The sequence below is a fragment of the Pseudomonas sp. NPDC089996 genome, from assembly GCF_044748405.1.
Classification (GTDB): domain Bacteria; phylum Pseudomonadota; class Gammaproteobacteria; order Pseudomonadales; family Pseudomonadaceae; genus Aquipseudomonas.
In genome coordinates this window covers 1-57,671 of record NZ_JBIVGA010000019.1, presented here as the reverse complement: position 1 = coordinate 57,671, position 57,671 = coordinate 1, and the positions used below count along the sequence as shown (strand labels likewise).

The 57,671-nt window shown below is 64.7% G+C and carries 26 protein-coding genes, 6 tRNA genes and 1 pseudogene (1 of these 33 running past the window's edge); 24 read left to right on the top strand and 9 right to left on the bottom strand.

Annotated elements, in window-relative coordinates:
* From aruF to mgtE, 15 genes are all read left to right on the top strand, one after another.
* Window positions 1–707, top strand: the 3' portion of a protein-coding gene (gene aruF, locus ACIPW4_RS24555; protein ID WP_400662518.1) for an arginine/ornithine succinyltransferase subunit alpha. 313 nt of this gene lie to the left of the window's left edge; only the last 707 of its 1,020 coding nucleotides appear in the window; the start codon falls outside the window, past its left edge; it ends in the stop codon at window positions 705–707.
* 66 nt (window positions 708–773) lie between these two features.
* Window positions 774–1,802: an arginine N-succinyltransferase gene (astA, locus tag ACIPW4_RS24550; RefSeq protein WP_400662516.1), complete on the top strand. Its 1,029-nt coding sequence runs from the start codon at window positions 774–776 to the stop codon at window positions 1,800–1,802.
* Complete coding sequence (astD, locus tag ACIPW4_RS24545) at window positions 1,803–3,266, top strand: succinylglutamate-semialdehyde dehydrogenase (RefSeq protein ID WP_400662513.1); 1,464 nt, start codon at window positions 1,803–1,805, stop codon at window positions 3,264–3,266.
* Between the two features lie 23 nt (window positions 3,267–3,289).
* A complete protein-coding gene (astB, locus tag ACIPW4_RS24540) occupies window positions 3,290–4,639 on the top strand; it encodes an N-succinylarginine dihydrolase (RefSeq protein ID WP_400662510.1) in 1,350 nt (449 codons plus the stop codon).
* Window positions 4,640–4,653: 14 nt separating this feature from the next.
* On the top strand, window positions 4,654–4,944 hold the full coding sequence (locus ACIPW4_RS24535) for a topoisomerase II (RefSeq protein WP_400662507.1): 291 nt from the start codon (window positions 4,654–4,656) through the stop codon (window positions 4,942–4,944).
* A 10-nt stretch (window positions 4,945–4,954) separates the two neighbouring features.
* The gene (gene astE / locus ACIPW4_RS24530; protein WP_400662504.1) at window positions 4,955–5,962 is read left to right on the top strand and encodes a succinylglutamate desuccinylase; all 1,008 of its coding nucleotides are present in this window, start codon (window positions 4,955–4,957) and stop codon (window positions 5,960–5,962) included.
* Between the two features lie 306 nt (window positions 5,963–6,268).
* Window positions 6,269–8,893, top strand: coding sequence for an alanine--tRNA ligase (gene alaS, locus ACIPW4_RS24525; protein ID WP_400662502.1), 2,625 nt, complete (start codon window positions 6,269–6,271; stop codon window positions 8,891–8,893).
* An 85-nt stretch (window positions 8,894–8,978) separates the two neighbouring features.
* Window positions 8,979–10,214 (top strand): aspartate kinase, encoded by a 1,236-nt coding sequence (locus tag ACIPW4_RS24520; protein WP_400662500.1) that lies wholly within the window; start codon window positions 8,979–8,981, stop codon window positions 10,212–10,214.
* Between the two features lie 167 nt (window positions 10,215–10,381).
* Complete coding sequence (csrA, locus tag ACIPW4_RS24515) at window positions 10,382–10,570, top strand: carbon storage regulator CsrA (protein WP_003254503.1); 189 nt, start codon at window positions 10,382–10,384, stop codon at window positions 10,568–10,570.
* A gap of 72 nt (window positions 10,571–10,642) precedes the next feature.
* Window positions 10,643–10,733: transfer RNA gene (locus ACIPW4_RS24510), tRNA-Ser, on the top strand.
* Window positions 10,734–10,839: 106 nt separating this feature from the next.
* Window positions 10,840–10,916: transfer RNA gene (locus tag ACIPW4_RS24505), tRNA-Arg, on the top strand.
* Between the two features lie 73 nt (window positions 10,917–10,989).
* Window positions 10,990–11,066: transfer RNA gene (locus ACIPW4_RS24500), tRNA-Arg, on the top strand.
* 71 nt (window positions 11,067–11,137) lie between these two features.
* A tRNA-Arg gene (locus ACIPW4_RS24495) sits at window positions 11,138–11,214 on the top strand.
* Between the two features lie 70 nt (window positions 11,215–11,284).
* A tRNA-Arg gene (locus tag ACIPW4_RS24490) sits at window positions 11,285–11,361 on the top strand.
* A 379-nt stretch (window positions 11,362–11,740) separates the two neighbouring features.
* Window positions 11,741–13,183: a magnesium transporter gene (mgtE, locus tag ACIPW4_RS24485; protein ID WP_400662498.1), complete on the top strand. Its 1,443-nt coding sequence runs from the start codon at window positions 11,741–11,743 to the stop codon at window positions 13,181–13,183.
* A 368-nt stretch (window positions 13,184–13,551) separates the two neighbouring features.
* On the opposite strand, the gene ACIPW4_RS24480 is transcribed toward mgtE, so the two are convergent.
* Entirely contained in the window at window positions 13,552–13,878 is a 327-nt protein-coding gene (locus ACIPW4_RS24480; protein ID WP_400662495.1) for an Arc family DNA-binding protein, read from the bottom strand.
* Between the two features lie 348 nt (window positions 13,879–14,226).
* On the opposite strand from ACIPW4_RS24480, the gene phnN reads away from it, so the two are divergent.
* Window positions 14,227–14,814: a phosphonate metabolism protein/1,5-bisphosphokinase (PRPP-forming) PhnN gene (gene phnN / locus ACIPW4_RS24475; RefSeq protein ID WP_400662493.1), complete on the top strand. Its 588-nt coding sequence runs from the start codon at window positions 14,227–14,229 to the stop codon at window positions 14,812–14,814.
* A gap of 179 nt (window positions 14,815–14,993) precedes the next feature.
* Window positions 14,994–15,065: transfer RNA gene (locus ACIPW4_RS24470), tRNA-Arg, on the top strand.
* A 145-nt stretch (window positions 15,066–15,210) separates the two neighbouring features.
* On the opposite strand, the gene ACIPW4_RS24465 is transcribed toward ACIPW4_RS24470, so the two are convergent.
* Complete coding sequence (locus tag ACIPW4_RS24465; protein WP_400662490.1) at window positions 15,211–17,622, bottom strand: TonB-dependent siderophore receptor; 2,412 nt, start codon at window positions 17,620–17,622, stop codon at window positions 15,211–15,213.
* A gap of 370 nt (window positions 17,623–17,992) precedes the next feature.
* Between ACIPW4_RS24465 and ACIPW4_RS24460 the strand changes: the two genes are divergently transcribed.
* From ACIPW4_RS24460 to ACIPW4_RS24440, 5 genes are all read left to right on the top strand, one after another.
* Window positions 17,993–18,970 (top strand): TauD/TfdA family dioxygenase, encoded by a 978-nt coding sequence (locus ACIPW4_RS24460; RefSeq protein WP_400662487.1) that lies wholly within the window; start codon window positions 17,993–17,995, stop codon window positions 18,968–18,970.
* A 166-nt stretch (window positions 18,971–19,136) separates the two neighbouring features.
* On the top strand, window positions 19,137–22,532 hold the full coding sequence (locus tag ACIPW4_RS24455) for an amino acid adenylation domain-containing protein (protein WP_400662484.1): 3,396 nt from the start codon (window positions 19,137–19,139) through the stop codon (window positions 22,530–22,532).
* Between the two features lie 2 nt (window positions 22,533–22,534).
* Entirely contained in the window at window positions 22,535–30,301 is a 7,767-nt protein-coding gene (locus ACIPW4_RS24450) for an amino acid adenylation domain-containing protein (RefSeq protein ID WP_400662481.1), read from the top strand.
* Window positions 30,294–43,913: a non-ribosomal peptide synthase/polyketide synthase gene (locus ACIPW4_RS24445; RefSeq protein ID WP_400662479.1), complete on the top strand. Its 13,620-nt coding sequence runs from the start codon at window positions 30,294–30,296 to the stop codon at window positions 43,911–43,913. Before ACIPW4_RS24450 ends, ACIPW4_RS24445 begins: the two co-directional genes overlap by 8 nt.
* A gap of 59 nt (window positions 43,914–43,972) precedes the next feature.
* Entirely contained in the window at window positions 43,973–44,920 is a 948-nt protein-coding gene (locus tag ACIPW4_RS24440) for an alpha/beta hydrolase (protein WP_400662476.1), read from the top strand.
* Window positions 44,921–44,960: 40 nt separating this feature from the next.
* Here the strand turns inward: ACIPW4_RS24440 and ACIPW4_RS24435 are convergent, their stop codons facing one another.
* From ACIPW4_RS24435 to pvdM, 7 genes are all read right to left on the bottom strand, one after another.
* Window positions 44,961–45,224 (bottom strand): DUF3077 domain-containing protein, encoded by a 264-nt coding sequence (locus tag ACIPW4_RS24435; protein WP_400662474.1) that lies wholly within the window; start codon window positions 45,222–45,224, stop codon window positions 44,961–44,963.
* Window positions 45,225–45,264: 40 nt separating this feature from the next.
* A complete protein-coding gene (locus ACIPW4_RS24430) occupies window positions 45,265–45,546 on the bottom strand; it encodes a hypothetical protein (protein WP_400662472.1) in 282 nt (93 codons plus the stop codon).
* A gap of 397 nt (window positions 45,547–45,943) precedes the next feature.
* Entirely contained in the window at window positions 45,944–48,424 is a 2,481-nt protein-coding gene (locus ACIPW4_RS24425) for a TonB-dependent siderophore receptor (protein WP_400662469.1), read from the bottom strand.
* 84 nt (window positions 48,425–48,508) lie between these two features.
* The gene (locus ACIPW4_RS24420) at window positions 48,509–50,167 is read right to left on the bottom strand and encodes a cyclic peptide export ABC transporter (protein ID WP_400662466.1); all 1,659 of its coding nucleotides are present in this window, start codon (window positions 50,165–50,167) and stop codon (window positions 48,509–48,511) included.
* Window positions 50,168–50,320: 153 nt separating this feature from the next.
* A complete protein-coding gene (locus ACIPW4_RS24415; RefSeq protein ID WP_400662464.1) occupies window positions 50,321–51,175 on the bottom strand; it encodes a formylglycine-generating enzyme family protein in 855 nt (284 codons plus the stop codon).
* 25 nt (window positions 51,176–51,200) lie between these two features.
* Window positions 51,201–52,490 (bottom strand): pyoverdine-tailoring periplasmic protein PvdN, encoded by a 1,290-nt coding sequence (gene pvdN, locus ACIPW4_RS24410; RefSeq protein ID WP_400662462.1) that lies wholly within the window; start codon window positions 52,488–52,490, stop codon window positions 51,201–51,203.
* Window positions 52,490–53,848, bottom strand: coding sequence for a pyoverdine-tailoring dipeptidase-like protein PvdM (gene pvdM, locus ACIPW4_RS24405; protein ID WP_400662460.1), 1,359 nt, complete (start codon window positions 53,846–53,848; stop codon window positions 52,490–52,492). The genes pvdN and pvdM overlap by 1 nt, the downstream gene beginning before the upstream one ends.
* A 178-nt stretch (window positions 53,849–54,026) precedes the next feature.
* Between pvdM and ACIPW4_RS24400 the strand changes: the two genes are divergently transcribed.
* Entirely contained in the window at window positions 54,027–55,661 is a 1,635-nt protein-coding gene (locus ACIPW4_RS24400; RefSeq protein ID WP_400662458.1) for a twin-arginine translocation signal domain-containing protein, read from the top strand.
* Between the two features lie 678 nt (window positions 55,662–56,339).
* Window positions 56,340–57,671: pseudogene (locus tag ACIPW4_RS24395) on the top strand (DUF6531 domain-containing protein); the annotation flags it as partial.

Here is a 57,671-nt window from a genome sequence, read left to right as displayed (position 1 = left end):
ACAACAAGATCCATGTCCTGTCGCTGTGCCACGACCTCACCGGCAACAGCCTGCTGACCAGCTTCTATGTGCTGCCGGAACTGGTGAACAGCGGCTGGGCCGAACTCAATTCCCGTGGCCGCCTGCTTTTCATGGCCTCGCACCCGGAGCGCTTCGCCGATTCGGTGGTGACCGAAATCGTCGGCTACAGCGACGAGCAGGGCGAATCGCCGTTCTGGGATGCCATCGGCCGTAACTTCTTCGACCTCAACTACGCCCACGCCGAGCGCCTTTGCGGCCTGAAGAGCCGTACCTTCCTCGCCGAGCTGATGCCGCATTACCCGATCTACGTGCCGCTGCTGCCCGATGCGGCCCAGGAGGCCATGGGCCAGGTGCACCCGCGCGCGCAGATCACCTTCGACATCCTCATGCGCGAAGGCTTCGAGACCGAGCACTACATCGACATCTTCGACGGTGGGCCGACCCTGCATGCGCGCGCCTCGGGCATCCGCTCGATCGCTCAGAGCCGGGTGGTGCCGGTGAAGGTGGACGACGCCCCGGTCAAAGGCGGGCGCCCGTACCTGGTGTGCAACGGCCAATTGCAAGACTACCGCGCGGTGCTGCTGGAACTGGACTGGGTGCCGGGCAAACCGGTCAGCCTGAGCAGCCAGGCGGCCGAAGCCCTCGGTGTCGGTGAAGGTGCCAGCGTGCGCCTGGTCGCCGCCTGAGCCGCGGCGCGCAAGCCGGAAGATTGAGTTTCGTGGCAGGCACTGGCCGCCGCACAAGGAGATAGCATGATCGTTCGTCCTGTACGCAGCAGCGATTTACCCGCGCTGATCGAATTGGCCCGCAGCACCGGTACCACCGGGCTGACCACCTTGCCGGCCAATGAAGAGCGCCTTGGCCATCGGGTCGGCTGGGCCGAGAAGAGCTTCCGTGGCGAAGCCGAGCGCGGTGACACCGATTACCTGTTCGTGCTGGAGAACGATGAGGGCCTGGTGGTGGGCATCAGCGCCATCGCCGGGGCCGTGGGGCTGCGTGAGCCCTGGTACAACTACCGGGTCGGCCTGACGGTCAGCGCCTCCCAGGAGCTGAAGATCTACCGCGAAATCCCCACACTGTTCCTGGCCAACGACCTGACGGGCAATTCCGAGCTGTGCTCGCTGTTCCTGCGCAGTGATTACCGCTCCGGGCTCAATGGCCGCCTGCTGTCGCGTGCGCGCATGCTGTTTATCGCCGAGTTCCCAGAACTGTTCGGCAACAAGATCATCGCTGAAATGCGCGGCATGTCCGATGACCTGGGCCGCTCGCCATTCTGGGAAAGCCTGGGCCGGCACTTCTTCAAGATGGAGTTCAGCCAGGCCGACTACCTCACCGGCGTGGGCAACAAGTCGTTCATCGCCGAGCTGATGCCCAAGTTCCCGCTGTATACCTGCTTCCTGTCCGAAGCCGCGCGCAATGTCATCGGCCGCGTGCACACCGACACGGAGCCGGCGCTGGCCATGCTCAAACAGGAAGGCTTCAGCTACCAGGGCTACGTCGACATCTTCGACGCTGGCCCGGCCATCGAATGCGAGACCTCGAAGATCCGTGCCGTGCGCGACAGCGAAACCCTGGTGCTGGCTGTGGGCACGCCGGGCGATGACGCTACCCCTTACATCATCCACAACCGCAAGCGCGACGATTGCCGCATCACGGCTGCGCCTGCGCGGTTGGCCGCCGGGACCCTGGTGGTCGACCCGCAGACCGCCAAGCGCCTGCGCATGGGCGCCGGCGACAACGTGCGCGCGGTGCCGCTGTCGGCAAGCCGGGAGGCCCAGTAAATGACCACGCATTACATCGCAGGCAACTGGCTGGCTGGCCAGGGCGAAGCCGTGCAGTCGCTCAATCCGGTGACTCAGGCCATTGTCTGGCAAGGGCAGGGCGCCGATGCCGGGCAGGTCGACGCGGCCGTCAAGGCGGCTCGCCAGGCATTCCCGGCCTGGGCGCAGTTGAGCCTGGAAGCGCGTATCGACGTGCTGGAGAAATTCGCCGAACAGTTGAAGCAGCATGCCGAGGCGCTGGCCCACTGCATCGGTGAGGAAACCGGCAAGCCGCTGTGGGAGTCGGCCACGGAAGTGACCAGCATGGTCAACAAGGTGGCGATCTCGGTGCAGAGCTATCGCGAACGTACCGGCGAGAAGAGCGGCCCGCTGGCCGACGCCACAGCCGTGCTGCGGCACAAGCCCCATGGTGTGGTGGCGGTGTTCGGCCCTTACAACTTCCCCGGCCACCTGCCCAACGGCCACATCGTGCCGGCGCTGCTGGCAGGCAACTGTGTGGTGTTCAAGCCCAGCGAACTGACCCCCAAGGTCGCCGAGCTGACGGTCAACTGCTGGATCGCCGCTGGCCTGCCTGCCGGTGTGCTCAATCTGGTGCAGGGCGCACGTGAAACCGGGGTGGCGCTGGCTGCCAATCCAGGTATCGACGGCCTGTTCTTTACCGGCTCCAGCCGCACCGGCAACCTGCTGCACCAACAGTTCGCCGGCCGCCCGGACAAGATTCTTGCCCTGGAAATGGGCGGTAACAACCCGCTGGTGGTAGATGAGGTCAAGGACCTCGACGCCGCGGTGTACACCATCATCCAGTCGGCGTTCATCTCTGCCGGCCAGCGCTGCACCTGCGCGCGCCGCCTGCTGGTGCCGCAGGGCGCCTGGGGCGATGGGCTGATCGCACGGCTGGTCGAGGTGTGCCGAGGCATTACCGTCGGCGCTTTCGACCAGCAGCCGGCGCCGTTCATGGGCTCGGTGATATCGCTGCAGGCAGCAAGGGCACTGCTCGCGGCCCAGGCCGAACTGCTGGCCAACGGCGGCGTGAAGTTGCTGGCCATGACCCAGCCCGAAGGCGACGCTGCGCTACTGACGCCTGGCATTGTCGATGTTTCCGCGGTGGCCGAGCGCCCGGACGAAGAGTTCTTCGGCCCGCTGCTGCAGGTGATCCGCTACGCCGATTTCGATGCTGCCATCGACGAGGCCAACAACACCCAGTACGGCCTGGCCGCCGGCCTGTTGTCCGATTCCCGTGCCCGCTACCAGTACTTCTGGCTGCGCAGCCGCGCCGGCATCGTCAACTGGAACAAGCAGCTGACCGGCGCCGCCAGCAGTGCGCCGTTCGGTGGGGTGGGTGCCAGTGGCAACCACCGTGCCAGTGCCTATTACGCAGCCGACTATTGCGCTTACCCCGTGGCTTCGCTGGAGACCGCCAGCCTTGCCCTGCCGGCGACCCTGACGCCGGGCGTCACCCTATAACAACAGGTCACGGAGCCTAGCCGATGAAATCCTATGAAGTGAATTTTGATGGCCTGGTGGGGCCTACCCACAACTACGGCGGCCTGTCCTACGGTAACGTGGCTTCGCAGCGCAACAGCCAGCAAGGGTCCAACCCGCGAGAAGCGGCGCGCCAGGGCCTGGCCAAGATGAAGGCGCTGGCCGACATGGGTTTCAAGCAGGGCGTACTGGCGCCGCAGGAGCGCCCTGACGTGGCCGCCTTGCGCCGGCTGGGCTTCAGCGGCAGCGATGCCGAGGTGATCCAGCGTGCCGCAAAAGAGGCCATGCCGCTGCTGGTCGCCAGTTGCTCGGCCTCGAGCATGTGGGTGGCCAACGCCGCCACGGTCAGCCCGAGTGCCGACACCGCCGATGGTCGCGTGCACTTCACGGCTGCCAACCTCAACTGCAAGTACCACCGCAGCATCGAGCACCCGACCACCAGCCGTGTACTGGCGGCAATGTTCAACAACCAGAAGCACTTTGCCCATCACGAAGCCCTGCCTGCCGTGGCACAGTTCGGCGACGAGGGCGCGGCCAACCACACGCGCTTCTGTCGTGACTATGGCGAGGCCGGGGTGGAGTTCTTCGTCTATGGCCGCAGCGCCTTCGACAGCCGCTACCCCGCACCGCAGAAGTACCCGGCGCGGCAAACCCTGGAGGCCTCACAGGCCGTGGCCAGGCTGCACGGCCTGAGCGATGACGGTGTGGTCTACGCTCAACAGAACCCGGCGGTGATCGACCAGGGGGTGTTCCACAACGATGTGATTTCGGTGGGTAACGGCGAAGTGCTGTTCTACCACGAGGACGCTTTCCTCGAGACCGACGCGGTGCTTGGCCAACTGCAGGCTAAACTGGCCAGCAAGGGTGGCAACTTCCAGGCCATCCGAGTGCCGCGTGCGGCAGTGGCGGTAGAGGATGCAGTGCGTTCCTACCTGTTCAACAGCCAGCTGCTCAGCCGTGACGATGGCTCGATGCTGCTGGTGGTGCCTGAAGAGTGCCGCAACAACGAGCGGGTCTGGGCCTACCTTGGCCAGCTGACCGCCCAGGGTGGTGCGGTGAAGGAGGTCAAGGTGTTCGACCTCAAGCAGAGCATGCAGAACGGCGGCGGCCCGGCGTGCCTGCGTTTGCGCGTGGCATTGAAGGAATCGGAACTGGCGGCGGTCAATCCAGGCGTTATCATGACCGCCCCGCTGTACGACACCCTGGTGCAGTGGGTCGACAAGCACTACCGCGATCGCCTTGGCGAAGCCGACCTTGCCGACCCGCAACTGCTGCTGGAATGCCGTACCGCACTGGATGAATTGACCCAGATCCTGAAGTTGGGCTCGGTGTACCCGTTCCAACGCCAACCTTGAAGAGAGAAATTGCAATGACCGACGCCCTGCGCCTGATCCTCGAAGATGTAGACGGCACCCAGCTGGAAACCTCCTGCACCCGTTTTGCCATCGTTTGGCAAGGCAAGGAAGTGTGGGTTCAGCAGGACGGCCGTGGCCAGTTGCTGATCGGCGTGGATGTCGAGGAAGGCGATGCTGAATACGCCAACCTGCTGCTGCGCCCGATGGCTACCAACCTGGTCAGCCTGCAGCTGGAAATGGAGCCGGCAGACGTCGGCGAAGATGACGATCACGTCCATGGCCCCGACTGCGGCCACCACCACTAAGGAAGCGCCTATGCTCGCCCTTGGCAAATTGCTCGAGCTGACCCTGACCGATCACGAGCCGGCCGAGAAGACTCAAGTGACACCCAAGGGCGCGCGTTTGCGCTGGCTGGGAGAGGGCGCACTGGAAGTGCGTCCACCAGAAGGTGAGGATTGTGGGCTGGATCTGCTGCTGTCGGCCGGTATCCATGGCAACGAGACGGCGCCGATCGAACTGCTCGAAAGGCTGCTGCATGGCGTGGCCAACGGCAAGATCAAGCCACGTGCGCGGGTTCTGTTCCTGTTCGGCAATCCGGTTGCGATCCGCAAGGGCGAGCGTTTCATCGAGCAGGACATCAACCGCCTTTTCAATGGTCGTCACGAGCTCTCCAGTGGTCTCGAGGCATTGCGCGCCGCTGAGCTGGAGCAGTTCGCCCGGGTGTTCTTCAGCAAGCCCGAGCGCACCCGCCTGCATTACGACCTGCATACCGCGATTCGCAGTTCCAAGATCGAGCAGTTTGCCTTGTACCCTTATAAAGAGGGGCGCAAGCATTCCCGCCGCGAGCTGGCGCGCCTTGCTGCTGCCGGCATGGAGGCGGTGCTGCTGCAGAGCAAGTCGTCGATCACTTTCAGTGCCTTTACCTACGAACAGCTGGATGCCGAGGCATTTACCCTGGAGCTGGGCAAGGCGCGGCCGTTTGGGCAGAACGAACAGGTCAACCTCGACAAGCTCGAAGAGCGGTTGATTCAGATCATCGAGCACACCGAGCCCGAGATTGGCAGCTCGCTGGATGGCCTCAAGCTGTTCAGCGTCGCCCGCGAGATCATCAAGCACAGCGACAGCTTCCACCTGCACCTGCCGGCGGACATCGAGAACTTCTCCGAGCTGAGCAAGGGGTACCTGTTGGCCGAGGATCTGGCCGAGATGCGCTGGGTGGTCGAGGAGGAGGGGGCACGGATCATTTTCCCCAACCCAAAGGTCAGGAATGGCCTGCGCGCCGGGATTCTGATCGTGCCAGATTCAGGGCAGTGCCTGGACTGAGAAGGTGGCCGCCGCAGCAAACGGCGGCTGCTTTTCGGATCCGATCTTCGATGAAAACCTTTTAATTCACCGCCTGTTCCATTTTCCCTTCCCTTGGGCGGTAATTGGCTTGCCAGTGGCGAAAGGCTGCATTTAGCATCCGCTCATGTCATTTTCGCTTGCAAGCGCCTTGAAAGCCGTCCAATCGACGCTTTCTATCGCATAAACACACTGCACCGAGATTGCAGGACCGATATAATGCGGCCCTTTGCCGTCGTTTCGTCGACGTGTTTGCCCCCTAGGGCCGCCGTTTCCGTGGAAGAACCTATGAAAAGCGCAGAAATCCGTGAAGCCTTCCTTCGCTTCTTCGAAGAGCAGGGCCATACCCGAGTCGCCTCCAGTTCGCTGATCCCGAACAACGACCCGACCCTGCTGTTCACCAACGCTGGCATGAACCAGTTCAAGGACTGCTTCCTCGGTGCCGAGAAGCGTGCCTACACCCGCGCCGTCAGCAGCCAGAAATGCGTGCGTGCCGGTGGCAAGCACAACGACCTGGAAAACGTCGGCTATACCGCGCGCCACCATACCTTCTTCGAAATGCTGGGCAACTTCAGCTTCGGCGACTATTTCAAGCGCGACGCGATCACCTTCGCCTGGACCTTCCTGACCTCCGACCAGTGGCTGAACCTGCCCAAGGAAAAGCTCTGGGTCACCGTCTACGCCTCTGACGACGAAGCCTACGACATCTGGACCAAGGAAGTCGGCGTGCCGGCCGAGCGCATGGTGCGCATCGGCGACAACAAGGGCGCCCCGTACGCCTCCGACAACTTCTGGACCATGGGTGACACCGGCCCGTGCGGCCCGTGCACCGAGATCTTCTACGACCACGGCGCCGACATCTGGGGCGGCCCGCCCGGCTCGCCTGAAGAAGACGGCGACCGCTACATCGAGATCTGGAACAACGTCTTCATGCAGTTCAACCGCACTGCCGACGGCGTGCTGCACCCGCTGCCTGCGCCGTCGGTGGACACCGGCATGGGCCTGGAGCGGATCAGCGCGGTCATGCAGCACGTGCACTCGAACTACGAGATCGACCTGTTCCAGAACCTGCTGTCTGCCGCGGCCAAGGCCATCGGCTGCAGCAACGACGGCCAGGCTTCCTTGAAAGTGGTTGCCGACCACATCCGTTCCTGCGGCTTCCTGATTGCCGACGGCGTGCTGCCGTCCAACGAAGGCCGTGGCTATGTGCTGCGCCGCATCATTCGCCGCGCTTGCCGTCACGGCAACAAGCTGGGCGCCACGGGCAGCTTCTTCTACCAGATCGTCTCCGCCCTGGCGGCCGAGATGGGCGAGGCCTTCCCGGAGCTGAAGAGCCAGCAGGCGCACATCGAGCGCGTGCTCAAGGCTGAAGAAGAGCAGTTCGCCAAGACCCTGGAGCAGGGCCTGCGCATCCTCGAGCAGGACCTGTCCCAGCTCAAGGGCGACGTGGTGCCGGGCGACGTGGTGTTCAAGCTGTACGACACCTACGGTTTCCCGATGGACCTGACCGCCGACATCGCCCGCGAACGCGAGCTGACCATCGACGAAGCGGGCTTCGAGCGCGAAATGGAGGCCCAGCGCGAGCGGGCCCGTTCCGCCAGCAGCTTCGGCATGGACTACAACAGCCTGGTCAAGGTCGACAGCGCCACCGAGTTCCTCGGTTATGACGCCACCGAAGGCCAGGGCAAGATCATCGCCCTGTACAAGGACGGCCAGTCCGTCGACCAGCTGGGTGAAGGCGAGCAGGGCGTCGTGGTCCTCGACCGCACCCCGTTCTACGCCGAATCCGGTGGCCAGGTCGGTGACAGCGGCTTCCTGCAGGCCGGCGCCGCACGCTTCGATGTGCGCGACACCACCAAGACCGGCGGTGCCTTCCTGCACCACGGCGTGGTCGCCAGCGGTGCGCTGGTGATCGGCTCGCCCGTCGAGGCCAAGGTCGATGCCGACGTGCAGCACGCCACCTCGCTGAACCACTCGGCCACTCACCTGCTGCACGAAGCGCTGCGCCAGGTGCTGGGCGAGCACGTGCAGCAGAAGGGCTCGCTGGTCGACAGCCAGCGCCTGCGTTTCGACTTCAGCCACTTCGAAGCGGTGAAACCGGAGCAGATCAAGCAGCTGGAAGACATCGTCAACCGCGAAGTGCGCAAGAACACCCCGGTTGAAACAGAGCTTACCGATATCGAAACCGCCAAGGCGAAGGGTGCCATGGCCCTGTTCGGCGAGAAGTACGGCGATACCGTGCGCGTGCTGAGCATGGGCGGCGACTTCTCCGTCGAGCTGTGCGGCGGTATCCACGCCAAGCGCACCGGCGATATCAGCCTGTTCAAGATCATCAGCGAAGGCGGCGTGGCCTCGGGCGTGCGCCGTATCGAAGCGGTGACCGGCGCTGCTGCACTGGCCTACCTGAACGCTGCCGAAGAGCAGGTCAAGGAAGCCGCGCAGCTGGTCAAGGGCAACCGTGACAACCTGATCGACAAGCTGTCGGCTGTGCTTGAGCGCAACCGTCAGCTGGAAAAGCAGCTGGAACAGCTGCAGGCCAAGGCCGCCAGCGCCGCCGGGGACGATCTCTCCAATGCGGCCGTTGAGGTCAAGGGTGCCAAGGTGCTTGCCGCCCGCCTGGATGGGCAGGATGGCAAGGCCTTGCTGGCCCTGGTCGATCAACTGAAGAACAAGCTCGGCCACGCAGTGATCCTGCTGGGCAGCGAGCATGAGGGCAAGGTCGTGCTGGTGGCCGGCGTGACCAAGGACCTCTCCAGCCAACTCAAGGCTGGTGACCTGATGAAACAAGCCGCTGCGGCAGTGGGCGGCAAGGGCGGTGGCCGTCCGGACATGGCCCAGGGTGGCGGCGTCGACGTCGCTGCGCTGGACCAGGCTCTGGCGCTGGCCGTGCCGTTCGCAGAGCAGGGACTTTGAGATGAAGGGGCGGGTGGTCTAGTCACTTGCCCCTTCATGTTGGATGGTTTTTTTGAGGCCCGGTATGGGCTGAGGCACCATTGAAATGGCGTTGATCGTACAGAAATTTGGCGGCACCTCTGTCGGTTCCATCGAGCGGATCGAGCAGGTAGCCGAAAAGGTCAAGAAACACCGTGAAGCGGGCGACGACCTGGTGGTTGTGCTGTCGGCCATGAGCGGTGAAACCAATCGCCTGATCGACCTGGCCAAGCAGATCACCGATCAGCCGGTTCCGCGTGAACTGGATGTGATCGTGTCGACCGGTGAGCAGGTCACCATTGCCTTGCTGACCATGGCCTTGATCAAGCGTGGTGTGCCAGCGGTGTCGTACACCGGCAACCAGGTGCGCATCCTCACCGACAGCGCGCACAACAAGGCGCGCATCCTGCAGATCGATGACCAGAAGATCCGTGCCGACCTCAAGGAAGGGCGCGTGGTCGTGGTGGCCGGTTTCCAGGGTGTCGACGAGCATGGCAGCATCACCACCCTCGGCCGTGGTGGCTCCGACACCACCGGCGTGGCCCTGGCGGCCGCGCTGAAGGCTGACGAGTGCCAGATCTACACCGACGTCGATGGCGTCTACACCACCGACCCGCGCGTCGTGCCGCAGGCTCGCCGCCTGGAGAAGATCACCTTCGAAGAGATGCTGGAAATGGCCAGCCTCGGCTCCAAGGTGCTGCAGATCCGCTCGGTGGAGTTCGCCGGCAAGTACAACGTTCCGCTGCGCGTGCTGCACAGCTTCAAGGAGGGTCCAGGTACCCTCATTACCATTGATGAAGAGGAATCCATGGAACAGCCGATCATTTCCGGTATCGCCTTCAACCGTGATGAGGCCAAGCTGACCATTCGTGGCGTGCCGGACACCCCGGGCGTCGCTTTCAAGATCCTCGGCCCGATCAGCGTTTCGAACATCGAAGTGGACATGATCGTGCAGAACGTTTCGCACGATAACACCACCGACTTCACCTTCACCGTGCACCGCAACGAGTATGAGAAGGCCTACAGCGTGTTGGAAAACACCGCGCGTGAAATCGGTGCCCGTGAAGTGATCGGCGACACCAAGATCGCCAAGGTGTCGATCGTCGGCGTTGGCATGCGCTCCCACGCGGGCGTGGCCAGCCGCATGTTCGAAGCGCTGGCCAAGGAGAGCATCAACATCCAGATGATCTCCACCTCCGAAATCAAGGTCTCGGTGGTCATCGAAGAGAAGTACCTGGAACTGGCCGTACGCGCGCTGCACACCGCGTTCGAGCTCGATGCTCCGGCCCGACAGGGCGAGTAAGGCGTTGCCCGGAGGGCGCGGCTTGGCCGCGCCCTTCGCGTTTCTGGTCGCCACGCAGGCCCTGTCCTGCCGGCGGGGCGATCATCCAGGCCCTGTGTCGTCGTCCACGCCCAGGCCCTGACATCCCAAGACTGTAATCCCTGAATGTTTTGCGTAAGGAGAAAGCTATGTTGATTCTGACTCGTCGGTGCGCCGAGAGCCTGATCATTGGAGATGGCGAGATCACCGTGACGGTGCTCGGCGTCAAAGGCAACCAGGTGCGTATTGGTGTCAGCGCCCCGAAAGAAGTGGCTGTTCACCGCGAGGAAATCTACCTGCGGATCAAGAAGGAGAAGGATGAAGAGCCAAGCCTTTAATTTTTTTGAAGTTTTTTTCAAAAAAAGGGTTGCAAAGGTGAAAGAGGTTCTTTAATATTCGCCTCGTGTTGCGGTGAGGTGGCCGAGTGGCCGAAGGCGCTCCCCTGCTAAGGGAGTATACCTCATAAGGGTATCGGGGGTTCGAATCCCCCCTTCACCGCCATTATTTGCGTAGTGCGCTGTAAACGGTAAGAACGCTAAGTCGTTGAAGTTAAACGAAAAAGTTCTTGCAAAAATGTTTCAGCGAACTAATATGCGCGGCAAGACACGGACTCATAGCTCAGCTGGATAGAGTACTCGGCTACGAACCGAGCGGTCGCAGGTTCGAATCCTGCTGAGTCCGCCACTTTTGAAGTGGCTTTGCTTGCAAGGCTGCTTCAAACCACCAGTGGTAATCTGGTCTAAAAAATACCAATCGCGGACTCATAGCTCAGCTGGATAGAGTACTCGGCTACGAACCGAGCGGTCGCAGGTTCGAATCCTGCTGAGTCCGCCACTTTTTGAAGTGGCTTTGCTTACAAGGTCGCTTCACCCGCCAGCGGTATCTGGTTTGAAACTGCCAACCACGGACTCATAGCTCAGCTGGATAGAGTACTCGGCTACGAACCGAGCGGTCGCAGGTTCGAATCCTGCTGAGTCCGCCACTTTCGAAGTGGCTCTGCTTGCAAGGTCGCTTCACCCACCAGTGGTAATCTGGTCTAAAACTACCACCACGGACTCATAGCTCAGCTGGATAGAGTACTCGGCTACGAACCGAGCGGTCGCAGGTTCGAATCCTGCTGAGTCCGCCATACAATCAAGAAGCCCGCTCGAATGAGCGGGCTTTTTGCTTTCTGTTTCACTGCTTTGTCAGTGATGCCTGACTAGACTGCACAGTAACCGGCCCGACAGTTTTTTTGCGCGGTGGATGTGTTTTCTATTGCGCGCCTGCCGTCGCACTGATGGCTTCGAGCGTTGTCCCAGCTTTATCACGCAAACGATTGTTCTGGCCAAAAATTTTAAGCGATCTGACAGCACAGGCAGTGTATGATTGCGCCCGTCAGCCCCGCCGGGGCTTGTGGAAAACCACCATGGACTTACCCAGTAGTTACTCCTTAACAAGATTCTTACAGCTAGATCTGACTGATTGATTCTCCTGGCGTGCTCCGCTGCTGGGGGTGGAGTTCGCCTATGACTGAAGTAGAAGTAAAGAAAGCGCAAGAAAGCCTGCAGGATCGCCTGGCTCAGGTGGTCGAGCTGCTGCAGCGTCAACGCGTGGTGGAAGACCTGACTCATCGCCAGGAAGGTCAGCACAACGACCTGGTGGAAAATCTCGTCCACCGCCAGAACCTGGTCGAATTGCAGCGCAAGCTCGATGACCTGCACCCTGCCGACATCGCCTACATCCTCGAAGCCTTGCCCCTGCAGGACCGCCTGACGGTCTGGCAGCTGGTGCGCTCGGATCGCGATGGCGACATCCTCCTCGAAGTTTCCGACTCTGTTCGTCAATCGCTGATCGCCGACATGGACGATCACGAGATCCTCGCTGCGGCCAAGGAAATGGACGCCGACGAACTGGCCGACCTGGCGCCAGAGCTGCCGCGTGACGTGGTTCACGAGCTGATGGAAACCCTCGATGCCCAGCAGCGCGAGCGTGTGCGCTCGGCCTTGAGCTACGACGAGGAGCAGGTCGGTGCGCTGATGGACTTCGAGATGGTCACCATCCGCGAAGACGTCAGTCTGGAAGTGGTACTGCGTTACCTGCGCCGCCTCAAAGAGTTGCCCAACCATACCGACAAGTTGTTCGTGGTCGACTATGACGGCATCCTCAAGGGCGTGCTGCCGATCAAGCGCTTGCTGGTCAACGACCCGGAGAAGAAAGTAGCGGAGGTCATGGCAACCGACCCGGTATCGTTCCAGCCCGAGGAAGATGCCTACGATGCGGCGCAAGCCTTCGAGCGTTATGACTTGGTATCGGCGCCGGTAGTCGACAAGGCCGAGCGCCTGATTGGCCGTCTGACCATTGACGAGATGGTCGACCTGATCCGTGAGGAGAGCGAAAGCGAAGTGCTCAACATGGCGGGTCTGCGCGAGGAGGAGGACATCTTCGCCTCGGTCTGGCGTTCGCTGCGCAACCGTTGGGCGTGGTTGGCGATCAACCTGATTACCGCCTTTGTTGCTTCGCGCGTGATCGGCCTGTTCGAGGGTTCGATTGAAAAGCTGGTGGCGTTGGCTGCGCTGATGCCGATCGTTGCCGGTATTGGTGGCAACTCAGGTAACCAGACCATCACCATGATCGTCCGTGCCATGGCGCTGGACCAGGTATCGCCGGGCAATACCAGCCGCCTGATGCGCAAGGAGTTGGCGGTGTCGCTGATCAACGGCCTGGTGTGGGGTGGCGTGATCGGTGCAGTGGCGTTCTGGCTGTATGGCAGTTGGTCGTTGGGCGTGGTAATGACCGCAGCGATGACCTTGAACCTGCTGCTGGCGGCGTTGATGGGTGTACTGATCCCGATGACCCTGGCCCGCCTGGGGCGTGACCCGGCGATGGGGGCGAGCGTGATGATCACCGCAGTGACCGACAGCGGTGGCTTCTTCATCTTCCTGGGCCTGGCCACAGTGTTCCTGCTCTGAGAAAGCGTACGCGGTCCCTGTGGCACCGGCTTTGCCGGTTCGCGGGCTCGCCCGCTCATGAAACAGATCACACCTATCTGATTTAACAAGGACTCTGTGGGAGCGGCTTTAGCCGCGAACACCGGCAAAGCCGGTGCCATCCACCGTGTCGCCTGCTTCGCGGCTAAAGCCGCTCCCACAGGGTATGGCGGCGCCCTTTCGGACATTGTTCCGTCTGCGACAGCGTAACCCGCAGGGCTGGGTAATTTCCCACAAAGCCTGCGCAAGCTTTAGTTGCTCCAATAAAAACAGTTCCGGCGAAGACGCTGCAAGGCACAACGAAAAAAGCCAGCTTACGCTGGCTTTTTCGTGTCTGCTTGCTGCCGGCCTCAGGAAGCGTCGGCGGCCATTTCCACATCGTGAGCGATGAGGGACACCAGCGCATTCTGCTGGCGGTGCGACAGCTGGCGGAAACGTTGCAGAAGCTCGCGCTCATGCAGCGACAGCTCCGGGCTGTCCAGGCGCATGCTCAGCTCGTCGCCCAGCGCACCTTCCTGGATAAGGCTCTGCTCCAGGCGCGCGATGATTTCGGAGTTCATGCTGCGGTGATGGTTGCGCGCTACCTCGGCAATGCGCTCACGCATCCCGTCTGGCAGGCGGACGACGAACTTGTCAGCGGTGCGGCTCGAATAAATAGCCTGTTTCATTGGGCGCATATAAATTGACCGGGTTTACTGGTTCAGGGGAAGCGGTTCTCAAATTGGCCGCACGGAGGTGGAAATACGACCGTGGCGACGACAAAATGTTCAACCGTCATGAAAATTTGGGAGCTCATCTTGCCTCATGGTCGCCGTTTCCTTGGCGTCAATTCTGTGACAAATAGTGAGCTGGATAAAGGCTTTTTGCCAGTACCAATTATCAGAAATGAGCACTGGTTAGAAAAGTTTTGCATTATCCAGCCCGCCGCACTGTCAGCCTTTTGCCGTCAAAAACCTGTAAAACGCAGCAAAGGCCCCAGAAAACACCTAGAATGCGCGGGTTTCCTTCCATAGAGCATAGTGGCTATGCAACATGACGCAAGCGCCCGAGATGGAGCCTCAGGCCGCCTGATATTTCTGATAGGACCATCAGGTTCGGGAAAAGATTCCTTGATCGATGCTTCTCGCGCGCAATTGTCTGCGGCAGGGGTGCAAATTGCCCGTCGGGTCATCACGCGCTCTGCTGAGGCCAAGGGTGAGGCAGCGCAAGGCGTGAGCGCAGAACGCTTCGCGCAAATGCGCGAGGAGGGGGCATTTGCCATGCATTGGCAGGCCAATGGCCTGGAGTATGGGATACCGGTACAGGTGGATCGATGGTTGGCGAGCGGGCACCCGGTACTCGTCAATGGATCGCGGGCCTATTTACCCACCGCACGTGAGCGGTACCCGGATCTTCTGGCCGTGTGCCTCGAGGTACGGCCCGAGGTGCTGCGCGAGCGCTTGCTCGCCCGTGGGCGCGAAACTGCGCAGCAGATAGACCAGCGCCTGGCGCGCAATGCCCGGCTTCAACAGGAAGCGGGTGCGGCGGTCCACCTCCTCGACAACTCAGGTGAATTGGCAGCGGCGGTGGCTGGCTTGCTCGATCTGCTACGTGGGGAAAAACTGATCGCCTGAAGGTTCTCGGAAAAACCGCACATGCAAAAGCCCGATTCAGGCATGACAAACGGTGGCGCGCTGGTTAACATGCTCGCCGTCTCGTCATCGCTGCATTCAGATCGACAACGCCGCCGGCGGGGCGCGGCCAAGGGTAACTTTCCTAAGCCTTTGGTTTTGCGTAAGATACAGCGCTTGATGTCTCCTTAGTTTAACGGATAGAACAAGCCCCTCCTAAGGGCTAGATGCTGGTTCGATTCCAGCAGGGGACGCATTCTTCATCACGCTCCACGCCCTCCGCTTGAGCCACGGTACAAGGTGCCCCCCCCATTTCGGCAATCGATTGCAGCTCAGTTCGAGAAACTCGAGCGGCGATGGTGCCCATCCGTGGGAACCACCACGTCGAAGAAAACTGACTCAGAACGCGTACACCAAAGTAGCCGTTGCACTACGTGGAGCGCCATACCAGCCGCGTGAGCCGATGGCGGTGTAGTAGGTCTTGTCAAAGACGTTATTGAGGTTGAGCGATACGCTGGTTTGTGGCGTGAAGGCGTATTGCGCCATCAGGTCGACAACGCTGTAGGGGTCCTGGGTGAAGGTCTCGTCGTTCGGCCCGGCGTCTTTGTAGTATTCGCTACCCTGCCAGCGCACACCGCCACCGACTTTCAATTGCGGCAGGGACTGTAGACGGTAGGTGGTGAACAGCTTCAGTGTGTCTCGCGGCACTTCAGTGTTCAGGCGGTCACCATCGGAATCTTTGCTGACGGCATAGGTGTAGCTGGCCGATACTTGCCAGTCGGGCAAGATCTCGCCGGCCACCTCCATCTCGAAACCGCGCGTCTTGGTACCCGATTCGGCACGGTAGGCCTGGTTGCCGTCCGGCGCCAGGTTGCTGCCATCGGCCACTGCCAGGTTGTCCTGGTGCACTTCAAATACGCTGAAGGCCGTGGTCAGGCGCTTGTCCCAGAACTCGCTCTTCAGACCCAGCTCGTAGTTCACGCCCTCTAATGGATCGAGGTAGGTGCCTGCGACATCCTTGTTGCTCTGCGGCTTGAAGATGGTGGTGTAGCTGGCGTAGGCCGACCAGTTTTCGTTGAGGTCGTACACCAGGCCAAGGTAAGGCGTGACAACGCCCGTTTCGCTTCGCGAGGTGCGGCTGGTGTCGCCGGTGGCCAAGGTGGTGGAGGTTTCATCACGTTGCCAGTCGATTACCCGCGCTCCGGTGATGAGCGACAGATCGTCGGCCAGGCTCCAGCGCACCGAGGCGACCAGGCCATCCTGGGTTTCATCCAGGGCATCTTCCGACGACTTGGTGTGGATGGCGTCCGGGATCGGCAGCGAACCGTCCCAGGTGTTGATATTGTCGATGTCCTGGAACGACCACAGCGGGTAGCCGGCGTTGCGGTAGTAGGCCTTGTAGTGACTGGCCCCGAAATAAGCCTGGTGCTCGCGGGAGAACAGTTCGAATGGCCCTGCGGCAGACAGGTCGAACGAGGTCTGCCGGGGTTCGCCCGCCCAGCGGCCGGTCCAGGTACTGATGCCGCTGCCATCGGGGTTGACGGTACCGCTCGCCGCGGTGGCAAAGGCGTCGTCATAGCTGCGACGGTTGTGCTCGGCATTGAGTTTCAACTGCCAGCCATTGTCCAGCTGATGCTCCAGGGTGGTGAACACCGTCTTGGTGCGACGCTTGTGGTAACTCCAGTCCGAGGCGGAGTTGAACGAGCGGGAAGGGCTGAAGTGGCTGCCGTCGGAGTTGTACATCGGGAAACCGTGGTTACCGGCACCGTCGTTGTCCATCTCCTGGTACTCCGCACCGACTGTCAGCATCGTACTGTCAGTGATGTCCCATTCCAGTACCCCGTAGAACGCTTGCTTTTCCAGGGACTGGCGGTCGACGTAGCTCTGGCTGTTGGTGTTCGACGCGACGAAGCGCCCTCGCACATTGCCGCTATCGGACAACTTGCCGGACACGTCCAGTTCCTCGCGGTAATCGTCCCAGGAGCCCGCCTTGAGGGTCAGCTTCCGTTGCGTTTCCAGCGTCGGCTTCTTGCGAATCAGGTTGACCGTCGCACCCGGGTCGCCCGTGCCGGACATCAGCCCCGTGGCGCCACGTACTACTTCCACACGGTCATAGCTCACCATGTCGGCGAGGTCGTCCCGGAACCCGTAAGTATCGGGTCTGTTGATGCCGTCCACCTGAATGCTGCCTACCTCGAAACCGCGCACGTAGATATGGTTGGCATCGCTGCCGGCAGGGCCCATGCTGTCGACGACTACACCTGGGGTCTGTTCGAGTACCTGAGCAACGCTGTTCAGGTTCTGGTCTTCGATCTGCTGGCGGGTGACCACGCTGACCGATTGTGGCGTTTCACGGGCCGAGAGTCGTAGCCCAGTCGCCGTATTGGCCGAGCCAGTGGTGTAACTGCCCGTGCCTTCAGTGATGGCACCCAGACCGACGCTGGATACCGTCGTGGCGGCAAGCTCCATCGAGCCATCCTGGCTTGGGTGAACCAGCATGTAGCGTTTGTCGCCCGCCTGAAGTGCCTGAAGGCCGCTGCCTCGCAGCAGTTGAGCGAAACCCTGTTCCAGGTCGTAATTGCCTCGCAACCCTTCGCTGCGCAAGTTGGCCACTTCCTCGTTGCTGAAGTTGACGGCCACGCCACTGGCATTCGCAAACTGGCTCACGGCGTTGGCCAGAGATCCGGCGGCAATGCTGTAGTTGACAGCCTCGGCGTGGACATTGGTCGCGGCCAACAGAGAACTCGAGAGGCTGATCGCCACTGCAGCTCGGCGAATGTTGTTAGCAGTAGACGGCAAGCAAGGGGACATCCATTGACTCCTGTACGTTGGAAAAGCAGGCATACAAATAATAAGCGTATTGCTAATGCGAACTATTCGCATAAAAGCGCGGCGATGTTCTGTTCTTCTTGTCAATGTGTCAACAGCGGGGAAGGGAACCCCCCGATAACGATTCGAATCTTGCCGTGGACGCCATCCACGCTAAATCCCTCTCTGTGCCCCTCGTTTCCTCTGCACAAGGCCGACGTGCGCTGCGCGCGCCCGGGCCGAAGCTTGCTGTCATTTTCAACGAGGGTCGAAGGATGCATGCCGCCACCTGCTTCAAGGCCAGCCAGGCGCTGCCTGTTGCCATTCAATTGCTGCTCAACCTGCTACGGCCAGCCGTCACCAGGGGGCAGCCATGAGCGCCATACTGGAACTGCTGGCCCGGCCGTTGCTGCCCGGCCAGCGCAGCCTGCCCCTGTTGGTCGAGGCGCCCCATGCGGGCCTTGACCTCAACGAGGCGCTGGAGCCGATCCGCGAGCTGGTAGACCGCCACTTGCTCGACGCCGGTGGCATTCTGTTTCGCGGTTTCGACGTGGGCGGTGCCGAGGCCTTCCGCAGCTTTGCCGGTGGCTTTGGCCACCCGCTGCTCAATTACGAGTTCGGCTCGACCCCGCGCAGCAATGTCACCCAGGGTGTGTACACCTCCACCGAGTACCCGCCGCACCAGAAGATCCCGCTGCACAACGAGCAGGCCTACACCCGTGAATGGCCGATGAAGATCTGGTTCTACAGCATGATTGCCGCCGAGACCGGCGGGGAAACGCCGATTGCCGACAGCCGCGAGGTATTCCGCCGCATCGACCCGCGCATTCACGAGCGTTTCAACCGCCATGGGCTGATGTACGTGCGCAACTTCGGCAACGGCCTTGATGTGCCCTGGGAGCAGGTGTTCAACAGTGACGACCCCACGGTGGTGGAAGCCTACTGCCAACGCCACGCGATCACTTGTGACTGGAAGGATGACGGCGAGCTGCGTACCCGCCAGGTCTGCCAGGCAGTGGCCCGCCACCCGCGTACCGGCGAAGATGTCTGGTTCAACCAGGCGCACCTGTTCCATGTGTCCAACCTGCCGGCTGAAGTGCGCGAGAGCCTGCTGGAAGTCGTCGACGAGGAAGACCTGCCGCGAAACGTCTATTACGGCGACGGCTCGCCCATCGAGGACTCGATCCTCGACGAGGTGCGCGCAGTGCTGGATGAATGCACCATCGCCTTCCCGTGGCAGGAAGGCGATGTGCTGATGCTCGACAACATGCTTGCCGCCCACGCCCGCAGTACCTTCACCGGCAAGCGCAAGGTCATCGTGGCCATGGCCGAGGGGCACGGCGCCGGCTGAACCGTAAAGCCGCGCAGTGACCGCCGGTACGTCTTCAGGCGCACCGGCGCTTGCGTGAAACAGGCGCGACGGGTTTTGCAAACAGCGCCTAAATGCAAGCCGGAATCATTCGTTCAACAGGTATCGCGGAGCCCAGGGCGGCTCCCATCACCGGTTCGGACGACCTATGAGCACCCTCGATCAATCCCTGAAGCTGGCGCGCCGCTTCATTGAACTGCCGCTGGAAAAACGCCGTGTCTTCTTCGCCGCCCTGCGCGACGAGCAGGTCGATTTCACCCGTTACCCCATCCCCGACTGCAGCGGTGTGGCTGGCCGCGACCAGCTCTCCTATGCGCAGCAGCGCATGTGGTTCCTCTGGCAACTGGAGCCGGGCAGCGCGGCCTACAACCTGCCCGGGGCCGTACGCCTGCTCGGCAACCTGAACCACCCGGCGCTGGACCTGGCCTTTGCCGATCTGGTGCAGCGTCACGAGTGCCTGCGTACCACGTTCGACGAAGTCGACGGCCAGGCCTTGCAGCGTGTCGGTGACGGTGCGCAGGTGCAGGTTCGCCATGTCGACCTGTCCGGCCTGGGTGTCGATCAGCGCCTGCAGCGCACCCGTGAAGAAGTGGCCCGTGAAGCAGGCCAGCCGTTCGACCTGCAGCAGGGCCCGCTGCTGCGGGTGGCGCTGCTGCAACTGGCGGCGGATGAGCATGTGCTGTTGCTGACCATGCATCACATCATTGCCGACGGCTGGTCGATGAACATCCTCATCGAAGAGTTCATGCGCTGCCTGGACGCCCGCAGTGCTGGAAGCCAGGCCCAGTTGCCGGCACTGGCCGTGCACTACCGCGACTACGCCATGTGGCAGCGCAGCTGGATGGAAGCCGGCGAGCAGGCGCGACAGCTCGATTACTGGCGCGCCCAGCTGGGCGAGGAACACGAACCACTGGAACTGCCCACCGACCGCCCGCGCCCGGCACAGCCGAGCCACGCTGGCGCGCGCGTGGAGTTCGCCATCGACGCCGAGTTGCGCAGCGGCCTGAAGGCGCTGGCCCAGCGCCAGGGCGTGACCTTGTTCGTGGTGTTGCTGGCGGCCTTCAAGACCCTGCTGTACCGCTACAGCGGGCAGGGCGACATCCGCGTAGGTGGCCTGATCGCCAACCGCAACCGCGGCGAGGTCGAGGGGCTGATCGGCTTCTTCGTCAATACCCAGGTGCTGCGCAGCCAGCTGGACGGCCGCCAGACCTTCGCCCAGCTGTTGCAAGCGCTGCGTCAGACCGCCCTGGGTGCGCAAGCCCATCAGGAGCTGCCGTTCGATGCGCTGCTGGAGGCACTGCAGCCCAGCCGTAGCCAGAGCCACAACGCGTTGTTCCAGGTGATGTACAACCATCAGCCGCTGGTCACCGACATCCAGGGCATGCGCCTGGGTTGCGGCCTGCAGCTGGCGCACCTGGACGCCGAGCAGAGCGTGGCCGGCGCCCGCACCCATGCCGCCGCCAGCGACCTGATGCTGGAAACTCGCGAAGAGGGCGAGCGCTTGTTGGCCGCCTTCACCTATGCCACCGATCTGTTCGATGCCGCCACCATCGAGCGCATGGCCGGGCATTGGCGCAATCTGCTGCGCAGCGCACTCGACGACCCGCAGCGTCGTGTCGGCGAGCTGCAATTGCTCGACGCTGCGCAATCCCGGCAGTTGCAGGACTGGGCGCTGCGGGCACCCGCACCGCAGGCGTCGGCACTGGCCCATCAGCGCTTCCAGGCGCAGGCAGCGCGCACGCCCGAGGCGGTCGCACTGGTGCTGGCCGGTGAAGGGCAGGGCGCCAGCCTGACGTACGCCGAGCTGGAAGCGTGCAGCAACCGCCTGGCCCAGCGACTGGTGCAGTCGGGCGTCGGTCCCGAGGTGCTGGTGGGTGTGGCGCTGGAGCGCTCGCTGGACATGGGGGTTGCCCTGCTGGCAGTGCTCAAGGCTGGCGGCGCCTATGTGCCACTGGATCCGCAAGCGCCCAGCGAACGCATTGCCCAGGTGTTCGCCGACAGTGGCCTGCGCCTGCTGCTGACCCAATCGGGCTTGCTGAGCCAGTTGCCCGTGGCTGAGGGCATCGAGGTCCTGTGCCTGGACCAGGCCCAGGGCGAGCAACCGGAACATGCCCCACAGGTAGCCCTGCAGCCCGGCAACCTCGCGTACGTGATCTACACCTCCGGCTCCACCGGCCGCCCCAAGGGCGTAGCCATCAGCCATGGCGCCCTGGCCGAATTCTGCGAACTGGCAAGCGACTATTCGCGCCTGAGCGCGGATGATCGTGTGCTGCAGTTCGCCACCTGCAGCTTCGACGGGTTCGTCGAGCAGTTCTACCCACCGCTGTGCGTCGGCGCCCGCGTGGTGCTGCGCGACAGCCGCCTGTGGGACAGCACCAGCTTCCTGCAGGCACTGCAGCAGCACGGCATCACCGTCGCCGACCTGCCGGCCGCCTACTGGCACATGCTGGTACAGGACTACGCCAGGGCCACGCCACAGGCGTTTGCCGGGCTGCGCCAGGTGCATGTCGGTGGCGAAGCCATGGCGGTGGACGGCCTCGACCTGTGGCGCCGCGCCGGCCTGGGCGGTGTGCGCTTGCTCAACACCTATGGCCCGACCGAGGCCACGGTGGTCTCCAGCATCCATGACTGCACGGCGCTGGCCTCGCAGGATGTGTCCTGGCGGGGCATCCCCATTGGCCAGGGCCTCGCTGGCCGCCGCCTGTGCATTCTTGACGGCGAGATGCAGCCCGTACCCGCCGGGGCCATCGGCGAGCTGTACATTGGTGGGCCGGGGCTGGCGCGCGGTTACCACGGCCAGCCCGCGCTCAGCGCCGAGCGCTTCCTGCCCGACCCCGAGGCGGCCGGTGAACGCCTGTACCGCACCGGTGACCGCGCCCGCTTCGACGCCAGTGGCGCCATCGAGTACATCGGCCGGGTCGATCATCAGGTGAAGGTGCGCGGTTTCCGCATCGAACTAGGCGAGATCGAGATGCGCCTGCAGCAATGCCCTGGCGTGCGCGAGGCGGCGGTGCTGGCCCTGGACATGGCCGGCGGGCGGCAACTGGTGGCCTATGTGGTCACCGAAGCCGATGGCGCCAGTGCCCAAGCGCAGCGCCAGGCGATCCGCGAGGGCCTGCGGGCGATGTTGCCGGACTACATGGTCCCGTCGCACCTGGTGCTGCTGGAGAAGCTGCCCCTGACCCCCAGCGGCAAACTGGACCGCAAGGCCTTGCCCGAACCCGACCCGAGCCAATTGCAGGCCAGCTTCCGTGCGCCGGTCAGCGAGCAGGAACAACAGCTGGCGGCGATCTGGATGGACGTGCTGCAGGTGCCCCGCGTCGGCCTGGACGACAGCTTCTTCGACCTGGGCGGGCACTCGCTGCTGGCGGCGCAGGTCGTTGCCCGGATCAAGTCCGAACTGGGCGTCGCGCTGCCCATGCGCAGCCTGTTCGAGCGCCCGCACCTGGCAGCCCTGGCTGAAGAGCTGCAGGCCCTGGGCGGCACCGCCGACGAGGACTGGGCCGATATGGAAGCGTTCATGAATTCACTGGAGGAGGTTTGAGCATGACCCGCAACACTACGCTGCGTATCGCCGAGAAGTTCATCGGGTTGCCGCTCGAACAACGCCGCCAGTTCCTCGCCAAGCTGCGCCAGGATGGCAAGGACTTCGGCCTGCTGCCGATCCCGGTCAGCCGCCATGGCCTAGAGGCGATTCCGCTGTCCTATGCCCAGCAGCGCCTGCTGTTCCTCTGGCAGCTCGACCCGCAGAGCGCAGCCTACAACATGGCTGCCGGCCTGCGCCTGCGCGGCAGCCTTGACGCAGGCCGTCTGCAGGGCGCCTTCGACGCCCTGATCGAGCGTCACGAGGCGCTGCGAACCGTGTTCCAGGTCGACGGCGAACAGCCACAACAACGGGTGCTGGCGGCAGCGCCCCTGGCCCTGCGGCAGGTCGACCTTGGTGCGGCTGACGAGGCTGAACTCGCGCGTCTGGTGGAAGACGACGTCGCGCGCCCATTCGACCTGCTCAATGGCCCGCTGCTGCGCGCCAGCTTGTTCCGCCTGGGCCAGGATGAACACGTGCTGGTGGTGTGCATGCACCACATCGTTTCCGATGGCTGGTCGATGGACGTGATGGTCCGCGAATTCGTGCAGTGCTACCAGGCCGGCGCCCAGGGCCTGCCGGCCTTGCCGCTGCAGTACGCCGACTACGCCGTGTGGCAGCGCCGCTGGCTGGAAGCCGGTGAAGGCGAGCGCCAGTTGCAGCACTGGCGCGAGCAGCTGGGCGAAGAACACCACCTGCTCGACGTGGCCGCCGACTTCCTGCGCCCGCCAGTGCAGAGCCTGCAGGGCGAGACCCTGAAGTTCGACTTCGGCGGGCTGCTGTCGCAGCGCCTGCGCGATACCGCCCGGGCCCAGGGCGTGACCCTGTTCATGCTGATGCTGACCGGCTATGCGCTGTTCCTCTCACGCCATTCCGGCCAGCGCGACATCCGCATCGGTGTGCCCAACGCCAACCGCGGGCGCGAAGAGGTGGAAGGCCTGATCGGCTTCTTCGTCAATACCCAGGTGCTGCGCTGTGTGGTCGACGAGCGCCTGTCGCTGAGTGAACTGCTGGTGCGGGTGCGCGAAGCGACCTTCGCCGCCCAGGCCAATCAGGAGCTGCCTTTCGAGCAACTGGTGGAAGTGCTCGCGCCGGAGCGCAGCCTTGGCCACAACCCGCTGTTCCAGGCCAAATTCAACCAGAACGTCGGCGTGCAGAAGCAGACCGCGCTGCAACTGCCGGGGCTGGCCGTCAGCGAGTATCCGTTGCGCAAGGAAGGCACCCACTTCGACCTCGCCCTGGATATCACCGACAACGGCAGCCTGGTGCTCGGTGAGATGACTTACGCCAGTGATCTCTACCAGCGTTCCACCATCGAAGGTTTCATCGGCGCGTTGCGTGAGCTGTTCGAAACGCTGCTGGCCGCACCGGATGCGCCGCTGCATACCTTGGTCAAGGCGCCTGCCGCAGAGGTGGTCAGCCAGCGTGCGCAACCGCCCCTGGTCCTGCAGCGCTGGGATGAGCAGGTGCGCCGCCAGCCCGACGGCATCGCGGCGGCCTGTGCGGGGCAGCGGCTCAGCCATGCCGAACTGGACAGCCAGGCCAATCGCCTGGCCCATCACCTGCGCGACCTGGGCGTCGCCGCGGGTGCGTCGGTCGCGGTGCTGATGGAGCGCTCGCTGGATTGGCTGGTGGGCCTGTTGGGCATTCTCAAAGCGGGCGGCGTCTACATGCCGCTGGACATCAAGGCGCCCACCGAACGCCTGCAAGGCATGCTGCAGCGCAGCGGTGCAAGCGTGCTGTTGTGCGACGTTGGCGAGGCTCGCCAGCAGGCACTGGCCTCGTCGGGTTGTCAGGTGCAGCCCTACACGCCAGAGCAATGGGCCTCGTTGCCGGGTCATGCGCTGCAAGCCGGTATGCCGGCGGGCGCACCGGCCTACGTGATCCACACCTCCGGCTCCACCGGGCAACCGAAGGGTGTGGTGGTCAGCCATGGCGCGCTGGCCAGCTACGTCGACGGCCTCCTGCAGCACCTGGACCTGGCCGCAGACGCGAGCATGGCGCTGGTCTCCACCATCGCCGCCGACCTTGGCCATACCGTGCTGTTCGGTGCCCTGTGCTCCGGGCGCACCCTGCATGTGCTGCCCGAGGCGCTGGGCTTCGATCCCGATGCCTTCGCCGCCTACATGGCCGAGCAGCGCATCGGCGTGCTGAAGATCGTCCCCAGCCACCTCAATGGTCTGTTGCAGGCGGCCAATGCCGCCGACGTACTGCCCGAGCATGCCTTGATCGTCGGTGGCGAGGCGTGCTCACCTGCGCTGTACCAGAAAGTGCGCGAGCTCAAGCCGGGTTGCCGCTTCATCAACCACTACGGCCCCAGCGAAACCACGGTCGGTGTGCTGACCCACGAACTGCAAGGTGACGCGGCACACGCGATGCCGCTGGGCACGGCGCTGCCGGGTGCCAGCGTGCGGGTGCTGGATGATGTGCTCAACGTGTTGCCAGCGCGTGTCGCGGGCGAACTGTACATTGGCGGCGACAGCCTGGCGCAAGGCTACTTGGGTCAGGCGGCACTGACCGCCGAGCGTTTCGTGCCCGACCCGTTCGGCGCACCGGGTACGCGCCTGTACCGCAGCGGTGACCGTGTACAGCGCGACAACGCGGGCTTGCTGCACTTCCTCGGGCGTGCCGACGACCAGGTCAAGATCCGCGGTTATCGTGTCGAGCCAGGCGAGGTCGGCCGCGTGCTGCGCGGCTTGGCGGGGGTGCATGACGCCGTGGTACTGGCGGTCCCGCAAGGTGATGATCCGGCGCAGCTGCAACTGGTCGGCTGGTGCGTGCCGGGCAACCCGCAGCTGAGCGTCGAGGCCCTGCGCGAGCAGTTGCAGGCGCTGCTGCCGGACTACCTGGTACCGGCCCACCTGCTGTTGCTCGAGCGTCTGCCGCTGACCGCCAACGGCAAGCTCGACCGCCGCGCACTGCCGCAGCCGCAGGTGCAGCTCAAGCGCCATGTTGCTGCCAGCACGCCGTTGGAAGAGCAGCTGCTGGCCATCTGGCAAGCGGTGCTCAAGCGTGAAGATATCGGCGTCGAAGACAACTTCTTCGAACTCGGTGGCGACTCCATCCTCAGCCTGCAGATCATCGCCCGGGCCAAGCGTCAGGGCATCAAGCTGAGCCCGCGCCAGCTGTTCGAGAAACAGACCATCGCCCAGCTGGCCCAGGTTGCCAAGGTGACCAGTCCAGCGGCCAAGCCGGCTGTTGTTGCGCAGGTCAGTGGCAGCATGCCGCTGTTGCCGGTACAGGCGCGCTTCTTCGAACAGGCCATGAACCAGCCCGGGCATTACAACCAGGCGGTCATGCTGCAACCGCGCCAGGCGCTGACCGCGGGCATCGTCGAGCAGGCCCTGGTGCTGCTGGTCAACCAGCACGACGCACTGCGCCTGGCCTTCAGCAATGTGGACGGCCGCTGGCGCGCCGAGCACCGCACTGGCGTGCCAGGCGGCCTGCTCTGGCATCGCCAGGCGGGCGATGCCGCGCAACTGCAGGCCATCGCCGAACAAGCGCAGGGCAGTCTCGATCTCGCTGAAGGGCCGTTGCTGCGCGTCGTGCTGTGCGACCTTGCCGAAGGTGGGCAGCGCCTGCTGCTGGTCATTCATCACCTGGTGGTCGACGGTGTGTCCTGGCGGGTGCTGCTGGAAGATCTGGAGCAAGCCTGCGTCGCCCTGCTGGCCGGGCGCGCACCCGCCCTGGCGGAGAAGGGCAGCGCATTCAAGGCCTGGGCCGAGCGCCTGGTGGGCTGGGCTCAGGAACCTGCCCGTGATGCAGAACTGGCTTACTGGCAAGCGGCCCTCGCGGGCCAGGCCGGCGACCTGCCGGCGGCACGCCGCGACGCCGGGCTGCAGGTACGCCATGCCCGCACCGTACGCTGCCGGCTGGCTGCCGACACCACGCAGAAGCTGCTGCAGCAGGCGCCGGCTGCCTACCGCACGCAGGTCAACGACCTGCTGCTGACTGCCCTGGCACGGGTGCTGTGCCGTTGGACCGGGCAGGGCAGTGCGCTGGTCCAGTTGGAAGGCCACGGCCGTGAGGATCTGTTCGACGGCATCGACCTGAGCCGCACCCTGGGTTGGTTCACCAGCCTGTTCCCGGTGGCGCTGACTCCCACCGACAACCTCGGCGATTCGCTCAAGGCGATCAAGGAGCAGTTGCGTGCCGTGCCTGGTCGCGGCATCGGCCATGGCGTGCTGCGTTACCTCGGCAGCCCGGCGCAACAGGCGGCATTGCTAGCCTTGCCGCAGGCACGGGTGACCTTCAACTACCTCGGCCAGTTCGACCAGGGCTTTGGCGAAGATCGGCTGTTCGCGCCCGCCACGGAAAGTGTGGGCGCCACCCAGGCGGCCGATGCGCCGCTGGGCAACTGGCTGAGCGTCAACGGCCAGGTGCTGGGCGGTGAACTGGAGCTGGGCTTTACCTTCAGCCACGCAATGTTCGACGAGGCGGTGATCGCCAGCCTGGCCGACGACTATGCCCGTGAGCTGGCCGCGTTGGTCGCGCATTGCCTCGACAGCCACGCCGGTGGTGCCACTCCGGCCGACTTCCCGCTGGCGGGCCTGACCCAGGCGCAGCTCGATGCACTGCCGGTCGACCTGCGCCAGGTCGAGAACATCTACCCGCTGGCGCCCATGCAAGAGGGCATGCTGTTCCACAGCCTGTACGACGGCCAGGCCAGCAGCTACGTCAACCGCCTGCGCCTGGACCTCGACGACCTCGACCCCGAGCGCTTCATCCAGGCCTGGCAGCAGGCGCTGGACCAGCATGAGTCGCTGCGCGCCGGGTTTGTCTGGGAGCAGGGCCTGGAGGCGCCACGCCAAGTGGTGCTGCGCCATGTCCAGCTGCCGGTCCAACGCTACGATTGGGCAGGCGAAGCCGATATCGACGCCCGTCTCGAAGCACTGGCGCAGGCCGAGCAGGCACGCGCCTTCGACCTCGGCCAGGCGCCGCTGCTGCGCCTGGTACTGGTGCGCACCGGGCCGCAGCGCCATCACCTGATCTACACCAGCCACCACATTCTCATGGACGGCTGGAGCAATTCGCTGCTCTTCGCGGCCGTGATGCAGGCCTATTCGGGGCAGCCTGCCGGGCTGGCGCAAGCCAGCCGCAGCGACTACCTCGGCTGGTTGCAGCAGCAGGACCGCGCCGGCGCCGATGCGTTCTGGAAAGCCCAACTGCTGGAGCTGGACGGCCCGTCGCTGCTCGGCACCACACGCGATGCCAATGAATCAGGGCAGGGTGCAGTGGTACTGGAGTTGGGCGCGGAGTTGAGCCAGGCCCTGAAGCACTTTGCGCAGGCCCAGCAAGTCACCCTCAACAGCGTGCTGCAGGCCGCCTGGGCGCTGCTGTTGCAGCGTCGCACCGGTCAGCGTCGGCCGTGCTTTGGTGCCACCGTGTCCGGGCGCCCGGCGGAGCTGCCGGGTATCGAGCAGCAACTGGGGCTGTTCATCAATACCCTGCCGGTGGCCGCTGAGCCACAAGGGCAGGTGGCGGTCGCCGACTGGGTGCGCGAGGTGCAGGCGCTCAACCTGCGCTTGCGCGAGTACGAATACCTGCCGCTGTATGCGATCCAGGCAGCGGCCGGGCGCAATGGCGAGGCGCTGTTCGACAGCCTGCTGGTGTTCGAGAACTATCCGCTGGCCCAGAGCCTGTCGGACAGCAGTGCCGGGCTACGTTTGTCCGGCCTGGATTACCAGGAGTACAGCGGCTACCCACTGACCCTGATTGCCGAAGCGCGTGATCAGATGCAACTGACCTTCGCCTACCAGCGTCAGGTCTTCGGCCATGAGCGGGTGCAGCGCATCGCGGCCGAGCTGCGGCACCTGCTGCAGGGCTTCGCCAGCGCGCCGCACGCCTTGCTGGGCAGCTTTGCTCTGGTCGATGCGGCGTCGTATCAGCAGGTTGTCGAGCAGTGGAATGCCACGGCGCGCGACTACCCGGGCACGCCGTATGTGCACCAGCTGTTCGAACAGCAGGCGGCCCGCCAGCCACAGGCGCCGGCACTAACCTTCGCCGAGCGCACCCTGAGCTACGCCGAGCTGAACACCCAGGCCAACCGCCTGGCCGCGCACCTGCGTGGGTTGGGCGTCGGTCCGGACGTGCTGGTGGGCATCGCCGCCGAGCGTTCGGTGGAGATGGTCGTCGGCTTGCTGGCGATCCTCAAGGCCGGTGGCGCCTACGTGCCGCTGGACCCGGAATACCCGCAGGACCGCCTGGCCTACATGTTCGAGGACAGCGGCATCGCCTTGCTGCTGACCCAGTCGCACCTGCGCGACGGCCTGCCGATCCCCGCAGGGCTGGCCGTGCTCGACCTGGACCGGGCCCAGGCCTGGAGTGCGCTGGATGCGCACAACCCGGATGTAGCGCTGCACCCGGAAAACCTCGCCTACGTCATCTACACCTCCGGTTCCACCGGCAAGCCGAAAGGCGCTGGCAACCGCCACGTGGCGTTGCACAACCGCCTGGCCTGGATGCAGGAGGCGTATCAGCTCGGCGCCGCAGACAGCGTGCTGCAGAAGACCCCGTTCAGCTTCGACGTGTCGGTGTGGGAGTTCTTCTGGCCACTGATGGAAGGCGCACGCCTGGTCATGGCATTGCCCGGTGACCATCGCGACCCGGCGCGCCTGGCCGAGCTGATCAGCCGCGAACAGATCAGCACGCTGCACTTCGTGCCGTCGATGCTGCAGGCCTTCGTCGGTGACGAAAACGCCGCCCGCTGCACCTCGCTGCAGCGGATCATCTGCTCCGGTGAAGCGCTGCCGGTGGAGCTGCAACGCCAGACCCTGGCGCTGCTGCCGCACAGCGGGCTGTACAACCTGTATGGCCCGACCGAGGCGGCCATCGACGTCACCCACTGGACCTGCGTCGAGGAAGGCAAGGACGCGGTGCCGATCGGTCAGCCGATCGCCAACCTGCAGACCTACGTGCTCGACGGCGAACTGAACCCGGTCAGCCCCGGCGTGACCGGCGAGCTGTACCTGGGCGGCATCGGCCTGGCCCGTGGTTACCACCGTCGCCCGGCGTTGACCGCCGAGCGCTTCGTCACCAGCCCGTTCGGTGCCGGCCAGCGGCTGTACCGCACCGGTGACCTGGCGCGCCAGCGCGAGGGCGGAGTGATCGAATATGCCGGGCGCATCGACCACCAGGTGAAGATCCGCGGCCTGCGCATCGAACTGGGCGAGATCGAAGCGCGCTTGCAGGAGCAGGACGCCGTGCGCGAGGCGGTGGTGGTGGCTGCCGAGGGGCAACTGGTGGCGTATCTGGTGGCCGAGCAGGCCGACAGCCTGGCGGCAATCAAGGCACACCTGGCGGCCGTGCTGCCGGACTACATGGTGCCGAGCCAGTGGGTGCTGCTTGAACACATGCCGCTGTCGCCCAACGGCAAGCTCGACCGCAAGGCCCTGCCGAAACCCGAACTGGGCCAGTCTCGGCGCGAGTACCTGGCGCCGCAGAGCGAGCTTGAGCTCCGCCTGGCTGCGATCTGGCAGGAGGTGCTGAAGGTCGAGCGGGTCGGCCTCAACGACAACTTCTTCGAACTGGGCGGGCATTCGTTGCTGATGGTGCGCCTGGTTTCCCGAATCAAGACCGAACTCAGCGTCGAATTACCGATTCAGGACGCCTACCTCGCCGACGACCTCGGCGCCCTGGCTGCCCTGGTGACACGTAACGCGGGCCCGGCTGAACAAGACTACGACGCGATTTTTGACGCCTTGGACGAACTGGAGGCATTTGATGCTTAAGCAAGGGACCCAACAGGGCAATGAGCTGATCCAACGGATCAGCGGGCTGGGCCACGACAAGCGCGTGGCCTTGTTCAAGCGCCTGCTGGAGAAAGGTGTCGATCTGGGCCGTCTGCCCATCGTGCCGCTGGCCGACGGCGAGACGCTGCGCCTCTCCCATGCCCAGCAGCGCCAGTGGGTGCTCTGGCAACTGGACCCGGAGGGCGCTGCCTACAACATGGTCACCGTGCTGCGCCTGCGCGGGGCCCTGAACCTCGAGGCACTGCGCCAGGCATTCGATGACCTGGCGGCGCGGCATCAGACACTGCGCACGCGTTTCTTCCTCGATGCCGACGGCCAGCCGCGCCAGTGCATCGACCCGGCCCGGTCGCTGACCATCGATACCCGCCACCTTGCGCACGCTGACGAGCCGGCATTGCTGGCCGCCATCGAGGCCGAAGCGGTTCGCCCGTTCGACCTGGAGGCGGGCCCGCTGTTGCGGGTGGCGCTGCTTGAAGTGGGCGATGCAGATCGCGTTCTGGTCCTGACCCAGCACCACATTGTTTCCGACGGCTGGTCCATGCAGTTGATGGTCGAGGAGTTGATCAGCCTGTACAAGGCCCACTGCCAAGGCCTTGAAGCGCAATTGCCGGCCTTGCCGATTCAATATGCCGACTACGCCGGCTGGCAGCGCCAGTGGTTGGCGGCAGGCGAGCGCGAGCGGCAACTGAACTACTGGACGCAGCGCCTGGCCGCTGAACAAGGCCCTCTGGAGCTGCCTTTCGACCGCCCACGGCCGGCGCGCCGCAGCAGCCAGGGTTCGCGAGAAGTTCTCGAGCTGCAGCCATCGCTGCTGCAAGCTGTACGGCAACTGGCCCAGGCCCAAGGGTGCACCCCGTTCATGGTGCTGCTGGCGTCGTTCCAGTTGCTGCTGCACCGCTACAGCGGGCAGGCTGACATCCGTGTCGGTGTGCCGTCGGCCAACCGCAATCGCGCCGAGACCGAGCGCCTGCTGGGCTTCTTCGTCAACACTCAGGTGCTGCGCGCAGACGTCGATGGTCAGGCCTGTTTCCTCGACTTGCTCAAGCAGGTGCGCCAGGCAGCGCTGGAAGCCCAGGCCCACCAGGACCTGCCGTTCGAGCAGCTGGTCGAAGCGCTGCAGCCGGAACGCAGCCTCAGCCACAGCCCGTTGTTCCAGGTGATGTTCAACTATCAGGTGAGCGAAGGGGCCATCAGTGACGGCGTGAAGCTGCCGGGGCTGGATGTGGCCCAGATGCAATGGGCCATGCCCAGTGCGCAGTTCGACCTGAGCCTGGACTGTGTCGAACATCCACAAGGGCTCAGCGCCTCGCTGATCTACTCCACCGACCTGTTCGATGCGCCGCGCATCCAGCGTATGGCCGAGCACTGGCAGAACCTGCTGCGGGCGATCGTCGATGCGCCGGCACAACGCATGGGTGAATTGCCCATGCTGCGCGACGATGAGCGGGCACTGGCGATTGCTGACTGGAATGCCACGGCGCGCGACTACCCGGGCACGCCGTATGTGCACCAGCTGTTCGAACAGCAGGCCGCCCGCCAGCCACAGGCGCCGGCACTGACCTTCGCCGAGCGCACCCTGAGCTACGCCGAGCTGAACGCCGAGGCCAACTGCCTGGCCGCGCACCTGCGTGGGTTGGGCGTCGGCCCGGACGTGCTGGTGGGCATCGCCGCCGAGCGTTCGGTGGAGATGGTCGTCGGCTTGCTGGCGATCCTCAAGGCCGGTGGCGCCTACGTGCCGCTGGACCCGGAATACCCGCAGGACCGCCTGGCCTACATGTTCGAGGACAGCGGCATCGCCTTGCTGCTGACCCAGTCGCACCTGCGCGACGGCCTGCCGATCCCCGCAGGGCTGGCCGTGCTCGACCTGGACCGGGCCCAGGCCTGGAGTGCGCTGGATGCGCACAACCCGGATGTAGCGCTGCACCCGGAAAACCTCGCCTACGTCATCTACACCTCCGGTTCCACCGGCAAGCCGAAAGGCGCTGGTAACCGCCACGTGGCGTTGCACAACCGCCTGGCCTGGATGCAGGAGGCGTATCAGCTCACCGTCGAAGGCAGCGTGCTGCAGAAGACCCCGTTCAGCTTCGACGTGTCGGTGTGGGAGTTCTTCTGGCCGCTGATGGAAGGCGCACGCCTGGTCATGGCATTGCCCGGTGACCATCGCGACCCGGCGCGCCTGGCCGAGCTGATCAGCCGCGAGCAGATCAGCACGCTGCACTTCGTGCCGTCGATGCTGCAGGCCTTCGTCGGTGACGAAAACGCCGCCCGCTGCACCTCGCTGCAGCGGATCATCTGCTCCGGCGAAGCGCTGCCGGTGGAGCTGCAACGCCAGACCCTGGCACTGCTGCCGCACAGCGGCCTGTACAACCTGTATGGCCCGACCGAGGCGGCCATCGACGTCACTCACTGGACCTGCGTCGAGGAAGGCAAGGACGCGGTGCCGATCGGCCAGCCGATCGCCAACCTGCAGACCTACGTGCTCGACGGCGAACTGAACCCGGTCAGCCCCGGCGTGACCGGTGAGCTGTACCTGGGCGGTATCGGCCTGGCCCGTGGTTACCACCGTCGCCCATCGCTGACCGCCGAGCGCTTCGTCACCAGCCCGTTCGGTGCCGGCCAGCGGCTGTACCGCACCGGCGACCTGGCGCGCCAGCGCGAGGACGGGGTGATCGAATATGCCGGGCGTATCGACCACCAGGTGAAGATCCGCGGCCTGCGCATCGAACTGGGCGAGATCGAAGCGCGCTTGCAGGAGCAGGACGCCGTGCGTGAGGCCGTGGTCGTAGCCGCCGAGGGCCCGAGCGGCAAGCAGCTGGTCGCCTACGTGGTACCGGAACCGACCACGCTGGCACGCGCCGAAGCCGAGATCCAGGGCGGCTACCTGCAAGGCGTGAAGGCGCAATTGCTGGATGTACTGCCCGACTACATGGTGCCCGCGCAGTGGGTGCTGCTCGAGCAGATGCCGCTGTCGCCCAACGGCAAGCTCGACCGCAAGGCGCTGCCCAAGCCCGACCCGGCGCAATCGCGCAGCGAATACCAGGCGCCTCGCAACGCCCTGGAGCAACGTCTGGCGCTGATCTGGCAGGACGTGCTGCGCCTGGAACAGGTGGGCGTGGACGACAACTTCTTCGAGCTGGGTGGCGATTCGATCATCTCCATCCAGATCGTCAGCCGGGCGCGCCAGGCAGGCATCCGCTTCGCCCCGCGTGACTTGTTCCAGCACCAGAGCATTCGCCGTCTGGCCACGGTGGCGCAACTGAGCGAGACCCTGCAGATCGACCAGGGGCCGGTGACCGGTGAGGCGCCGCTGCTGCCGATCCAGCGGACGTTCTTCGCCAGTGAGATCCCCAACCGTCAGCACTGGAACCAGTCGCTGCTGCTGGCCCCGGCCGAACCGCTGGACAGCGCACTGCTGTCCCGCGCCCTGGCCGCGTTGCTGCAGCAGCATGACGCTCTGCGCCTGCGCTATCAGCAGGTCGACGACACCTGGGTACAGAGCCATCAGCAACAGGCGAGCGCCGACGGGCTGATCTGGCAACATCAATTGCTCAGGCTCGAGGATCTGCCGGCGTACTGCACCGACGTGCAGCGCAGCCTCGACCTGGCCGCAGGCCCCATGCTGCGCCTGGCCTTGATGACCCTGCCGGACGGTACCCAGCGTTTGCTGTTGGCGATTCACCACCTGGTCATCGATGGCGTTTCCTGGCGCATCCTGCTCGAAGACCTGCAGACGGCTTATCGCCAACTTCAGGCGGGGCAGACGCTTCAGTTGCCGGCCAAGACCAGTTCTTACAAGGCCTGGGGCGAGCGCCTGGGCGAACATGCCCGTTCCGCGCCCATGGCCGAGCAGCTCGGCTACTGGCAACAGATGCTGGAAGGCGCGCCGCAGGATCTGCCGCGCGACAATCCGCACGGTGCGATGGACAACCGGCATGCCCGCAGCGTCGCCACCCGCCTGGACGCCACCCGCACCCGTCAATTGCTGCAGGAAGCACCGGCGGCGTACCGCACCCAGGTCAACGACCTGCTGCTGACCGCCCTGGCTCAGGTTGTCTGTGCCTGGAGCGGCGACTCGTCGGCGCTGGTGCAACTGGAAGGGCACGGTCGCGAAGACCTGTTCAGCGACATCGACCTGTCGCGCACCCTGGGCTGGTTCACCAGCATGTTCCCGGTGCGTCTAACGCCTGCTGGAACACTGTCAGCAGCTATCAAGGGCATCAAGGAGCAGTTGCGCGCCACACCTGACAAAGGCTTGGGTCACGGCCTGCTGCGCCACCTGGGTAGCGATCATGCATGTGCAGCGCTGGCCGCCTTGCCGCAACCGCGCATCACCTTCAACTACCTGGGGCAGTTCGATGGCGACTTCGCCGAGGGTGCCCTGTGGGTGCCCGCCGGTGAGGGGCGTGGCTCGGGGCAAGACCCGCAGGCGCCGCTGGGCAACTGGCTGAGCGTCGATGGTCAGGTGTTCGGTGGCGAACTGAGCCTGAACTGGACCTTCAGTGGCGACATGTACAGCGAGGCGACCATCGCCCGCCTGGCCCATTCCTACCAGCAGGCCCTGGAGGCGCTGATTGCGCACTGCCTGGAAGAGACCAACGCCGGGCTGACCCCAAGCGATGTACCGCTGGCAGGGCTGGGTCAGGCTCAACTCGATGCCCTGGCGTTGCCTGCCCGGGCCATTGCCGATATCTATCCGCTGTCGCCCATGCAGCAAGGCATGCTGTTCCACAGCCTGTACGAAGCCAGCGGCCGTACCTACGTCAACCAGATGCGTGTGGATATCCATGGCCTGGACGTCGAGCGCTTCGCCAGTGCCTGGCAACAGGCGGTCGACCGCCACGAACTGCTTCGCGCAGGCTTCCTCTGGGACGCCGGGCTGGAGGCGCCGCGTCAGGTGATTCACCGTCAGGCCACCCTGGAAATCCTGGTCGAGGAAGGTGACGCTGGAAGCCAGCTCGATGAGCGTGCCCGCCACGAACTGGACCGCGGTTTCGATCTGGCCTGCCCACCGCTGCTGCGCCTGAGCCTGGTGCGCACCGGTGCTGACAGCCATCACCTGATCTATACCAGCCACCACATCCTGATGGACGGCTGGAGCAACTCGCGCCTGCTCGGTGAGGTGCTGCAGACCTATGCCGGCCAGGCCGTCGCTGCGCCGGAGGGTCGCTACCAGGACTACCTCGCCTGGTTGCAGCAGCAGGATCAGGCTCTCAGCCAGCGCTTCTGGCAGGCGCAGCTGGCACCACTGGAGGAGCCGACCCGACTGGCCCTGGCCTGCGCCCGGGCGGACCTGGCCGAGCCCGGCCAGGCCTTGCACAGCGCTCGGCTGAACGGTGAACAGACCCGCCGCCTGCAGGCCTTCGCCCGGCAGCAGCAGGTCACCCTCAACACCCTGGTGCAGTCGGCCTGGCTGCTGCTGTTGCAGCGTTACACCGGCCAACGCAGCGTAGCGTTCGGCGCCACGGTATCCGGGCGCCCAGTGGAGCTGCCGGGGATCGAGCAGCAACTGGGCCTGTTCATCAACAGCCTGCCGGTGATCGCCACACCGGACGGCGCGCTCAGCGTCGCCCAGTGGGCTCAGGCGGTGCAGGCGCAGAACCTTGCGCTGCGTGACCACGAACATACACCGCTGGCAGACGTGCAGCGCCTGGCCGGGCGTAACGGCGAAGCGCTGTTCGACACGCTGCTGGTGTTCGAGAACTATCCGGTTTCCGAAGCCCTGCAGGCGGCCCCGGGCGGTCTTGGCTTCAGCAACCTGGGCTACAGCGAGCAGAGCGGCTACGCCCTGACGCTGATTGCCCAGGTCGGCGAGGAGCTGGAACTGGCCTTCCACTACCTGACCCAGGACTTCGCCGAACCAAGTATTCGCCGTATCGCCGGGCAACTGACCCAGTTGCTGTTGCAGTTCATGGCGCAGCCTGACAGCCCGTTGGGCGAACTGTCGTTGCTGGAAGAAAACGACCGCCAGCAGGTCGTCGATCAGTGGAATGCCACGGCACGCGATTACCCGGGCACGCCGTATGTGCACCAGCTGTTCGAACAGCAGGTCGCCCGCCAGCCACAGGCACCGGCACTGACCTTCGCCGACCGCACCCTGAGCTACGCCGAGCTGAACGCCGAGGCCAACTGCCTGGCCGCGCACCTGCGTGGGTTGGGCGTCGGCCCGGACGTGCTGGTGGGCATCGCCGCCGAGCGTTCGGTGGAGATGGTCGTCGGCTTGCTGGCGATCCTCAAGGCCGGTGGCGCCTACGTGCCGCTGGACCCGGAATACCCGCAGGACCGCCTGGCCTACATGTTCGAGGACAGCGGCATCGCCTTGCTGCTGACCCAGTCGCACCTGCGCGACGGCCTGCCGATCCCCGCAGGGCTGGCCGTGCTCGACCTGGACCGGGCCCAGGCCTGGAGTGCGTTGGATGCGCACAACCCGGATGTAGCGCTGCACCCGGAAAACCTCGCCTACGTCATCTACACCTCCGGTTCCACCGGCAAGCCGAAGGGCGCTGGCAACCGCCACGTGGCGTTGCACAACCGCCTGGCCTGGATGCAGGAGGCGTATCAGCTCGGCGCCGCAGACAGCGTGCTGCAGAAGACCCCGTTCAGCTTCGACGTGTCGGTGTGGGAGTTCTTCTGGCCACTGATGGAAGGCGCACGCCTGGTCATGGCATTGCCCGGTGACCATCGCGACCCGGCGCGCCTGGCCGAGCTGATCAGCCGCGAACAGATCAGCACGCTGCACTTCGTGCCGTCGATGCTGCAGGCCTTCGTCGGTGACGAAAACGCCGCCCGCTGCACCTCGCTGCAGCGGATCATCTGCTCCGGTGAAGCGCTGCCGGTGGAGCTGCAACGCCAGACCCTGGCACTGCTGCCGCACAGCGGCCTGTACAACCTGTATGGCCCGACCGAGGCGGCCATCGACGTCACCCACTGGACCTGCGTCGAGGAAGGCAAGGACGCGGTGCCGATCGGCCAGCCGATCGCCAACCTGCAGACCTACGTGCTCGACGGCGAACTGAACCCGGTCAGCCCCGGCGTGATCGGCGAGCTGTACCTGGGCGGCATCGGCCTGGCCCGTGGTTACCACCGTCGCCCATCGCTGACCGCCGAGCGCTTCGTCACCAGCCCGTTCGGTGCCGGCCAGCGGCTGTACCGCACCGGCGACCTGGCGCGCCAGCGCGAGGACGGGGTGATCGAATATGCCGGGCGTATCGACCACCAGGTGAAGATCCGCGGCCTGCGCATCGAGCTGGGCGAGATCGAAGCACGCCTGCAGGAGCAGGACGCCGTGCGTGAAGCCGTGGTCGTAGCCGCCGAGGGCCCGAGCGGCAAGCAGCTGGTGGCCTACCTGGTGGCCGAGCAGGCTGACAGCCTGGAGGCGATCAAGGCGCACCTGGCTGGCGTGCTGCCGGACTACATGGTGCCAAGCCAGTGGGTACTGCTTGAGCGCATGCCGCTGTCACCCAACGGCAAGCTCGACCGCAAGGCCCTGCCGAAACCGGAGCTGGGCCAGTCCCGGCGCGAGTACCAGGCGCCGCAGAGCGACCTGGAGCAGCGCCTGGCTGCGATCTGGCAGGAGGTGCTGAAAGTCGAGCGGGTCGGCCTCCATGACAACTTCTTCGAACTGGGTGGTGATTCCATCGTCTCGATTCAGCTGGTGAGCCGTGCCCGCCAGCAAGGCCTGCGCTTCACGCCCAAGGACGTCTTCGAACAGCAGACCCTGCAGCGCCTGGCCGGCGTCGTCGAGCAGAGCGAAGCGAGCCAGGTCGAGCAAGGGCCGGTGACCGGCGAGGCACCGCTGCTGCCAATCCAGCGGCTGTTCTTCGAAACGCCAATCCCTGCTCGCCATCACTGGAACCAGGCGCTGCTGCTGGCGCCTGTCCAGGCCTTGGACGGCGACCTGCTGCGCACTGCGCTGCAACAGGTGACGCTGCATCACGATGCCCTGCGCCTGCGCTATCGCCAGGACGCTGAAGGCTGGGTCCAGTACCACGGTGCGGTCGAGCAGACCGTGCAGTTGCAGTGTGTGCAGGTCGAGGACCTCGAGCAGGTGGCCGCCGAGGCACAGCGCAGCCTGTCGCTGGAACACGGGCCGCTGTGCCGTGCGCTGCTGGCCAGCCTGGCCGATGGCAGCCAGCGCCTGTTGCTGGTGATCCACCACCTGGTCATCGACGGCGTGTCCTGGCGCATTCTGCTGGAGGACCTGCAGAGTGCCTACCGTCAGTTGAGCAAGGGCGAAGCCGTGCGCCTGCCAGCCAAGACCAGCCCATACAAGATTTGGGGCGAGCACCTGATGGCCCATGCGCAGTCCGAGGCGATGAGCGCGGAACTGGGCTATTGGCAGGCCCAGCTTGCCGATGGCGGCGAAGGCATCGTTGCCGACCACCGCGATGGCAGCCAGGCCAAACGCCATGCCCGCACCCTCACCAGCCGCTTCGACCCGGCATTGACCCGCGCGCTGTTGCAAGAGGCGCCAGCGGCCTACCGCACCCAGGTCAACGACCTGTTGCTGACCGCCCTGGCCCAGGCACTTTGTGCCTGGAGCGGCGAGGCATCGGCACTGGTGCAGCTCGAAGGGCATGGCCGCGAGGAGCTGTTCGACACCCTCGACCTGTCGCGCACCCTGGGCTGGTTCACCAGCCTGTACCCGGTGCGCCTGCAACCTGCAGCCGATATCGGCGCGTCGATCAAGGGCATCAAGGAACAACTGCGCAATGTGCCGAACAAGGGCATCGGCTACGGCCTGCTGCGTCACCTCGGTCCACAGGCCGCCCAACAAGCCTTGGCGGGCCTGCCGCAGCCGCGTATCACCTTCAACTACCTGGGCCAGTTCGATACCGCAATGGCCGAGGGGGCGCTGTGGCGCCTGGCTGAAGAGTCGGCCGGCAGCGGTATCGATGACGATGCACCCCTGGGCAACTGGCTTAACCTGGATGGTCAGGTCCATGAAGGCGTGCTGAGCCTGAGCTGGACGTTCAGCACCTGCACCTTCGAGGCAAGCCGGGTACAAGCGCTGGCGACGGCGTTCGAAGATGCCCTGCGGGCGTTGGTCGAGCACTGCCAGCAACCGGGCAACCGTGGCGTGACGCCGGCGGACTTCCCGCTGGCCGGCCTCGACCAGGCCCAGCTCGATGCCCTGCCGGTAGCGATGGACGACATCGAAGACCTGTATGCCTTGTCGCCGATGCAAGAGGGCATGTTGTTCCATACCCTGTCCGACGGTGGCTCGGCGCTGTATGTCAACCAGGTCTGCCTGCCCGTCGACGGCCTCGACCCGCAACGCTTCGCGGCTGCCTGGCAACGGGTCATGGCCCGTCACGACATCTTGCGCACCAGTTTCCACTGGCAGGGGCTGCCACGCCCGGTGCAGGTGGTACACCGCCAGGTTCGCCTGGACTTCGAACTGCTCGACTGGCGCGACGAGGCGGTGGACGAGCAACGCCTTGCCGCGCGCGCCGAAGCGGAATGTGCCCGTGGCTTCGACCTGACCCGCGCGCCGTTGCAGCGGCTGCTGTTGATCCGCGTGGCGGAGGAGGGCTACCACCTGGCCTGGACCAGCCACCACATTCTCATGGATGGCTGGTCCAGCTCGCAGTTGTTCGGCGAGGTCATGGAGCAGTATCACCAGGGCAGCAGCCAGGGCGAGGTGGGCCGCTATCGCGACTTCATCGCCTGGCTGCAGCGTCAGGACCAGGGCGCGCTGGAGCGCTTCTGGAAAGACCGCCTGCAACGCCTGGACGAACCAACTTCGTTGAGCCAGGCCGTGCACCCGCGGCATGTCAGCGACGAACAGGGCCATCACGCGCTCTACACCCGCTGGGACGGCGAGCGTACCGCCCGCCTGCAGCAGCGTTGCCGCGAACTGCGCATCACCGCCAACACCCTGGTGCAAGGCGCGTGGCTGCTGTTGCTGCAGCGTTACACCGGCCAGGCGGCGCCGTGCTTCGGCGCCACTGTCGCCGGGCGCCCCGAGGGCCTGGCAGGGGCCGACCGCATGCTCGGCCTGTTCATCAATACCTTGCCGGTGATCGGCCAGATGGACGCCGAGCAGCCGCTGCTCGACTGGTTGCAGGCCCTGCAGCGCGACAACCTGGACCTGCGCGAGCAGGCCCATGCGCCACTGGCCGACGTGCAGCGCTGGTCGGGGCAGGGCGGCCAGCCGCTGTTCGACAGCATCATCGTCTTCGAGAACTACCCGATCGATCAGCGCCTGGGCGACAGCGCGGCCACCGGCCTGAGCTTCGGCCAGTCGTCCAACCACGACGTCACCAACTTCCCCATGGACCTGGCGGTCCACCTGGGCGAGCAGCTGTCGATCGAATACCTGTACCTGCGGGGCTGCTTCAGCGAGCCGGTGGTGCAGGGTATTCGCGCCATGATGGAGCACTTGCTGGAAGAAATGCTCGCCAACCCGCAGGTGGCCCTGGGCAACCTGCAGCGTCTGCCAGCGGCGCAGCGTTCGGCCCTGCAGGGCTGGAGCGCGGCACCTGGCGACGCCTGGCAGGCACAATCGCTGGTGGAACTGATCGCCCGCCATGCCGTGCAGCGTCCGCAGGCGCTGGCGGTGCAATGTGGCGGGCAGCAGCTCGACTACCTGCAACTGGAACACTCGGCCAACCGCCTGGCCCATCGCCTGCAAGCGCTGGGCGCCGGCCCCGAGGTGGTCATCGGGGTCGCCCTGGAGCGTTCGGTGCAGACCTTGGTGGCCTTGCTGGCGGTGATGAAAAGTGGTGCCGCTTACCTGCCGCTGGATATCGACTATCCGGCCGAGCGGCTGGCCTACATGGTCGAAGACTCGGGCATGGCCTTGCTCATCACCGAAGGCGCGCTGCAGGACCGCGTGCCGGCCCCGGCCACCCTGCAACGCGTGCTGCTCGATGCCGCAGACCAGGGCCAGTGGCCGGCAACTGCACCCGTGTCGCAGGCCCGCCCGGGCAACCTGGCCTACCTGATCTACACCTCGGGCTCCACCGGCCGGCCAAAAGGTGTGGCCGTGCCGCAAGGGCCGCTGAGCATGCATTGCCAGGCCATTGCCGAGCTGTACGAGATGGAAGCTGGCGTGCGTGAGCTGCACTTCATGTCGTTCGCCTTCGATGGCGCCCACGAGCGCTGGCTGACCACGCTGATGGTTGGTGGCACGCTGGTGATTCGCGATGGCAGCCTGTGGACCCCGGAGCAGACCTGCCGGGCGCTGCACGAGCAGCGTATCGACATCGCCTGTTTCCCGCCGGCCTACCTCAAGCAGATGGCCGAGTTCGTCGAGGGCAGTGGCATGCCGGCGCCGCCTGTGCGCATCTACTGCTTCGGTGGTGATGCGGTGCCGGAGCGCAGCTTCGAGCAGGTCCGCGCCGCGCTGCGCCCGCGCCACTTCACCAATGGTTATGGCCCCACCGAGACCGTGGTCACGCCGTTGCTGTGGAAAGCCTCGGGTACCGACCTGTGCGGCGCCGACTACGCGCCCATCGGGCGTGCCGTGGGTGAGCGCAGCCTGCATGTGCTGGACGAGCAGCTCAACCCGTTGCCGGTGGGCTTCGCCGGCGAGCTGTACATTGGTGGCGAGGGGGTCGCCCGTGGCTATCAGAACCGCCCTGGGCAAAGCGCCGAGCGCTTCGTGCCCGACCCGTTCGGTGCCCCTGGCACGCGGCTGTATCGCACCGGCGACCTGGTGCGCCTGCGCGAGGATGGCATCCTCGATTACCTGGGACGCATCGACCAGCAGGTGAAGATCCGCGGCTTCCGTATCGAGCTGGGCGAAGTCGAGGCGGCACTGCGCCGCCAGCCGGGCGTCGAGGATGCCTTGGTGGTGGCGCGCGACAGCGCCTCCGGCAAGCAGCTGGTGGGCTACGTGGTGGGTGAACCCTCGCTGTCGGGAGACTGGCTGAAAATGGCCCTGCGCGCCAGCCTGCCCGACTGGATGGTGCCCATGCAGGTCATGGTGCTGCCGGCATTCCCGGTCACGCCCAATGGCAAGCTGGATCGCAAGGCGTTGCCGGAGCCGAGCTTCCAGCAGGAGGCCTATATGGCGCCACGCAACCTCGAAGAACAGTTGCTGGCCGAGATCTGGGCACAGGTGCTGCAGGTCGAGCAGGTCGGCATCGAAGACAACTTCTTCGAACTGGGCGGAGACTCGATCCTGAGCCTGCAGGTGGTGTCGAGGGTGAAGAACCACCCTGGCCTGGAGCTCGACCTGAAACTGCGCGACCTGCTGCGCTATCAGACCATCGCCGGCATCTGCGAGCGGCCAGTGGAAACGGCCAGCGGCAAGGTTGAGGGCGATAGTCTGCAGGCCGTCGAAGGCGCTTTCCGCCTGCTGCCGATCCAGGAGTGGCTGTTCGCCGAGGACATGCTCGAGCCGAAGCACTTCAACCAGGCCTTGATGCTCAAGGCGCGCGGCGCGCTGGACCTGGATGCACTGGAACGTGCCCTGGGCGTGATCCAGCAGCATCATGATTCGCTGCGCCTGCGCTTCAGCCGTGACAGCGGGCGTTGGCTACAGCACTACCTGGCCGAAGACGCCTGCGCGCCGCAGCTGTGGCGCCGCGAGGCCGCCGATGCCGAGGCGCTGGAGCAACTGGCCAACCAGGCGCAACGCAGCCTGGACCTGGCCGAGGGCCCGATGTGGCGTGCCATGCACGTGTCCATGGCCGATGGTGAAGCGCGCCTGTTGCTGGTGATCCACCACCTGGTGGTGGATGCGGTGTCGTGGCGGGTGTTGCTGGAAGACCTGCGCACTGCCTACGAGGCCTGCTGCCTGGGCCAGGCACCCAGGTTGCCGATGCGCAGCAGCAGCTACCGCGCCTGGGTCGAGCGCCTGGTGCAGGACGCCGGGCGTATCGCCGCCGAAGAAAGCGACTGGTGGCTGGGGCAGCTGGACCGTCCGGGCCAGGACCTGCCGTGCGACAACCCGAGAGGCCGCAACCAGGTCAGTGAACAGGCGGTGGCCAGGGTGGTGCTTGACAGCGCCCCGACCAGCCGTCTGCTGAAAGAAGCGCCAGCCGCCTATGGCACGCAGATCAACGACCTGTTGCTGACCGCCCTGGGCCGTGTGCTGTGCCGTTGGAGCGAGCAGGAGTCGGTACTGGTGCAACTGGAAGGCCACGGCCGCGAAGACCTGTTCGAGGCCTTGGACCTGTCGCGCACGCTGGGCTGGTTCACCAGCATGTTCCCGGTACGCCTGCAGCCAGAGGCGGACATCGGCAGTTCGATCCTGGCCGTCCAGGGGCAACTGCAGGCGGTACCGAACAAGGGTATCGGTTACGGCGTGCTGCGTTACCTCGGTGCACCCGCACTCGGCGAGCGCCTGGCGCGCCTGCCGCAGGCGCGGATCACCTTCAACTACCTGGGGCAGTTCGACCAGAGCTTCGACGACAAGGCGCTGCTGGTGCCGGCGGCTGAGGGCACGGGGGATTGCTACAGCCCCGTAGCGCGCCTGGGCAACTGGCTGGAGATCATCGGCCAGGTCTACGACGGCTGCCTGGCACTGCGCTGTGTCTACAGCACGCGCCGCTACCGGCCACAGACCGTGCAAGCGCTGATGGACGACTACCGCGTCGAGCTGGAGCTGTTGATCGACCACTGCCTGCAACGGCTGAGCTGAGTCTTTTCGTCATCCAATCGAGGGAGGCCGCCACAGGCCTCCCTCTATCGAGGAACACCATGCTGCATCCTGAACTTGAAGCTTTTCTCGACCTGGCTGAAGCCAATGCTGACAACGCGCCGTTTCATCAGATGAGCCCTGAAGCGGCTCGCCGGGTCTTCCAGCAGTCCACCGAGCAACTGCGCTGGGCAGCGCCCACGGGCTTGGCGGTCGAAGCGCTGCAAGCGCCGGCCAGGGACGGCGCGGCCATCCCCCTGCGCCTGTATCGGCCGCCCCAGGTAACGACCCCGCTGCCGGTGCTGGTGTATTTCCACGGCGGCGGTTTTGTTGTCGGCAGCCTCGACAGCCACGATGGCGTGTGCCGTGAGCTATGCGCGCGTTCCGCTTGCGCCGTGCTTGCCGTGGGCTATCGGCTGGCGCCAGAGCACCGCTTCCCGGTCGCCCTGGAGGATGGCCAGGACACCTTGGCCTGGTTGGCCGGCCAGGCCGAGTACCTGGGCCTGGACAGCGCGCGTGTGGCCTTCGGTGGCGACAGCGCCGGTGCGACCCTGGCCACGGTGCTGGCTATCGAAGCGGCGCGCGCGGGCGAGCGAGCGGTACTGAAGCCACGTGCCCAGCTGCTGTGCTACCCGGTTACCGATGCCAGCCGGCAGAGCGTTTCGCGCACGCTGTTTGGTGAGGGCTACTTGCTGGAAAGCGATACCCTGGAATGGTTCTACGACCATTACGCACGCACCCCACAGGACCGCCACGACTGGCGTTTTTCGCCGCTGCTGGCCGAGGACCTGAGCGGAGTAGCGCCAGCTATCGTCGCCCTTGCCGGGCTCGATCCGCTGTTGGATGAGGGCCGGGCCTATGCCGAGCGGTTGCGCGAGGCGGGGGTTGAGGTCGAGCTGGTGGAGTTGCCGGGGCTGACCCATGACCTGCTGCGCATGGCTTCGGTGCTGCCGGATGTGTTGCAGGTGCATGAGCGGTTGTGTGCGGCGTTGGGCAGGGCGTTGGGGTAGGGGGTGGGGCGGCGTACACCTGGCCGCCCTGACACATCATTTAGCGTGTCATGCCCAGCTCGGCATCATCCATCAGTGCCTTGGCCATGGCACTGAGGTAATGGGATGCCCAGATCATTATTGGTTTCTCATCCATCAGGCCGAGGATGGTCAGCTCTCTTACATAGCCCATCAATTCCGAGGCCTGCTCGCGGGCATCCCGGCAGGGTATGCCTGGCTCGATGCGGAACAGGGGATGGGTTTTGTGTTCGCCTTGGACGAAGGTGGTTTTGCCGACAGTGAATTGGGTGTCGTCTGTGGTCATGAAATTCCCTCCTGAAGTTTCTCGATTGCCTGTTCTGGCCTCAATGCAGGCTGCTACTCCGCTCCAAGGCCAGTGAAAGCGCATCCGCCTGGCCCCAGGCAATCTGCATGGCACGCAGCCCATTCACCAGCGATTCCCGGGTGCGGTCATCTTCGATCGCATCGAGGGTTCGGTGGCAATGGTTGTAGGCAAGCATCAGGTAATGGGTGACGTTCATCACCACGTGGTCGATGGGCACGATGCCCTCGCTGACGGCGTTGGTGAGTGTCTTGGCGGAGGGAAGGTCGAAATGATGGGGAGGATCGGGGACGATCTTTTTCATAGCAATTCCTTGAAGATCTAAGGAGTTGCCACCGCCGTTTCCACACGAAGGGCGGCAACTGTACACGGGGTGGAAAACCGGTCTTCAAGGAACCCCGGTAGGCCATACGGCCTCCCGTGTACAGCTGCCATTACGACAGGCACTTGAAGGTTGCCGGGTTTCCACACCCGCATCGCTGATGTTTTCAGCGACCCAAAAAGCCTAAAGGGCGGTGTTTCCAGGAACAATCAGACGCGAGTCGACAGGGCTTGTAGGCTATTTCATCACCCTTCTTCTCACTAGCCCAATTTTGTAGGAAACGTCTGAATCCATTGTCAGATCGCCGATCCCCAAGGGTATATATCACCCAGCAAAAAGGGCCGCTAAGCGGCCCTTTCCATGTTCAAGCAAACGCTCTTCAGAAGTCGCCCTTGAGCGTCAGCATGAAGTTGCGTGGCTCGCCGTAGTAGTTACCCCAGCCGGTAGCACCGATGGTGGAGTAGTACTTCTTGTCGAACAGGTTGTTGCCATTGACTGCCACCGTCCAGTGCTCGTCCAGGCGGTACTGCACGCGGCCGCTCCACAGGGTGTAGCCCGGCTGCTCGATGCGGATGTTGCCCTGGCGGCGGAAGTTGTCGCTCTGGCTGGACACCCCGGCCCCGATGGTCCAGCGATCCAGCGCACCATCGAGCTGGTAGTCACCCCAGACCTTGAGCATGTGCCGCGGAATGAAGCTGGAAGTGAAGTTCAGCTCGGTCGGGTCGGTATCGTTGATGGTCTTCAGGTACTTGGTCTGGGTGTAGGTGTAGCCGGCCAGCAATTGCAGGCGATCGATCGGCGAACCGCTGATCTCGGCTTCGAAGCCCTGGGCCCGGACCTTGCCGCTGTCGGTGTAGCAGTAGCCATCGCTGGAGCCTGCACAGACATTCTCGTAGTCGGTTTCGGCGCGGTGGTCTTCGATGGTGCGGAACAGGTTGAACGACGTGTTCAGCTGGCCGTCGAGCAGCTCGCCCTTGATGCCGAGCTCATAGCTGCCGCCCGTCTTGGGCTGCAGCGATTGCCCATCGGCGGTGGTCAGGTTGCCTTGCGGCTGGAAGATCTGCGCATAGCTGGCATAGGCGGTCCACTGGTCGTTGAGGTCGTACAGCAGGGCGCCGAACGGGGTGACCTCGCCGTTTTCCTGGCTGCGGATATGCTCCCAGGTGTCCCAGCGCTGGGTGTAGGAATCGCGGTTGTTGCGGTACCAGCTGACGCGGGTGCCCAGCACCAGAGTGAGCGGCTCGGCCAGTTTCAGGCGCAGGTTGGCATAGGTGCCCCACTGGCTGGTGGTGGAATCGGTCGGGAACGGGCCGCCGCGGATGGTGCCGGTCTGGTAGTCGGCCTTCGACGGATGCGGGAAGTTATCCGACGGGTCGAACGGGTTCTGCGTGCCGCTCAAGGCCAGCAGGGCGAAGTAGTCGTGGTTCTTCTGGCGGCTGGCGTTGACGCCGACGATCAGCTCGTGCTCGAGGCCGAACGCCTCGAATTTGCCGTCGATGTAGCTGTCGAAGCCGTAGTCGTCCTGGTCATAGTCGAAGCGGCCGGAGTAGCGGCCCATCGCCCCGGTGGTGGCGCCCACTGGCACCGAGCCTTCGGAATAGCCGTACTCGATGTTCTGGTTGTTGTGGGTGTACACCGACGCGAAGTTCAGCGACCAGTCCTCATTGAAACGGTGCTTGGCGTCGGCGAAGGCGGTGATGCGCTCGCTCTGCAGGTCGTTCCAGCTGGCACCCAGGCAGGTCGAGCGCGACAGCTTCAGGTCGCTGCCGTCGGCATAGCGCGGCAGGCCGTGGTAGCAGGGCGTGGCGTCGACATCCTCGTACGCCAGGCCGAAGCCCAGGGTGGTGTCGGGGGTAACATCCCAGTCGAGGGCGCCATAGGCAATACGGTCCTGGCGCTTGGAATTGTCGTAGAAATACTGTTTGTCCTGCAGCGCCGCGACGGCACGGCCACGCACGGTGCCCGATTCGTTCAGCGGGCCGCCCACATCCACCTGGCTGCGGTAGTTGTCCCAGCTGCCGGCGGATAGGGTCACGCTGGTGTGGGCCTTGTCCTGGCCGCGCTTGCGCACGAAGTTGACGCCACCGGCCGAGGAGCCGGAGCCCTTCATCATGCCGGCCGCGCCCTTGAGGATCTCGACCCGGTCATAGAACGCCATGTCGCTGGAAAAGCTATTGGCCTGCACATAGTTGCCGCCCACATCCAGCGGCACGCCGTCGTACTGGTACTGGCCGTCAAGGTTGAAACCGCGCGAGTAGAAGTACTTGCCGCCCATGGGCGAGTCGTAGGTGGTGATGCCGGGGGTCTTGTCCAGCACCTGCTCGAGGGTGTTGAGGTTCTGGTCGTCGAGCATCTTGCGGGTCATGACGGTGACCGACTGCGGCGTCTCCTTCAGCGTGTGTACGCCTTTACCAATGGTCACGGCGCGTGCTGCGTACGAGTTGGTCCCCTCACTCGTGGCATTCAGCGTGTTGGCATTGATGTTCAGCGGCCCCAGTTCCATCGCCGAAGACGAACCCGGTGCGCCATTGAGGATCACCGTGTGCCCGTCGATCTGGTAGGTCAGGCCGCTGTCACGCAGCAGCAGGCGCAGCGCCTGTTCCGGCTCCATGTTGCCGCGAATGGCCGGTGCGGTGGTGTTGCGCACGGTTTCCGGGCTGTACAGCAGCTGCAGGTCGGCCTGCTTGGCCAGCGTGTTGAGTGCCCCGACCAGCCCTTGCGAAGGGATATTCAGTTGCACGGGCTCGGCATGGGCGCTCATCGAAGTTGCCAGCGCGCAGGCCAGCAGCGACGGGGTGAGCAATGCCAGTGATTTGCTGCGAACCGCCCTGGCGAGCGGCGAAACCGTGGTAATGGTCATGCGGATACTCAGTGTTGGCAGATTGATTACTTATGAGAGTTATTTGCATTTATGTGACGTACCAGCTCCCCAGAACCGGAACGATCAATGTGAAAATTCTGTGATTTCTTCCTCCACCCGCTTGCCGTCGCGCAGGCGCAGCAGGTGATCGGCCACATCGAAGTAGCGGTCGTCGTGGCTGATGACGATGATGGTCTTGCCCAGGCGCTTCAGTTCCGGCAGCAGTTCGGTGTAGAAAATGCGGCGGAACATCGGGTCCTGGTCGGCGGCCCATTCGTCGAACACCAGCACCGGGCGTTTTTCCAGCCAGGCGTTGACCAGCGCCAGGCGCTTGCGCTGGCCGGTGGACAGGTCGGTGGTGGTGAAGGCGCCGTCGCGGATCTGCACCTTGTGCGCGATCTCCAGGCGTTGCAGGTACTTGCCGGCATCCTCGGGCAGTGCCTGGGCGTCCTGCAGCAAGTCATCGAACAGGTAGTAGTCGGCGAAGACGGTGGTGAACAACTGGCGATAGTCGTCACGGTTGGCGGCCGTGACAGCCTGGCCATCAAGCAGGATTTCGCCCTGCTGCGGCGCATACAGGCCAAGCAGCAGCTTGATCAGGGTGGTCTTGCCGCAACCGTTCTCACCGACGATGAACACGATGTCGCCCTGTTCGATGCGCAGGTTGATCGGCCCCAGGGCAAACGGCGCCGCGCCTGCCACCGGTGGGAAGGCGAAGCCTACGTCGCGCAGTTCGAGGCTGCGTATCTGCTGGTCCGGCACTTCGGCAGCCGCCAGCAGCAGGTGCGGCTCAGGCGAGGAGAACTGCTGCGACAACTCGGCAATGCGGCGGAAGGCGATCTGCGCGCGGCTGACGATCGGCAGGGTCGAGACCAGGTGCTCCAGTGGCCCTTTCATGTACAGCAGCACCAGCACGAAGCCGCTGGTGACCTTGGGGTCGCTGACCAGCTGCGCCTGTTGCAGGGCCAGCACCAGGCCGATGACCACGAAGAACAGCATCGAGCCCAGGCTCTTGGCGATGACGAAGATATTGATCGAACGCACGTGGGTATCGCGGATGTAGTTCGCCGTGCGGCTGATGCGTTCGTTGAACATGCGCTGGCGACGGGGCCGGCTGATGCGCAGTTCCTTGGCGCCCGAGGCGACGCCGTCGTAGTGCTTCTGCAGTTCGTCTTCGGCTTCGCGCGCCGCATTGAAGCCGCGAATGCCGCGGACCCTGGCGATGTACTGCACCGCCGTGCCAATCAGCACGGCCAGGGCGGCGATCAGGAACATCGGCCAGGACAGCTGCGCCAGGTAGCCCAGGCAGCCCAGGGTCACCGACAGCGAGATGGCCAGCGGCGCGAAGGCGAAGGCGAAGTCGCTGATGGTGTCGACATCGTGGGTCAGTACCGGGATCAGGCGGTGGCTGCGGTAGCGCTCGATCTGTTCGATGGGGGCGCTGAGCACCTTCTCGCCCAGGTCGCGGCGCAGGCCGGCAATGACGTGCTGGCCGACATAGTTGGTGCCGATGTCCGAGGCGATGGAGGAGGCCAGCGCCACCAGGCAGATGCCGGCGAATGCCAGCACCACGCCCCAGCTCAGGGCGCCGGGGGCGTGCAGCAGGTTGTTGATGTTGGCCAGCAGCAAGGTGATGCAGAAGCCGCCGACGATGCCCAGCCCGACGGCAAAGGCGACGATCAGCCGGTAAGGCTTGAGCAAGCCGAGGAGTTCGCGAAGTGCGCCAGGGGTCGATTGGTTCATGCTGAGTTCCTGGTGGATGCGCGGATGCGCTTTGGGGCGCTGTGCGGGGCAGGCGCCGTGCGGGCCATTGCCCTGTGAGGAAGACGTTCGAGAAGTGTTCTTATTTAGGAGGCCCAGGCCAGGGGCCTGGGACACGTGGGGCAGGGACGCGGGTCAGAGCTCGCGGGCGACCCGGAAGCCCAGCCAGTCACCACGCACATAGGGCTCGCGGTAATTGCGGTTGCCCGAGCGGGAGAACACCGGTGCTTCGCTGTAGTCGTTGCCGCGGATGTGGTTGTACTCGCAGCTCGCTTCCATCCAGGCACTGCCGTCGGTGGGGGCGCCGACGTAGCTGTCGTGCCGGCAGTCGGCGACCCATTCGTAGACGTTGCCGTGCATGTCATACAGGCCGAAGGCGTTGGCCGGGAAGCTGCCGCCGGGCGAGGTGTAGCCGTAGCCGTCGGTGGGGCCATAGGTGTTGGCATGCTTGGCGATGCTGTAGTCCTTGCCTTCATCGAAGGGGAACGGGAACGGGCCGCTGGAGCCGGCGCGGGCGCCGTACTCGCGCTCGGCTTCGCTGAGCATGCGGTAGTGCTTGCCGGTCTTCTTCGACAGCCAGGCGACGTAGGCCTTCACTTCGTCGTAGCTGATGCACACGGCGGGTTGGTCGGGGCCTTGCGGGTAGCTGGGTTTGCCGTTGGTGCAACGGCGGCCCGGGCGGTCGTCGCCATCGGGCAGGGTGACCTTGGCGTCGCGCTGCCAGGCCCGCAACTGTTTGGCCTGCACCTGGAACTGGCTGATGGCGAAGGGCTTGGCGAAGGTCACGGTGTGCATCGGGCCCTCGTCGGGCTGGCGGCCGACTTCGTCGTCAGGTACGCCCATGGTGAAGCTGCCGGCCGGCAGCACGACCATCTCGGGGCAATCCTTGCAGTCCTTGAACGTCTTGCCGGGTGCGTGCGCGTCGGCGGCAAAGGCCGGGGCACTGGCGAGCAGGGCGGCCACCAGGGCCAGGGGTTTGAACATGTGCATGGCAATTCTCTTCAAAGGCGAAAGGTCAGGCGAGTTGCGGGGCGAGGATGGCCATCACCCGGTCGATCTCGGCTTCGTTGTTGAGCAGGCTCGGGGCCAGGCGCACCACCGGGCCGACATCACGGTCGACGGCGTCGCTGATCACCTTGTTGGCCATCAGGTGGCGGGCAACGGCGTCACAATCGCGGCCCTCGACGCGGAAGAAGGTGAAACCTGCGGAAAGCTGGCTGCTGCGTGGCGTCACCAGCTGCACCTTGGTGTGTTCGGCCAGGCGCTGCTTGAGGTAGTCGTTGAGCTGGTGCACGCGGGCCTGGACATCGGCCTTGCCCAGCTGCAGGTGCAGCTCGAATGCCTTGCCCAGGGCCAGGCGATGGTCGAAGGCGTGGTAGCCGCCGGGGGTCATCAAGGTGCCGAAGTTCTCGCCCTTGGTGAAGGTCGGCAGGCTGGGCACCAGGTACGGCTGCGGCTTTGCCTCGCGGGCGATGATCACGCCGGTGCCCCGCGGGCCGAACAGCCACTTGTGGGTGCCTGCGATGAAGTAGTCGCAATTGAAGTCGGCGAAGGTCACGTCCTCGATGCCAAAGCCATGCACGCCGTCGACCACGTAGAGGATCCGGTCCTGCTCGTCGCGGTTCTGGTTGAAGGTCTTCACCAGTTCGCCGACTTCGCGGATCGGCAGCTTGACGCCGCTGCCGGACTGCACCCAGGTCATGCCCAGCACCCGGGTTTCGGGGCGGATGGCCTGGCGGATGTTGCCGAGCATTTCGTCCACCGAGGCCAGTTGCGGGTCCTTGAACAACGCCACGCGGCGCACTTGGGTGCCCATCATGCGTTCGCGGTATTCGAGGCGGGTGTTGGTCGAGTAGTGCTCGTGGGCGCTGACCAGGATCTCCTTGCCCGGCGCCACCTGCAGGCCGCCGTAGATCATCGACAAGCCTTCGGTGGTGCTGCCGGTGAGGGCCACTTGCCCTGGCTGCACGCCGAAGTAGCGGCCGGCCCAGGCGCGCACGTCGTTTTCATAGCCCCACAGCTCTTCGCGGTCCCAGTCGACCATTTCGCCCGGGTTCTGGTCCAGCCGCGCGCGGAAGCGGGCGATGGCCTCGCTGACCACGCGAGGGTGGGAGGCGAGCAGGAAATTGCAGAAGTGCAGGTAGGCCGGGTCCAAGTCGAATTGCTGGCGCAGGGCCTGCCATTTGTCCTGGCCGGGTTTTGCCACTGGCGTCGCAGCCAGTGCGCTCTGCATGAAACTGCCGGTCAGGGGCAGGGCGGCGGCCAGCAGGCCAGCCTGCTTGAGAAAGCAGCGACGGTCGTTCATCAGCCGCGCTCCGCTTGCGAATCGGCACCGGGTTTGGCCAGGTGTTGCACCTGTTCCCATACGCGCAGGAAGTTGCCGCCCCACAACTTGGCGATATCGGCGTCGGAGTAGCCGCGCTCGATCAGCTCGGCGGTGACATTGCGCGACTCGCCGACGTTCATCCAGCCAGTGACGCCGCCACCGTCGTTGAAGTCGGAGGCGATGCCGACATGGTCGATGCCGATCTTGCGCACCGTGTAGTCGATGGCGTCGACCAGGTCCTTGACCGTGGCGCGGGGCTCTTCGTCGAGGATGGCGTACAGCGAGCTGGCGTACTCGCCGAACTTTTTTTCCGGCCAGATGGAAATGATCGCGTCACCTGGCATCAGGGCGTTGGCCAGGCCGTTCAGCGGCTGCAGGTCGAAGCGCTTGCGCAGGGCATTGAGCTTGTCCAGGGTGCCCTGGCTCAGTGGCCTGAGGTAGGCCGGGAAGCCCACCACCTGAACCACGCCGCCGCTGTGCTTGATCGCTTGCAGTTCGTGGTCGCTGAGGTTGCGCGGAATGTCCACCAGCGCACGCGGTGCGGAGTGCGAGGCGACCATCGGTGCGCGGCTCAGGCGGGCGACGTCTTCCAGGGCCAGGGTGGACATCTGCGACACGTCGATGATCACGCCGAGGTCGTTGAGCCGAGCCACTGCCTGTTCACCCAGCGGCGACAGGCCACCGAGGGCGTCGGGGGTGTCGTTGAGGAACGGCAGCGGGCGCGAGGAGTCGGCCCAGGCGTTGTTGCCCACGTAGCTGAAGCCGAACATGCGCATGCCGCGCGCGGCCCAGGTGTCCAGGGCATCGAGGTCGTGTCCCAGGGGGTAGGCGTTGAGCATGCTAAGGAAGATCGCGAACTTGCCTTCGCCGTGCAGGCGACGGAAGTCGGCGGGGGTGTAGGCGATGGCCACCTGGTTGGGGTAGTCGCGGACCATGCCGGTGAGGATCTTGTAGCGCATCTCTTGCTGCTGGCGCGCTTCATCGACGAAGGCGGCGGTCGGGCGGTGGGGCGCGTTGTCACCGTTCCAGATTTCCGGCCAGCCGAAGATCGTCAGCGCAGCGCCGGAGAGGCGCCCGCGGCCGGCCTTGACCAGGTCGAACTGGCCGCTGCCATCCTTGTCGGCTTCCTTGCCTTCGGTGCCGAAGTTCAGCGGCACGGTGATGTGGCTGTCGAAGGAGATGATGCGCTCTTGCAGGTCTTCGGCATGTTTCATCACCTCGCGTGGGTAGCCAGCGGGCAGGTAGATGAAGAAGTACCAGGCCGCGGCGCCCGCGAATGCGAGGATCAGCGCCAGAGCGACGAGGTAGGGGGCCTTGCGCAAGCGTGTAGTGTTCATTGCCATCCCGTTGGTTGCCAGGGTCGATGCGGTTGCGGCAGCCGCGATCACGGGGCTTGCCTGTCACGGAGGGACGAGAGCGGCAGCGGGAAATTTAGCGGCACGCTGCCGGTAAATTTGCCGCGCGGTGTCTCGTTCTAGCTCGATAGGCGTGGCTGACACGGATACGGATGTGGCGATGAGGTTTTCCAGGCGTGGGTTCATGGTGGGGCTGGCGGTAGCCGGCGCGGCGGGGTCGGCAGCGTGGTATGCGCGCCAGCCGGCGGACCACGACGAGAAACTCCGCAAAGATGAGGTCGAGACCCCTGGCGAGGCCACTGTCGAGGCCGCCGCCAGTGCGGGTGTGCGCATGGGCGACAAGCTGCGCGGCATCTGGGATGTGCGCTTCAGCGGCGCCGAGGCCGGCCTTGATGGCCTGCCCTTGGAGGGCGTGCAGATGCTGCTCGATGTCGGCCCGACGGGGCGCTCGCTGCGTGGCTTTGTCGACGTGGCTGAGCGCCTGCGCGGCAGTGAGCAGCCGCGCTACCGCGTGCTCGGCGAGCTGGTCGCTGCCGATGCCGGCAAGGTCCGCTGGCGCCTGCTGCCGGCTGGGGTGTCGGCGCCGAGCCATGAGCTGGAGGCGACCCTCGATGAGGTCTGGGCCGCTTGGGGCAACGCGGGCACGGGCACCCTGACCGGGCGTATCCGCCGTATCGACCGGCCTTTGCTGAGCACTGAGCCGGACAACCACTTCGTCGCCAGCAAACGTGCGTTCCCCGAGGCACGCCAGGTCACACCGCTGGCACCGGCGCTGATGGCCTGGCTGAATTCCCCCGAGCACCGCCTGTTCCACCAGGTGTGGCATGCCACCCGTGACAAGTGGCATCGCCTGGACGATGACAAGCGTGATGGCCTGCGCGGTGCCGGCTGGCAACCTGGCCCGCGTGACGCTGAACGCGGAGCACGTGGGCGGCGCAAGCACCTCAATGGCTCCGGCGAGGACTTCTTCTTCATGCACCGGCACATGCTGGGGCATGCGCGGGGGCTGCAGCCTGACCTGCCGAACTGGCCACAACTGCCGCTGCCGTCACCGCAGCTTGAATATGATCGGCTCGGGTTCATCCGCTATCAGGAAAACCATGACGGCAACTCGGTGCCGCCAGCCTGGGTCGCGGCCGACGATGAGGAACTGAGCCAGTGGCTGCATGGCATCAAGGCGGCGGAAACCTTCTTCAGCAATTTCCAGGTCTGGGAGTCGCAGTACCAGGACCCGGACTACCTCAGCCGCCTGACCCTGGGGCAATTCGGTTCGGAAGTTGAGCTGAACATTCACGACTGGCTGCACATGCGCTGGGCGACCGTCACCCGCGACCCCTCCAACGGCGCGCCGGTGATGGGTGATCGCAACCAGACGGACTATGCGGCGCGCTGGTTCCGGGAGGAAAACGACTTTCTTGGTGATCCGTTCTCGTCACACGTCAATCCGGTGTTCTGGCGTTTCCATGGTTGGATCGACGATCGCATCGAGGACTGGTACCGGGCCCATGAGCGCGCCCACCCGGGTGAGGTGCAGCGTCGCGAGGTCAATGGCGTGTCGTGGTTTGCGCCGGGGCGTTGGGTGCAGGTGGGTGACCCTTGGCTGGGGCCGATGACTCATGGGTGTGGGGGGATTTCCGATGCCGGCGGCGGGGCCGGGGAGATGGAAGTGGAGGCGATGAAGCTTGCGTTGCGGATCGCCTTCAGTGGTGAGCAGGATGTTGATGAGCTGTTGCGGCGTACGCCGCGCAGGCCTTGGTATGCGCGGCATATGAAGTTGCCGGAGGGGTCGGTTTAGGTTGCGTGATGGCTTGCAGGTGCTCGCCTTGACAGTTGCAGCGTCTGTGAGATCGAGCGCCGCCCGCGCGGCGCATCGCGGATAAATCCGCTCCTACATCTGTTTCGGGCCAGTCAATCCTGTGCCGCCAACAGGATCCGCCTTGGTGCATGACAGGAGACAGGTGGAGCGGCATCAGCGCCCACCGAAATGCATCGTCATGCCAACAAGGCGGTCCCTGTTGGCTTCACAGGAGGGATTGGCCCGAAACAGATGTAGGAGCGACCTTGGTCGCGATGCGCCGCGCGGGCGGCGCTCGATCTCACAGGCGCTGAAAATGTTGTGGCGAACTCCAGCGACACGTCGGAACGGGCTGACTGCGATTTTTCCTACAGACGTTTCTGAAAATCCAAAAGCCCCCGCTGAACTCAAATGCCAGTCTCCCGCTCGGGAGCCAACGACTTCCCTGGCTTATGGCTTTTTGATGTCACGTTTACCACCCTATAACTCGCGCCGCACAAGGCCTGCCGCCGGTTGACAGTGCAACCGACGAGCCGATTTACTCAGCGCCTTTCACGGATGATCACACGGCAATTGGATTGAGACATTCACCGTGCATTTCATGGAGATGCTGATGTTCATGGATCGACGCGACCCGGTCGCAGGCTATCCCGTCTCTGGCGAGCAGGAGTAACTCTCATGTTCGAAGCAGCCAGGTTCGGCGACGATATTTCACACACAGGCGCATTGGGCGGCTTCCTGCTGGGCGCTGCCTTGGGTATAGCGCTGGTGGCGACAGTGGCCATCGCCACCTTCACCTGCGGATTCGGCGTGGGTTTGCTGGCCGGCCTCGCGGCGGGTGTCGGGGGCAGCCTGCTGACCGCTGCCGGCGAGGCGCTAGGCAGTCTGTTCCAATCCCCCTCAGGGACGATCACGACTGCCTCACCTAACGTTTTCATCAACAGCCGCAAGGCCGCCCGGGGTCGAAAAAAGCATCGGTGCCTGCGACAAACACCCGGGGCCAGTGCAGATCGCCGAAGGCTCGACCAACGTTTTCATCAACGGCGTGGCCGCTGCGCGCAAGGGCGACAAGCTGACCTGCGGCGCGACCATCTCCGGTGGTTCAAACAACGTCTTCATTGGCGGTGGCACTTACCGTTACCTGCCAGTGGACGACGAAATCCCGCAATGGCTGCGCACCACCGTGGATGTGCTGATGGCGGTTGCCGGCGCCGCCGCTGGCGTTGCCAATGTGCTCAAGATGGGTACCCAGGCCGGCATGAAGGCCGCTCTCCCTTGCGCAATGCGGTTCACGGCCGGCTTCGTCGCCGGCGAAGTGGTCTCCCGCTATCTGGTCGAACCGGTGGCCCGCAGGGTGTTGGGCGGCTTGGCGGGCAATCCGGTGGATCTCACCACCGGCCGCAAACTGATCCCCGATGAAATCGACTTCAGCCTGCCCGGGCTGATGCCGATCGAATGGTCGCGCTTCTACGCCAGCGACCTCACCGTCGACAGCGTGCTCGGCCGCGGCTGGGTGCTGCCTTGGGAGCAGAGCCTGCGTCGACAGGGTTCGTTCATCTACCTCACCGACAACCAGGGCCGCGAAGTCCCGTTCGTGACCCTGCAACCCGGCGAGCGCATCTACAACCCGCACGAGCAGGTGTACCTAGTCTGCACCGAAGGCGGCCATTACCTGCTGCAGACCCTCGAAAACCTGTTCTTCTACTTCGGTGACGTGCCAGACACCAGCGCTGAAATCCCGCTGCAACGCATCGAAAACGCCCTCGGCCACTTCCTGCATTTCACCCGTACCCCCGACGGCACCCTGACCGACATCAGCGCCACCGGCGGCACCCGCGTACACCTGCACTACGATCACCCGCTGGGCCGCCTGACCGACATCAAGCGCGTGGTCGACAACCAGGCCGTCGAAACGCTGACCCAGTACCGCTACGACGAACACGGCCAGCTCAGTGCGGTGATCAACCGCAACGGCGACACCGTGCGCAGCTTCAGCTACGCCGACGGCCT

Bases quoted from the DNA above. Each gene is read 5' to 3' on its own strand.
- astA (WP_400662516.1), top strand. From the start codon at position 774: ATGATCGTTCGTCCTGTACGCAGCAGCGATTTACCCGCGCTGATCGAA.
- astD (WP_400662513.1), top strand. From the start codon at position 1,803: ATGACCACGCATTACATCGCAGGCAACTGGCTGGCTGGCCAGGGCGAA.
- astB (WP_400662510.1), top strand. From the start codon at position 3,290: ATGAAATCCTATGAAGTGAATTTTGATGGCCTGGTGGGGCCTACCCAC.
- ACIPW4_RS24535 (WP_400662507.1), top strand. From the start codon at position 4,654: ATGACCGACGCCCTGCGCCTGATCCTCGAAGATGTAGACGGCACCCAG.
- astE (WP_400662504.1), top strand. From the start codon at position 4,955: ATGCTCGCCCTTGGCAAATTGCTCGAGCTGACCCTGACCGATCACGAG.
- alaS (WP_400662502.1), top strand. From the start codon at position 6,269: ATGAAAAGCGCAGAAATCCGTGAAGCCTTCCTTCGCTTCTTCGAAGAG.
- ACIPW4_RS24520 (WP_400662500.1), top strand. From the start codon at position 8,979: ATGGCGTTGATCGTACAGAAATTTGGCGGCACCTCTGTCGGTTCCATC.
- csrA (WP_003254503.1), top strand. From the start codon at position 10,382: ATGTTGATTCTGACTCGTCGGTGCGCCGAGAGCCTGATCATTGGAGAT.
- mgtE (WP_400662498.1), top strand. From the start codon at position 11,741: ATGACTGAAGTAGAAGTAAAGAAAGCGCAAGAAAGCCTGCAGGATCGC.
- ACIPW4_RS24480 (WP_400662495.1), bottom strand. From the start codon at position 13,878: ATGCGCCCAATGAAACAGGCTATTTATTCGAGCCGCACCGCTGACAAG.
- phnN (WP_400662493.1), top strand. From the start codon at position 14,227: ATGCAACATGACGCAAGCGCCCGAGATGGAGCCTCAGGCCGCCTGATA.
- ACIPW4_RS24465 (WP_400662490.1), bottom strand. From the start codon at position 17,622: ATGTCCCCTTGCTTGCCGTCTACTGCTAACAACATTCGCCGAGCTGCA.
- ACIPW4_RS24460 (WP_400662487.1), top strand. From the start codon at position 17,993: ATGAGCGCCATACTGGAACTGCTGGCCCGGCCGTTGCTGCCCGGCCAG.
- ACIPW4_RS24455 (WP_400662484.1), top strand. From the start codon at position 19,137: ATGAGCACCCTCGATCAATCCCTGAAGCTGGCGCGCCGCTTCATTGAA.
- ACIPW4_RS24450 (WP_400662481.1), top strand. From the start codon at position 22,535: ATGACCCGCAACACTACGCTGCGTATCGCCGAGAAGTTCATCGGGTTG.
- ACIPW4_RS24445 (WP_400662479.1), top strand. From the start codon at position 30,294: ATGCTTAAGCAAGGGACCCAACAGGGCAATGAGCTGATCCAACGGATC.
- ACIPW4_RS24440 (WP_400662476.1), top strand. From the start codon at position 43,973: ATGCTGCATCCTGAACTTGAAGCTTTTCTCGACCTGGCTGAAGCCAAT.
- ACIPW4_RS24435 (WP_400662474.1), bottom strand. From the start codon at position 45,224: ATGACCACAGACGACACCCAATTCACTGTCGGCAAAACCACCTTCGTC.
- ACIPW4_RS24430 (WP_400662472.1), bottom strand. From the start codon at position 45,546: ATGAAAAAGATCGTCCCCGATCCTCCCCATCATTTCGACCTTCCCTCC.
- ACIPW4_RS24425 (WP_400662469.1), bottom strand. From the start codon at position 48,424: ATGACCATTACCACGGTTTCGCCGCTCGCCAGGGCGGTTCGCAGCAAA.
- ACIPW4_RS24420 (WP_400662466.1), bottom strand. From the start codon at position 50,167: ATGAACCAATCGACCCCTGGCGCACTTCGCGAACTCCTCGGCTTGCTC.
- ACIPW4_RS24415 (WP_400662464.1), bottom strand. From the start codon at position 51,175: ATGCACATGTTCAAACCCCTGGCCCTGGTGGCCGCCCTGCTCGCCAGT.
- pvdN (WP_400662462.1), bottom strand. From the start codon at position 52,490: ATGAACGACCGTCGCTGCTTTCTCAAGCAGGCTGGCCTGCTGGCCGCC.
- pvdM (WP_400662460.1), bottom strand. From the start codon at position 53,848: ATGAACACTACACGCTTGCGCAAGGCCCCCTACCTCGTCGCTCTGGCG.
- ACIPW4_RS24400 (WP_400662458.1), top strand. From the start codon at position 54,027: ATGAGGTTTTCCAGGCGTGGGTTCATGGTGGGGCTGGCGGTAGCCGGC.